General features: G+C 41.6%; 60 protein-coding genes (1 of these 60 running past the window's edge). 52 read left to right on the top strand and 8 right to left on the bottom strand.

The window, feature by feature from the left end:
• On the top strand, positions 1–1,359 hold a 1,359-nt coding region (locus PSI06_RS10205; protein WP_273603690.1), incomplete at its 5' end, for an Ig-like domain-containing protein.
• Between the two features lie 157 nt (positions 1,360–1,516).
• Here the strand turns inward: PSI06_RS10205 and flgN are convergent.
• The 3 genes from flgN to flgA all read right to left on the bottom strand — a co-directional run bounded on the left by flgN (position 1,517) and on the right by flgA (position 3,048).
• The gene (flgN, locus tag PSI06_RS10210) at positions 1,517–1,948 is read right to left on the bottom strand and encodes a flagellar protein FlgN (protein ID WP_054982970.1); all 432 of its coding nucleotides are present in this window, start codon (positions 1,946–1,948) and stop codon (positions 1,517–1,519) included.
• On the bottom strand, positions 1,941–2,264 hold the full coding sequence (flgM, locus tag PSI06_RS10215; RefSeq protein ID WP_273603691.1) for a flagellar biosynthesis anti-sigma factor FlgM: 324 nt from the start codon (positions 2,262–2,264) through the stop codon (positions 1,941–1,943). Before flgM ends, flgN begins: the two co-directional genes overlap by 8 nt.
• A gap of 76 nt (positions 2,265–2,340) precedes the next feature.
• On the bottom strand, positions 2,341–3,048 hold the full coding sequence (flgA, locus tag PSI06_RS10220) for a flagellar basal body P-ring formation chaperone FlgA (RefSeq protein ID WP_273603692.1): 708 nt from the start codon (positions 3,046–3,048) through the stop codon (positions 2,341–2,343).
• Between the two features lie 140 nt (positions 3,049–3,188).
• On the opposite strand from flgA, the gene PSI06_RS10225 reads away from it, so the two are divergent.
• The 17 genes from PSI06_RS10225 (at position 3,189) to fliD (ending at position 20,289) form a co-directional block, all read left to right on the top strand.
• Positions 3,189–4,121 (top strand): chemotaxis protein CheV, encoded by a 933-nt coding sequence (locus PSI06_RS10225; protein WP_004588013.1) that lies wholly within the window; start codon positions 3,189–3,191, stop codon positions 4,119–4,121.
• Between the two features lie 21 nt (positions 4,122–4,142).
• Positions 4,143–4,973: a CheR family methyltransferase gene (locus PSI06_RS10230; RefSeq protein ID WP_004588014.1), complete on the top strand. Its 831-nt coding sequence runs from the start codon at positions 4,143–4,145 to the stop codon at positions 4,971–4,973.
• A gap of 143 nt (positions 4,974–5,116) precedes the next feature.
• Positions 5,117–5,524 (top strand): flagellar basal body rod protein FlgB, encoded by a 408-nt coding sequence (gene flgB, locus PSI06_RS10235; protein WP_273603693.1) that lies wholly within the window; start codon positions 5,117–5,119, stop codon positions 5,522–5,524.
• Between the two features lie 5 nt (positions 5,525–5,529).
• Positions 5,530–5,961 (top strand): flagellar basal body rod protein FlgC, encoded by a 432-nt coding sequence (flgC, locus tag PSI06_RS10240; protein WP_004588016.1) that lies wholly within the window; start codon positions 5,530–5,532, stop codon positions 5,959–5,961.
• A 13-nt stretch (positions 5,962–5,974) separates the two neighbouring features.
• Positions 5,975–6,655 (top strand): flagellar hook assembly protein FlgD, encoded by a 681-nt coding sequence (locus PSI06_RS10245; RefSeq protein WP_029773926.1) that lies wholly within the window; start codon positions 5,975–5,977, stop codon positions 6,653–6,655.
• A 59-nt stretch (positions 6,656–6,714) separates the two neighbouring features.
• Positions 6,715–8,058 carry a flagellar hook protein FlgE gene (gene flgE / locus PSI06_RS10250; RefSeq protein WP_273603694.1) on the top strand — a complete coding sequence of 448 codons (1,344 nt, stop codon included), beginning with the start codon at positions 6,715–6,717 and terminating at the stop codon, positions 8,056–8,058.
• Positions 8,059–8,246: 188 nt separating this feature from the next.
• Positions 8,247–8,990, top strand: coding sequence for a flagellar basal body rod protein FlgF (locus PSI06_RS10255; protein ID WP_273603695.1), 744 nt, complete (start codon positions 8,247–8,249; stop codon positions 8,988–8,990).
• Positions 8,991–9,011: 21 nt separating this feature from the next.
• Positions 9,012–9,800 carry a flagellar basal-body rod protein FlgG gene (gene flgG, locus PSI06_RS10260; protein WP_004588020.1) on the top strand — a complete coding sequence of 263 codons (789 nt, stop codon included), beginning with the start codon at positions 9,012–9,014 and terminating at the stop codon, positions 9,798–9,800.
• Between the two features lie 20 nt (positions 9,801–9,820).
• The gene (gene flgH, locus PSI06_RS10265; RefSeq protein WP_273603696.1) at positions 9,821–10,504 is read left to right on the top strand and encodes a flagellar basal body L-ring protein FlgH; all 684 of its coding nucleotides are present in this window, start codon (positions 9,821–9,823) and stop codon (positions 10,502–10,504) included.
• An 11-nt stretch (positions 10,505–10,515) separates the two neighbouring features.
• Positions 10,516–11,610, top strand: coding sequence for a flagellar basal body P-ring protein FlgI (locus PSI06_RS10270; protein WP_004588022.1), 1,095 nt, complete (start codon positions 10,516–10,518; stop codon positions 11,608–11,610).
• 134 nt (positions 11,611–11,744) lie between these two features.
• On the top strand, positions 11,745–12,761 hold the full coding sequence (gene flgJ, locus PSI06_RS10275; protein ID WP_273603697.1) for a flagellar assembly peptidoglycan hydrolase FlgJ: 1,017 nt from the start codon (positions 11,745–11,747) through the stop codon (positions 12,759–12,761).
• A 1-nt stretch (position 12,762) separates the two neighbouring features.
• On the top strand, positions 12,763–14,772 hold the full coding sequence (gene flgK, locus PSI06_RS10280) for a flagellar hook-associated protein FlgK (RefSeq protein ID WP_273603698.1): 2,010 nt from the start codon (positions 12,763–12,765) through the stop codon (positions 14,770–14,772).
• 2 nt (positions 14,773–14,774) lie between these two features.
• Positions 14,775–16,028: a flagellar hook-associated protein FlgL gene (gene flgL, locus PSI06_RS10285; RefSeq protein ID WP_273603699.1), complete on the top strand. Its 1,254-nt coding sequence runs from the start codon at positions 14,775–14,777 to the stop codon at positions 16,026–16,028.
• Between the two features lie 275 nt (positions 16,029–16,303).
• The gene (locus PSI06_RS10290; RefSeq protein WP_273603700.1) at positions 16,304–17,140 is read left to right on the top strand and encodes a flagellin domain-containing protein; all 837 of its coding nucleotides are present in this window, start codon (positions 16,304–16,306) and stop codon (positions 17,138–17,140) included.
• A 268-nt stretch (positions 17,141–17,408) separates the two neighbouring features.
• Positions 17,409–18,242 carry a flagellin domain-containing protein gene (locus PSI06_RS10295; protein ID WP_273603701.1) on the top strand — a complete coding sequence of 278 codons (834 nt, stop codon included), beginning with the start codon at positions 17,409–17,411 and terminating at the stop codon, positions 18,240–18,242.
• 134 nt (positions 18,243–18,376) lie between these two features.
• Positions 18,377–18,817, top strand: coding sequence for a flagellar protein FlaG (locus PSI06_RS10300; RefSeq protein WP_273603702.1), 441 nt, complete (start codon positions 18,377–18,379; stop codon positions 18,815–18,817).
• A gap of 59 nt (positions 18,818–18,876) precedes the next feature.
• Complete coding sequence (fliD, locus tag PSI06_RS10305; protein ID WP_273603703.1) at positions 18,877–20,289, top strand: flagellar filament capping protein FliD; 1,413 nt, start codon at positions 18,877–18,879, stop codon at positions 20,287–20,289.
• A gap of 80 nt (positions 20,290–20,369) precedes the next feature.
• Here fliD and PSI06_RS10310 read toward each other — a convergent pair whose 3' ends face one another.
• The gene (locus tag PSI06_RS10310) at positions 20,370–20,666 is read right to left on the bottom strand and encodes a hypothetical protein (protein ID WP_273603704.1); all 297 of its coding nucleotides are present in this window, start codon (positions 20,664–20,666) and stop codon (positions 20,370–20,372) included.
• Positions 20,667–20,670: 4 nt separating this feature from the next.
• Positions 20,671–21,072 (bottom strand): flagellar export chaperone FliS, encoded by a 402-nt coding sequence (gene fliS, locus PSI06_RS10315; protein ID WP_273603705.1) that lies wholly within the window; start codon positions 21,070–21,072, stop codon positions 20,671–20,673.
• A 357-nt stretch (positions 21,073–21,429) separates the two neighbouring features.
• Between fliS and PSI06_RS10320 the strand changes: the two genes are divergently transcribed.
• A complete protein-coding gene (locus PSI06_RS10320; protein ID WP_273603706.1) occupies positions 21,430–22,866 on the top strand; it encodes a sigma-54 dependent transcriptional regulator in 1,437 nt (478 codons plus the stop codon).
• A 289-nt stretch (positions 22,867–23,155) separates the two neighbouring features.
• Here the strand turns inward: PSI06_RS10320 and PSI06_RS10325 are convergent, their stop codons facing one another.
• Complete coding sequence (locus PSI06_RS10325; protein ID WP_273603707.1) at positions 23,156–23,749, bottom strand: DNA-3-methyladenine glycosylase I; 594 nt, start codon at positions 23,747–23,749, stop codon at positions 23,156–23,158.
• A gap of 132 nt (positions 23,750–23,881) precedes the next feature.
• Between PSI06_RS10325 and PSI06_RS10330 the strand changes: the two genes are divergently transcribed.
• The 31 genes from PSI06_RS10330 to PSI06_RS10480 all read left to right on the top strand — a co-directional run bounded on the left by PSI06_RS10330 (position 23,882) and on the right by PSI06_RS10480 (position 54,140).
• Positions 23,882–24,994 carry a sensor histidine kinase gene (locus tag PSI06_RS10330; protein ID WP_024032324.1) on the top strand — a complete coding sequence of 371 codons (1,113 nt, stop codon included), beginning with the start codon at positions 23,882–23,884 and terminating at the stop codon, positions 24,992–24,994.
• Positions 24,991–26,415, top strand: coding sequence for a sigma-54-dependent transcriptional regulator (locus tag PSI06_RS10335; RefSeq protein ID WP_273603708.1), 1,425 nt, complete (start codon positions 24,991–24,993; stop codon positions 26,413–26,415). The genes PSI06_RS10330 and PSI06_RS10335 overlap by 4 nt, the downstream gene beginning before the upstream one ends.
• A 172-nt stretch (positions 26,416–26,587) precedes the next feature.
• Positions 26,588–26,920 carry a flagellar hook-basal body complex protein FliE gene (fliE, locus tag PSI06_RS10340; RefSeq protein ID WP_004588289.1) on the top strand — a complete coding sequence of 111 codons (333 nt, stop codon included), beginning with the start codon at positions 26,588–26,590 and terminating at the stop codon, positions 26,918–26,920.
• A 20-nt stretch (positions 26,921–26,940) separates the two neighbouring features.
• Entirely contained in the window at positions 26,941–28,656 is a 1,716-nt protein-coding gene (gene fliF / locus PSI06_RS10345) for a flagellar basal-body MS-ring/collar protein FliF (protein WP_004588290.1), read from the top strand.
• Positions 28,649–29,689: a flagellar motor switch protein FliG gene (gene fliG, locus PSI06_RS10350; protein WP_004588291.1), complete on the top strand. Its 1,041-nt coding sequence runs from the start codon at positions 28,649–28,651 to the stop codon at positions 29,687–29,689. Before fliF ends, fliG begins: the two co-directional genes overlap by 8 nt.
• Before the next feature lie 3 nt (positions 29,690–29,692).
• The gene (gene fliH / locus PSI06_RS10355; RefSeq protein WP_064386715.1) at positions 29,693–30,502 is read left to right on the top strand and encodes a flagellar assembly protein FliH; all 810 of its coding nucleotides are present in this window, start codon (positions 29,693–29,695) and stop codon (positions 30,500–30,502) included.
• Between the two features lie 18 nt (positions 30,503–30,520).
• Complete coding sequence (gene fliI / locus PSI06_RS10360) at positions 30,521–31,855, top strand: flagellar protein export ATPase FliI (protein WP_273603709.1); 1,335 nt, start codon at positions 30,521–30,523, stop codon at positions 31,853–31,855.
• Positions 31,855–32,301: a flagellar export protein FliJ gene (gene fliJ / locus PSI06_RS10365; protein WP_004588294.1), complete on the top strand. Its 447-nt coding sequence runs from the start codon at positions 31,855–31,857 to the stop codon at positions 32,299–32,301. Before fliI ends, fliJ begins: the two co-directional genes overlap by 1 nt.
• A gap of 89 nt (positions 32,302–32,390) precedes the next feature.
• On the top strand, positions 32,391–34,376 hold the full coding sequence (locus tag PSI06_RS10370) for a flagellar hook-length control protein FliK (protein ID WP_273603710.1): 1,986 nt from the start codon (positions 32,391–32,393) through the stop codon (positions 34,374–34,376).
• 57 nt (positions 34,377–34,433) lie between these two features.
• Positions 34,434–34,967 carry a flagellar basal body-associated protein FliL gene (gene fliL, locus PSI06_RS10375; RefSeq protein WP_004588296.1) on the top strand — a complete coding sequence of 178 codons (534 nt, stop codon included), beginning with the start codon at positions 34,434–34,436 and terminating at the stop codon, positions 34,965–34,967.
• 9 nt (positions 34,968–34,976) lie between these two features.
• Positions 34,977–36,068, top strand: coding sequence for a flagellar motor switch protein FliM (fliM, locus tag PSI06_RS10380; RefSeq protein WP_004588297.1), 1,092 nt, complete (start codon positions 34,977–34,979; stop codon positions 36,066–36,068).
• Positions 36,069–36,088: 20 nt separating this feature from the next.
• A complete protein-coding gene (gene fliN / locus PSI06_RS10385; RefSeq protein WP_004588298.1) occupies positions 36,089–36,487 on the top strand; it encodes a flagellar motor switch protein FliN in 399 nt (132 codons plus the stop codon).
• On the top strand, positions 36,484–36,867 hold the full coding sequence (gene fliO / locus PSI06_RS10390) for a flagellar biosynthetic protein FliO (RefSeq protein WP_004588299.1): 384 nt from the start codon (positions 36,484–36,486) through the stop codon (positions 36,865–36,867). The genes fliN and fliO overlap by 4 nt, the downstream gene beginning before the upstream one ends.
• Positions 36,868–36,871: 4 nt before the next feature.
• Positions 36,872–37,615: a flagellar type III secretion system pore protein FliP gene (gene fliP / locus PSI06_RS10395; protein WP_004588300.1), complete on the top strand. Its 744-nt coding sequence runs from the start codon at positions 36,872–36,874 to the stop codon at positions 37,613–37,615.
• Between the two features lie 42 nt (positions 37,616–37,657).
• Entirely contained in the window at positions 37,658–37,927 is a 270-nt protein-coding gene (gene fliQ / locus PSI06_RS10400; RefSeq protein WP_273603711.1) for a flagellar biosynthesis protein FliQ, read from the top strand.
• Positions 37,928–37,929: 2 nt separating this feature from the next.
• A complete protein-coding gene (fliR, locus tag PSI06_RS10405) occupies positions 37,930–38,709 on the top strand; it encodes a flagellar biosynthetic protein FliR (RefSeq protein ID WP_004588302.1) in 780 nt (259 codons plus the stop codon).
• Positions 38,710–38,717: 8 nt separating this feature from the next.
• Positions 38,718–39,851 (top strand): flagellar biosynthesis protein FlhB, encoded by a 1,134-nt coding sequence (flhB, locus tag PSI06_RS10410; protein ID WP_273603712.1) that lies wholly within the window; start codon positions 38,718–38,720, stop codon positions 39,849–39,851.
• A gap of 205 nt (positions 39,852–40,056) precedes the next feature.
• Positions 40,057–42,168 carry a flagellar biosynthesis protein FlhA gene (gene flhA / locus PSI06_RS10415; protein WP_273603713.1) on the top strand — a complete coding sequence of 704 codons (2,112 nt, stop codon included), beginning with the start codon at positions 40,057–40,059 and terminating at the stop codon, positions 42,166–42,168.
• Between the two features lie 22 nt (positions 42,169–42,190).
• Positions 42,191–43,666 (top strand): flagellar biosynthesis protein FlhF, encoded by a 1,476-nt coding sequence (gene flhF, locus PSI06_RS10420; protein ID WP_256851454.1) that lies wholly within the window; start codon positions 42,191–42,193, stop codon positions 43,664–43,666.
• On the top strand, positions 43,659–44,516 hold the full coding sequence (locus PSI06_RS10425) for a MinD/ParA family ATP-binding protein (RefSeq protein ID WP_004588306.1): 858 nt from the start codon (positions 43,659–43,661) through the stop codon (positions 44,514–44,516). Before flhF ends, PSI06_RS10425 begins: the two co-directional genes overlap by 8 nt.
• Before the next feature lie 26 nt (positions 44,517–44,542).
• Positions 44,543–45,253, top strand: a complete 711-nt coding sequence (locus tag PSI06_RS10430; protein ID WP_024032309.1) for an RNA polymerase sigma factor FliA — start codon at positions 44,543–44,545, stop codon at positions 45,251–45,253.
• A 41-nt stretch (positions 45,254–45,294) separates the two neighbouring features.
• Positions 45,295–45,678: a chemotaxis response regulator CheY gene (cheY, locus tag PSI06_RS10435; RefSeq protein ID WP_004588308.1), complete on the top strand. Its 384-nt coding sequence runs from the start codon at positions 45,295–45,297 to the stop codon at positions 45,676–45,678.
• A gap of 15 nt (positions 45,679–45,693) precedes the next feature.
• Positions 45,694–46,461 carry a protein phosphatase CheZ gene (locus PSI06_RS10440; RefSeq protein WP_004588309.1) on the top strand — a complete coding sequence of 256 codons (768 nt, stop codon included), beginning with the start codon at positions 45,694–45,696 and terminating at the stop codon, positions 46,459–46,461.
• A 15-nt stretch (positions 46,462–46,476) separates the two neighbouring features.
• Positions 46,477–48,705, top strand: a complete 2,229-nt coding sequence (locus tag PSI06_RS10445; protein ID WP_004588310.1) for a chemotaxis protein CheA — start codon at positions 46,477–46,479, stop codon at positions 48,703–48,705.
• A 51-nt stretch (positions 48,706–48,756) separates the two neighbouring features.
• On the top strand, positions 48,757–49,902 hold the full coding sequence (locus PSI06_RS10450; protein WP_004588311.1) for a protein-glutamate methylesterase/protein-glutamine glutaminase: 1,146 nt from the start codon (positions 48,757–48,759) through the stop codon (positions 49,900–49,902).
• Positions 49,895–50,659, top strand: coding sequence for a flagellar motor protein (locus PSI06_RS10455; RefSeq protein ID WP_004588312.1), 765 nt, complete (start codon positions 49,895–49,897; stop codon positions 50,657–50,659). The genes PSI06_RS10450 and PSI06_RS10455 overlap by 8 nt, the downstream gene beginning before the upstream one ends.
• Positions 50,660–50,664: 5 nt before the next feature.
• The gene (locus tag PSI06_RS10460; RefSeq protein ID WP_004588313.1) at positions 50,665–51,630 is read left to right on the top strand and encodes a flagellar motor protein MotB; all 966 of its coding nucleotides are present in this window, start codon (positions 50,665–50,667) and stop codon (positions 51,628–51,630) included.
• A 12-nt stretch (positions 51,631–51,642) separates the two neighbouring features.
• Positions 51,643–52,413: a ParA family protein gene (locus PSI06_RS10465; protein ID WP_004588314.1), complete on the top strand. Its 771-nt coding sequence runs from the start codon at positions 51,643–51,645 to the stop codon at positions 52,411–52,413.
• A 3-nt stretch (positions 52,414–52,416) separates the two neighbouring features.
• Complete coding sequence (locus tag PSI06_RS10470; RefSeq protein WP_004588315.1) at positions 52,417–53,199, top strand: chemotaxis protein CheW; 783 nt, start codon at positions 52,417–52,419, stop codon at positions 53,197–53,199.
• Between the two features lie 24 nt (positions 53,200–53,223).
• Entirely contained in the window at positions 53,224–53,721 is a 498-nt protein-coding gene (locus tag PSI06_RS10475; RefSeq protein WP_004588316.1) for a chemotaxis protein CheW, read from the top strand.
• A gap of 17 nt (positions 53,722–53,738) precedes the next feature.
• The gene (locus PSI06_RS10480) at positions 53,739–54,140 is read left to right on the top strand and encodes a DUF2802 domain-containing protein (protein ID WP_004588317.1); all 402 of its coding nucleotides are present in this window, start codon (positions 53,739–53,741) and stop codon (positions 54,138–54,140) included.
• Between the two features lie 81 nt (positions 54,141–54,221).
• Here the strand turns inward: PSI06_RS10480 and PSI06_RS10485 are convergent, their stop codons facing one another.
• Together PSI06_RS10485 and fliK are read right to left on the bottom strand one after the other, a co-directional pair.
• Positions 54,222–54,542, bottom strand: coding sequence for an EscU/YscU/HrcU family type III secretion system export apparatus switch protein (locus tag PSI06_RS10485; RefSeq protein ID WP_004588318.1), 321 nt, complete (start codon positions 54,540–54,542; stop codon positions 54,222–54,224).
• Between the two features lies 1 nt (position 54,543).
• Positions 54,544–56,856 carry a flagellar hook-length control protein FliK gene (gene fliK, locus PSI06_RS10490; protein WP_004588319.1) on the bottom strand — a complete coding sequence of 771 codons (2,313 nt, stop codon included), beginning with the start codon at positions 56,854–56,856 and terminating at the stop codon, positions 54,544–54,546.
• Positions 56,857–56,969: 113 nt separating this feature from the next.
• Between fliK and ccmA the strand changes: the two genes are divergently transcribed.
• The gene (gene ccmA / locus PSI06_RS10495; RefSeq protein ID WP_086004334.1) at positions 56,970–57,590 is read left to right on the top strand and encodes a cytochrome c biogenesis heme-transporting ATPase CcmA; all 621 of its coding nucleotides are present in this window, start codon (positions 56,970–56,972) and stop codon (positions 57,588–57,590) included.
• A protein-coding gene (ccmB, locus tag PSI06_RS10500) for a heme exporter protein CcmB (RefSeq protein WP_004588321.1) crosses the window boundary here: on the top strand, positions 57,590–57,671 show its start. Its footprint extends 605 nt past the window's final position; the window shows 82 of its 687 coding nt (coding positions 1–82); its start codon is at positions 57,590–57,592; its stop codon lies beyond the right edge, outside the window. The genes ccmA and ccmB overlap by 1 nt, the downstream gene beginning before the upstream one ends.

The following is a 57,671-nucleotide window of genomic DNA, read 5'->3' on the forward strand; positions in this document are numbered from 1 at the left end:
CGAAGCGCTAGGATTTCTAGCCAACGTTTAGGGATGGGTGAATTCATAATGACCTCCAATAAAAAGTTGAAGGTATTTTCAAATACAAAAAATGGTGTTGCTAGGTGTGGTTGGCCGGACGCTTACGGTCAAGATACTACGCCTACTGTTACAGGGTCAGTAACTGGAAGCTTTGCAGGCGCGTTAATAATCGTTATGTTTACTGATTCAGCGGGTGCCACTCACAATGTTCAAACAACAGTTGGACCTGATGGAAGTTGGAGTGTGACCTCTGCAGAAGTACTTCCTGAGGGTAATTACAGCGTAGATGTAAGCATTGCTGATAGCGCAGGTAATACAGGTACACAATCAACAAGTAGCGCAATTGACTCAGGTATTACAATTGACTCGGGGTTAGAACTAACAGCAGATCAAAACCCACTTGTTACGGGGACTGCGGGCGCTGGTGAAACTATATTAGTCACCTTTAGCGGTGCAACAGAAGTCACTAAACAGGTAACTGCTAACGGATCCGGTGTATGGAGTGCCTCACCGGATACGGGGTTAGCTGATGGGGCTTATACTGTAACAGCGGTAGCAACTGATGCATCAGGCAATACAATCTCAAGCGGTAGCCTCTCTGGATTGATTATAGATACCACGCCAATAGGTTTTGTGGTTACTGATTTTAGTTCAGGAGTATTAGGAATTTTATTTCCATCAGTTGAAGGGACAACAGAGCCAGATACTGAAGTATACATTATTGGCTCTTCGTTATTGGGCGTTGACTTACTCGGTCTAGATTTAGATGTATTAGAACTTTCAAGTAGCTTTACTTCAGATAACAATGGAGATTGGGGAGGGGTATTAAACTTAGCCAACCTAAACATTGGTGGAGGGGAGCAATACTATTTTGTTACTGTTGATGAGGCAGGAAACTACTTAATCAAAAATACGGATAATGTGATAGAGCAGTCCGGAAATATGTATACCTCACAATCTAGCTCAGGTGCTGGCGACACTATGCCGGCGTCATTTAGCGAAGAGTCAGCATTGGGTGATACGCAAAATGAAGGTCTGTTGAGCACCGAAACCATCAACTTAGCAAACGCAGGGGCCATGGCAAGTTCATCAGAGCAAGTTGTACAAGTGAGTGAAACAGAGCCACTTAATATAAACGATGTAATTATTGACTCTGAAACCGAGCAACTCGTTGCTCTTAATACTTTGATTGACGATGAAGGCTCTGCAATTGCTTATAGCCCTGCACAAAGTGGCGGAAGTACCGATGAAGCTGCGCCAGCAGTTGATGTTCAAAATCAATCAGAGGAAATGATTAAACACTTAATTGAAAATGGTAATAATCAAACAGATATTTAAATCAGTAACCCACTTCAGTTAAATAGCTGAAGTGGGTTTCTAAAACTCACTTAATCAAAAGTGTGGTTATTATTTTGTGCTAAGTAGTAAACCTAAAAAAGCCCTTATTGAGATTTCAATAAGGGCTTTTTTGATAAATTAGGATAGATAAAAGCAGTTAAGCTTTTAGGTTACGAACTAGCTTGCTGTCGGTATTAACCACACTACCGCCTTGGTCGTAAGTCATACTGGTTGGGGCGCCAATTAAAATATCTTTTAATTGTTTTACACTTAAGTGTGCTTGGCGGGCAGCATGTGAGTTTACTTTATTTTGTTTTTGGCACTGCGCTAATTGAGCTTTAACTTGCGCTACTCGTTCAGTCACTTCAGGGGCATTTTCATCATTTGCTGCAAAAAGTTTGTTCAACTCTTTATCGAGCTGCGTAAGCTTAGTTAAAAAAGACATTTTTTGTTGGGCAAGTTCTTTTAAACCTTCACCTCTGCGAGAGGCAATAATACTAAGCTCTTCGTTTAATAACGCATATAATGAATCCAAGCATTTAACTTGTTCATTTAATTTAACGCTAATTAAACTATTGTGATCAGCCATATACGTTAAACTCAAAATCAGCTAAGTTTTTAGTCAGCTTTTCAGCATCAATTTGGTATTTACCTTCGGTAATCGCTTTTTTAAGTTCAGCGACCTTTTCACTATCAAAGCCAGAAGACTGCTGAGCTTTATCTTGCAGGGTTTTTAACTGCTGTGCTTGTGGCGTCAGGCTCACTGAGTCGCTCGCCGCTTTAGGCGAAGGAGTGTGTGTTGTTTGTGTACTTGCAGCGTTATCTTTTTTAATATCAACTTGTTGCTGTTTAGCGTTTGTAAGCGCATTAGCTAGTTGATTACTGCCATTAACTTGATTAACCATAATAATAAACCTGTATATTACCCAACTTATGCCAAGTTATCGGCATATACATAGGATACTTTAGTATAAATCGAAATTAAATATTTACTTGCACAGACTCTACACCATCTACGCGTGCATTCAAAATTTTACCGGATTTTTTATTCTTGATCTGTACTTGCTCACCAAGGGTGCCATCTTCAAGTGCTATCCCCGTGGTTTTTATTCTAAGTCCTTTAATACTCGCATAAATATTAACAGCGTCGCCTTTGCAAACCATACAAATTTGGTTAAGCAAAACCGGCATACCGCTTCTTATATTTCGCTTACTGCGGCTGCCAATAAGCATTAAAGGGTCATCTAAATATTGTACTCTAACAAACTGCGAAGGCTTCATTTGTACGCTTAAATGAGACTTAGTAATAACTTCACCACGGGCTAGATTTGCCGTGGCAACCACAACGGGCGCCATTTTAACGATTCTTACATGGACATATTGAGTCCAGCTTTGCGCATCGTTACATTTTATTTGTACAGTCACCTGGCGTGTAAATGGCGGCTCATTTGCCACGACTAATTCTGGCTCGTTTTCGCATACTCTATCAGGAATACGGCTATCGAGGGCAAGCGCGGTAATCTCCACATTTTTTTCAAGTGGAACGGTAACTTGCTCTGCAATATGAGAAATTGCTATTTCTTGTAATAAATCTTTACTAAACACTTTTGCATGCAAAGGTGTTGCTAAGCAGAGGCTAGCAAGAAAATAAAAAACACTGTATCTTCTGACTTTTTTTAACAAACTCATAATGTTTCGACTATGCTTATGGTTTCAAACAGGGTATAAATATTTTGCGTCAAAAAGTAGACGCTCCCGCGATGTTATGTAGCTTTGTAAACAGAAAGCAATTATCGTTCCGCATTATTTGTTTTCTTTAGGAGATTTGAATGGCAGGCATTTTAGACTCAGTAAACCAACGCACCCAGTTGGTTGGGCAGAACCGCCTAGAATTACTATTATTTAAGCTCAGAGGGCGTCAGCGTTTTGGGATCAATGTATTTAAAGTAAGAGAAGTACTGCAATGTCCTCCTTTAACGAGTATGCCTAAATCAAATGCATACATTCGGGGTGTGGCGCATATTCGTGGTCAAACTATTTCAGTTATCGACTTATCAATGGCCGTAGGCGGCCGACCTATTGAAAATGTTAAAGACAGCTTCATAATAATTGCAGAATACAATCGTTCAGTGCAGGGCTTTTTAGTTGGTGGCGTTGAGCGAATCGTTAATATGAACTGGGAAAAAATAATGCCACCTCCGTCAGGAGCAGGGCGTTACTCTTATTTAACTGCCGTTACCGAGATTGAAAACGAATTGGTCGAAATTCTCGATGTAGAAAAAATCTTAAACGAAATTTGTCCAGTAAATACCGAAGTTAGTGCCGACCTTGCCGCCGATAGTGCAATACAAAAAGATTTAGGCGAGCGCATTGTATTTATTGCCGACGATTCAGCTGTTGCACGTAACCAAGTAAAAAGAGCACTTGAGCCACTTGGCGTGCAAACTGAGCTTGCAAAAAATGGTAAAGAGGCTTTAGTTAGGCTTAAAGAAATAGCCGAGCTTGATTGTAAAAATGATATTACTGAGCGTGTAGGTTTACTTATCTCTGATGTTGAAATGCCTGAAATGGACGGCTATACATTAACAGCAGAAATTAAAGCAGATCCAAAATTAGCGCCTCTACATGTTATTTTACACACTTCTTTGAGTGGGGTGTTTAATCAGGCGATGATCGAAAAAGTAGGCGCGGATGATTTTATAGCAAAATTTAACCCTGATGAATTGGCAACAGCAGTTAAAAAATGGGTTCATTGCGACTAAACAACAATAGGTGTTATTAATTTGAATAATAAAGATTTGCAGCAAAGTGACTACGATCAGTTTCGCTCATTTTTAGAGCAGCAATGTGGTATTGTGCTAGGCGAAAACAAGCAGTATTTAGTAAAAAGTAGGCTTGCGCCGCTTATGGCTCGTTTTAATGTTGAATCTTTATCACAATTAGTGAGTAAAACGCTTGGCCCTCATGAGCGGCAACTTAGAGCCGCTGTAGTTGATGCCATGACCACTAACGAAACCTTGTGGTTTAGGGATCAATATCCATTTGAGCTTTTAAAAAATAAACTGTTTCCAGAGTTTAAAGACGCCCGCCGACCATTAAAAATTTGGTCAGCGGCCAGCTCTTCAGGCCAAGAACCATACTCTATTGCCATGTCTGTTGCTGAGTTTCAGGCCAAGCAACCGGGCGTGTTGCGTATGGGGGCACAAATTATTGGTACTGATATTTCTAACACAATGCTCGATATGTGTAAAAACGCTGAATATGATGCGTTGGCATTAGCGCGAGGCCTATCAGCAGAGCGCCGTAAAAAGTACTTTATGGATAGCGGCAACGGCATGGCAAAAGTTGTCGACTCAGTTAGAAAACAGGTGAGCTTTAGACATTTAAACTTGCTTGATTCTTATGCCTTAATGGGGAAGTTTGATATTATTTTTTGCCGCAATGTTCTTATATATTTTTCACCAGAGGTTAAAGCAAAAATAATTGGTCAGTTTGCCCAAGCACTCAACCCAAAAGGGTATTTATTTTTAGGTGCGTCGGAGTCGATGACGGGCTTAAGTAATGAGTTTGATATGGTTCGTTGTAACCCTGGAATCATCTACCAAAAAAAATAACCCTATCACTTTGTTATTAAAAACGACGTTCTTAGCGTCGTTTTTTTATTTAATAACAACCCCCTATAAAAAAATAACGTAACTAAAAACTACTGGCTTATAAATTGCTTTAACTTAAGCAAGTCAATTTTTTGGAGAACGTTATGGCTATCAGTTTTGATAAAGCATTAGGTGTGCACCCGCATGCAATGTTGATCCGCTCACAGCGGGCAGAAGTACTTGCCACAAATATAGCGAATGCTGATACGCCTGGCTATAAAGCAAAAGATATCGACTTTGCCTCAGCATTAAAAGCGGCAAAGTCAACTCAGCAAAGCGGCAATAGCATGGTTACTACCAATGAAAAACACATAGCTGGCGGTACTCGAAGTGTAGGTGGTTCTGAATTATTTCGCACTCCAAATCAAGGAGATACAGGCGATGGTAACTCAGTTGATATACAGGTGGAACGAAACTTGTATACACAGAATGCGATGGAGTATCAGGCAAGCCTGCAATTTTTAAGTAGTAAATTTAAGGGCCTGAATAAAGCGCTCGGTAGTCAAGGATAATAATTATGAGTTTATATAACGTTTTTGATATTTCAGGCAGTGGTATGAGTGCACAAAATGTTCGCTTAAATACCACCGCGAGTAATATTTCGAATGCTAATACAATTAGTTCATCCCAAGACAAAACTTACCGAGCACGCCAACCTGTATTTGCTGCCGAGCTGACGAAAGCGTCTGCCTCAGCCAGTAACCCTCAGGGCTCCGCTGTTGGTGTTAAAGTGCTGGGAATTGTTGAGAGTAACAAACCACTACAAATTGAATATAACCCTAATCACCCAAGTGCGGATGAAAATGGCTATATCTATAAACCCAACGTTAATGTTGTTGAGGAGATGGCAAATATGATCTCTGCTTCTCGCTCTTATCAAACAAACGTGCAAGTTGCCGATGCAGCTAAGCAAATGTTAAGCAAAACGCTGTTACTTGGGCAGCGATAACCGAGGGTAGGTTATGAGTAACGATATTAGTAGCAGTTCAACTTATTTGGACTCACTACGCTGGCAAGAACAACAAGTTGCTACCAGCGATGGAGAGAGTGATGCGTTAACACAAGAAGATTTTTTCTCGTTGCTAACTCAGCAGCTATCGTATCAAGATCCGAGTAATCCGGCTGATAACGATCAGATGATTGCGCAAATGACTAATTTTACCATGGCGCAAGGCATCACAGATTTAAACACAAATTTTGAGTCACTAGCCTCATCAATGACCTCAAATTCTGCCTTACAAGCATCAACGCTGGTTGGTAAGCAAGCGCTTTTAGAGTCTAATACGCTTGAGCTTGGCGAAAGCGGAGAGGCAAAAGGGTCTGCGGTTGCTGAAGAAGCCGTTGATAATTTAACAATTAAAGTCACAGATGCTTCTGGGCAACTGGTTAGAACTATCGATATGGGTTCGCAAGCAGCGGGTGCAGTGCGCTTTAGCTGGGATGGTAATAATGAATCTGGTGAGCGCCTACCAGAGGGTGAATACACTATTACTGCAGAGGGCAGTACCAACGGCGAGTTTTCAAGCTTACCGGTGGCAACATTCAAAAACATTGAAAGCGTTAATATCAATGGCTCTAGTGGCATTATTATTAACACTAAAGAGGGTGCGGTTAGGTTGACAGATGTCGCAGAGATCGCATAACCAATTAAAAAATATTTCGCCTGCTAGCAGGCTATTAGATTAAAAGTTAGAGGTGAATTATGAGCTTTAATATCGCACTTACAGGCCTAGCTGCCGCTCAAAAAGATTTAGACGTAACAGCAAATAATATTGCTAATGTAAACACCACCGGTTTTAAAGAATCACGAGCTGAGTTCGTCGATGTGTATGCATCTTCTGTGTTCAGTTCTGGTAAAACTAAAAACGGTGATGGTGTTCAGACAGCTATGGTTGCACAGCAGTTTCATCAGGGGTCGTTGCAGTTCACCAACAACTCGTTGGATTTAGCTATTACGGGTGAAGGTTATTTTGCGATGAGTGAAGACCTTGGCTCTCAAGATTTTTCTTATACCCGTGCTGGCGCATTTAAGCTAAATCAAGACAATTTTGTAGTCGATGCAAAAGGTAATTTCTTACAAAGCTTTCCTGTTGATGAAGCTACAGGAGATACTACTTCAGTGAGCCTAAGCACATCATCACCTTTACAAATACCTGACTCGTCAGGTTCTCCAAGAGCTACTAGTCAAGTATATTCATCATTCAATCTAGATTCTCGAAGTACTCAGCCTTCAGTTACTCCTTTTGATTCAAATACTAGTGCCTCCTATAATAGCTCGACATCCACCACTGTGTATGATTCATTAGGTGAGCCACATGTTTTACAGCTGTTTTTTGTAAAGCAAGACCCAGTAACAGCACCGAACCAATGGCAAGTTTACGGGACCTTAGACGGGAAAAACTTTGGCACAGATGGAACTGAAACCGCCGCCGGTTCACATACTCCAATAGATACTTTTGAATTTACATCTGCAGGTTTGCCTAATGTAGCGTCACCGGCTACAACTTTTTCTGATATAGACTTATCGTCAAATGCTACTACAGGTTTGACTTCACTTTTAACTAATGGTGCAAGTTTTCCCGATGATGTATCAGTAAGTTGGCGTGATGAAGCTGGCACTAATAACAAAGTTCCAACACAGTATGCAAGTAACTTTGAAGTAAAAGCACTTGAGCAAGATGGCGCTACCGTTGGTCGTTTAGCGGGTATTGATATTGGAACAGATGGAAAAGTAGTAGCATCATATAGTAATGGTGATTCAACCTTCTTAGGCCAAGTTGCTATGGTGCGTTTTTCAAACTCACAGGGTTTACAGCAGGTTGGAGATACAGCCTGGAAGAAAAGTTTGACATCAGGGGAGCCTATAGCAGGAGAACCAGGTTCAGGCACATTGGGTAGTATTAATTCATCCGCGCTTGAGCAATCTAATACCAACTTAACAAACGAATTAGTTGATTTGATTACCGCTCAACGTAACTACCAAGCGAACTCAAGAGCGCTTGAAGTTAACTCAACAATTCAGCAAAGTATTTTGCAGATTCGATAAGTTAACCTTATTTTTGGTTAAGATTTTAAGGCTGCATTTTTGCAGCCTTTTTTGCAGCCTTTTTTGTAGCTATGTCGCTAAAACTAGTCGAGCTGAACCGTTCAATACCTTCCTTATATTGCGTCAAATTTAACCTGGCATCTATTTTGCATTTGTCAACTCAGAGATTTTTTATGTGAGTCGATGTTATGGACAAAATGGTCTACATTGCAGCCTCTGGCGCTAAGCAAAGCCTACAAGGGCTTGCACTTAAAGCCAATAATTTGGCAAACGCAAACACCACAGGCTTTAAAGCCGACTTTGCGCAAGCGCGCTCTATGCAAGCATTTGGCGAGGGCTTGCCATCGCGCGTGTTTTCAATGCAAGAGCGACCAGGTTCTAACATGACCTCTGGCGGCATAATCGAAACAGGGCGAGATTTAGATATTGCCATGAGCGATAACGCCTGGCTTGCGGTTCAGGATGACTCAGGAAACGAAGCCTATACAAAAGTAGGCACGCTAAACATTACTGCGCAAGGTATGTTGGTAACAAGTCATGGTCGTCAAGTTATTGGCGAAGGTGGCCCCGTAATTTTACCGGTTCCTATTGAAAAAATAAGTTTTAGTGAAGATGGTGCCATACAGGTTCGCCCGCAAGGCGCGCCTGCAAATTTTTTAGAAGAAGTAGACACGCTGCGCGTTGTTGAAGGAAACAGCAGAGAGCTTGAAAAAGGCAACGATGGTTTATTTAGACCTGTACCTGGGCAAACCGTCGATACCTCTGCAAATGTAAAAGTGTTAAGTGGTGCACTGGAAATGTCTAACGTTAATCCAGTTCACGAAATGGTCGATATGATCAACCACCAACGTCAATTTGAGTTACAAGTAAAACTAATGAAAACAGCTGAAGAGATTGACGAACGTCAAGATCAGTTGATGCGCATAGTTTAACTTTAAAATGAGGGCATACTTATGAATCCTGCATTGTGGATAAGTAAAACAGGGCTAGACGCTCAACAAACTGATATTTCAGTTATTTCAAATAACCTGGCGAATGCCAGTACCGTAGGTTACAAAAAAAGCCGCGCTATTTTTGAAGATTTACTGTATCAAAACATCAACCAGCCTGGCGGGCGCTCATCACAAGATACCGAGCTGCCATCTGGCCTAATGCTCGGTGCGGGTGCAAAAGTGGTTGCTAACCAAAAAGAGTTTACGCAGGGCAATATGCTCACCACTGAAAACTCACTCGATTGGATGATTTCAGGCGAAGGCTTTTTTGAAGTGTTGCAACCCGATGGCAATATTGCGTATTCGCGTAATGGGCAATTTACTACCGATGAAGACGGCCGCATTGTTACCTCCGGTGCAGGTTTTGTTGTTCAGCCCGAAATGAATGTACCCGATGATGCGCAATCAATTACAGTCTCTCAAGATGGTGAGGTATCTGTACGCGTTGCAGGGCAAGCCGATAACGTGGTAATTGGCCAGCTAACAATTAGTGACTTTATTAATCCATCGGGTCTTGAGCCAATTGGTCAAAACCTTTACACCGAAACCGCTGTTAGTGGGGCGCCTGTTCAAGGTAATCCAGGCGTAGAAGGCTTAGGAACTATTATTCAAGGCTCGCTTGAAACATCAAACGTTAATGTAACGGAAGAATTGGTTAACCTTATCGAAACTCAACGTGTTTACGAAATGAACTCAAAAGTAATTTCGGCCGTTGACGAAATGATGAGCTACATCAATCAACAGTTATAACCGTGCACAAGGGGATAGTTATGCGTAATGTTATTTTATTTGCAGCAGGCACCTTATTTTTAAGTGGCTGTGTTTCTACGCAAAATAGTGAAGTGGTTCAAGATGACCCCTACTACGCACCCATGTACCCAGAGCCTGTAGCAGAGCCTGTTGTTGCAACGGGTTCGTTGTTTAACACCAATACATTTAATGATTTGTATTCAGACAAAAAAGCACTTAGAACCGGCGATATAATTACCGTTAAGCTTGAAGAGTCAACACAAGCTACAAAAGCCGCTAAAACCGAAACCGATAAAGAAACCGACGCCAGTTTGGACCCCATTATTGGATTAGGTGGCTTACCTGTAAATATAGGTGGTGACAGTATTCAGTTTGGTATTGGTAGTGATTCATCATTTACCGGTGACTCAAAATCAAATCAGTCAAACAGTTTAGTGGGTGATATTTCTGTAAATGTTATGCGTGTTTTACCCAATGGTAATTTAGTTATTCGTGGTGAAAAATGGCTAACACTTAACACTGGCGAAGAGTTTATTAGGCTCGAAGGGCTAGTTCGTCCGCAAGATGTTAGCGCCGATAACACGGTTGAGTCGAATAGAATTGCTAATGCCCGCATCCAGTATTCAGGTAAAGGGCAAACACAAGAGGCGCAAAGCCCAGGGTGGTTAACACGTTTCTTCAGTAGCTCGTTATTTCCGTTTTAGAGGGTAGTAGTATGAATAGCATTAAAGCGTTTATTTTGATCATACTGCTAGGCTGGCAATTTTCTGCCAGCGCGGAACGAATAAAAGATGTCTCTATGGTTGAAGGGGTCCGTGCCAACCAATTGGTAGGTTATGGTTTAGTGGTGGGGCTACCTGGTACAGGGGAGCAAAACTCTTACACGCAACAAAGTTTTAGGGGCATGTTAAACAGTTTTGGTATTACGCTGCCTTCAACACAAAGCCCTAAAATTAAAAACGTAGCAGCAGTGGCAGTTCATGCTGAGCTGCCGCCGTTCAGAAAGCCAGGGCAAACAATTGATATTACGGTTTCCTCTATTGGCAGTGCAGGGAGTTTACGTGGCGGCACCTTGCTTCAAACTTTTTTAAAAGGGGTTGATGGTAACGTATACGCCATAGCACAAGGCAGCTTAATAGTAGGGGGGTTAGGTGCACAAGGGCTTGATGGTAGCAAAGTAGTAATTAATACCCCAACCGTCGGCCGCGTACCAAATGGAGCCACTGTTGAACGCGAAGTTAAAAGCCCTTTTATGCAAGGCGACTACATTACTTTTAACTTAAACCGCCCAGACTTTACAACGGCAAAACGTTTAGAAGCAACAATTAACAATTTGGTAGGCCCTAATAGTGCACAAGCTATTGACGCTGCCTCAGTACGCGTTATTGCCCCGCGTGATGCATCGCAACGAGTGTCTTATTTATCAACGCTTGAAAACCTAGAGTTTAAACCTGCTGACACATCAGCCAAAATTATTGTTAATTCACGTACGGGAACGATTGTCATTGGCAAAAATGTGAAGCTACAGCCAGCGGCAATAACCCACGGCGGCCTGACAGTTACTATTGCTGAACAGCAAAATGTAACGCAGCCTAATCCGTTAGCTGAAGGCGAAACTGTTGTAACACAGCAAAGTATTATTGACGTTAACCAAGATGATTCTCGTGCGTTTGTATTTAACCCAGGCGTCAGCTTAGATGACTTAGTGCGTGCTATAAATGAAGTAGGCGCAGCACCTGGAGACCTAATGGCTATTTTAGAAGCGCTTAAAGAAGCGGGTGCAATTAACGGACAGCTTGTTGTTATTTAATTGTTTTTTATAATATTTACCCTTCTAAATAAAGCTTAAGTACTCAAAAGGTACTTAAGCTTTTTACTGTTACCTTCCTTTGGCTCAATTTTTGCATTTCTTAAAGCATTATTCATTTTTGTGTCAAAAAGCTGATGGAAACAAATCACCTCGATAAGCAAAACTTTTTTGATTTAAGTAATCTTAATACTTTACGTCAAGACGCTTTAAACAGCGGTGATGCATCTACTGATGCCTCTAAAGCGGCGCTAAAAAAAGCAGCGGCACAATTTGAAGCTATTTTTACGCAGATGCTTCTAAAAGGTATGCGTAAAGCTAACGAAGCATTTGAAGATGAAGACAGCCCATTTAATTCTAGCGGCGTAAAGTTTTTTGAAGAAATGCACGATCAGCAGCTCTCTTCTGAGCTTTCATCAAATGGGTCTTTAGGCTTGGCTGATTTAATTGTGCAGCAGCTCTCTCCAGAGGCTGAAAACTTTATGCCTGGCTCAGTGTTAAGAACAACCAACGACTTTATCAGTGATAAACGCGCAGGCTCTGAACTACCCCACGAAGAACTGAATAATGTTGAGCAAGTAAATAAAGACGACTTAGCCCTCAGCAGCGAAGCAACAGACACTAAAACCCCAACACAGCCTGTACAGCAACCGACATTTAATAATGCTGGAGAGTTTGTGAGTGCAGTGTGGGAGCATGCCAAAACAGCGGCCGAAAAAATAGGTTTAAACCCTGCAGTGATGGTCGCTCAGGCGGCCCTCGAGACTGGTTGGGGTAAACATATTATTAATAAAGGTGATGGTAATAGCTCAAACAATTTATTCAATATTAAGTCAGATAAAAGTTGGCAGGGTGAAAAGGCCAGTAAGGTCACTTTAGAGTTTGAGCAAGGTGCTGCAGTTAAAAAGCAAGCAAGTTTTAGAGCTTATGATTCTATAAAAGAAAGCGTAAACGACTTTGTCGATTTTTTAACGCAAAACCCACGTTACGAAGAAGCATTACAAAAAACAGCACAGCCAAACGAATTTTTAGATTCGCTACAAAAAGCAGGCTATGCAACGGACCCTAATTACGCGAGCAAAATAAAAAAAGTGCTAAATAGTAGTGAGCTTAAAAATATTGCAACAAGCGCGTTTACCCAAGGAGTGAAGTAATATGTCGTTTAGTTTATTAAATATTGCCAGTGCTGGTGTGCGTTCAAGCTCTGAACTGTTGCAAACGACCAGTAAAAACATCACCAATGTAAACACCGAAGGCTACGTACGTGAGCGCACTGAATTTACCACTATGGTAGATAACCAAGTAGGGCGCGGCGAAACATATCGGTTATTGAACGAATTTGCCCAGTCGCAGTTAAATCGCGACACGTCAAATAAATCGTTTTTTGATCAATTTGTAACAGAAGCCAACCGTGTTGATACTATTTTTTCAGAAGAGTCTAATAACTTATCAACGGGCATAAATTCATTATTTAATAACGTGCAAGAGGCGTTAAATCAACCGTCTTCATCAGTTGCTCGCTCACTCGTAATGACCGACGCGCAAAGTTTAGTTGATCAAATGGATAGGCTCTCAGGGATTGTGCTTGAGCAGCAAGGTATTGTGAATGAGCAGCTTGAAATTTTTTCTGAAGAAGCCAATTCGCTCATACAAAATATAAATACGTTAAACCAAGAAATTGCAGTCGTAAATGGTACAAATAACGCATCAAGCGCAAGCTCTATTTATAACGAGCGCGACTTAGCGATTCGTGAATTATCAGAGCTCGTAGATATAGAAACACTCGATTGCCCTAATGGCGAAAAACTCGTATTTATGGGCAGCGGTGAGTCTTTAGTTATGGAAAACGGTACATTTAACTTATTTTCTTTGTCGGGCGACCCCGATCCTAATTTTAAAGAATTGACGCTTGATGTTAATGGCGGCAAAGCCGTGCCGCTAGAGATAGATGCAAGCAAATTAAAAGGCAAAATTGGCGGCTTACTCGCATTTAGAGACGATATACTTGTACCAGCACAAAACCAGATTGGCCAAATGGGATTGGCAATTGCAGATGCGTTCAACGAGCAAAATAAATTGGGTATGGATGCTAACGGCGAGCTAGGCGGTGATATATTTACCATACCTACTGTGGGTGCTTATGCATACCAAGCTAATAGCGGTGGTGTTACTAATATGACAGCCACAGTAGAGCCCGGTAAAGGGAGTGAATTACCGGCAAGTGATTTTATTATTACTTATACCGCTAATGCAAATGAGGTGAGTATTCAGCCAATTGATAATAAAGGCGAGCCACTAGGCAGCGCTTCCTTAGCAACGATACCGCCATCTGGTGTTATAAATTCAGATGACTTTACCACCGGTGAGTCATTTGGTTTACAAATTAATGTTACAGGAAGTGGTGTTGAGGGCGATCAATTTCAAATTAAATTAAATTCAGAGGCCGCTACCAGTATTACACTTGCTACAAGCAGAGGTGAAGACCTAGCGCTTGCTTCACCAATTCGTACAGCAAATAGTATCGACAATACAAGTACAGCAACTATTTCAGCAGGAGAGGTAACAAGTGTTACCTCGGGTGGTTTTACTTCCACGCCAGGCTTAACAAATGGTGATATAACGTTAGTTAAAACAGGCACTGCAAACGAATACCAAATTACAGATGCAAATGGCACCACAACCTTTACTATAACGCCACCGGCAGAGAGTATACTGGCTCAGGCTGGTGCACCTTATAGCAACTATGGATTTGACTTTGACATTGAAGGCACGCCAGCTACCGGAGACACCTTTACCCTTGAATTTAACGAAGGCGGCTTTGACGATAACCGTAATGGTTTAAAACTCGCTGATTTACAAAATGGCGAATTAGTGCGTAAAAATCTAGTGACAACAGCCACTGCCGACAATCACGAAACGTTTAACCAAGCCTATTCGGGGTTAGTGAGTGATATTGGCGTAGTCACTGGCCAAGCCATTACCAGTGCCAGCGCATTTGATGCATTAGCCCAGCAATCTGAAGCCTGGTATGAATCACTCTCGGGTGTAAACCTAGATGAAGAGGCTGCCAATTTACTACGTTTCCAACAATCATATTCGGCATCAGCTCAAGTACTAGCTGCGGCCCAAGAAGTTTTTGACACCTTATTAAGTGCAGCGAGGTAATTATGCGTTTATCAAATAATTTAATGTATCAAAGTCAAATTAATAAAATTTTAGACAATCAACAGGGCGTTGCAGGCGCTTTAGAGCGAGCAAATACAGGGCAGAAGTATTTAACGACCTCAGAAGCACCTGCCGCTATCTCGCAAGGAATGCTGTATTCAAATAAAATACAAACAAATGAGCAATATACTAAAAATATTGACCAATTAACTGGCCGTCTTGAGACTGAAGAAACCATCTTACAAAGTATAAATACTAATATTCAACAAGCACAAGAGCTGACTATTCAAGCAGGTAATGGTGTTTATACTAAAGACGATTTAAAGACGTTTGCATCAGAACTTAGCGGCATTCAACAAACGTTAGCTAACTTAATGAACACCCGATCAGAAGACGGTAAGTTTATTTTCTCAGGCTACCAAGACAGTACTCAACCTTACCAATTTGACTCTATTACGGGTGAATATACTTATAACGGAGATCAAGGCCAGCATGTAATTACCATTGCTGAAGGCGTAAGTATTAAATCTAGCGATAACGGCTTTGATACGTTCGAGAAAACGGATGCACGCTTGAATGTTGCGTCAAATACAGCGACAGTTTCTGGTTCTATTACAGCAGCAAGTGTTTATGTTGATGGCCAAACTGAGTTTGATAACTTCCATCAAGCAAATTACAACGCAGACCCAACAGCCTCAGCGACTGCAAATACATATAGTGTACTTGTAAGCCCTGGTGCTACGGCTGACGATCCCCAAACTTACGAAATACATAGAGATGGTGCTCCACTAACACCAACAGTAACGGGTGAAGTTACTGATGGACCAATCGATTTTGCCGGTATGAAAATTGAATTTGAAGGCACAGCACCTGGTCAGCTCGACTTCAGCCTTGAAAAGCCAGGCAAAGAAAATGTACTTAATACCTTGCAATCGCTTATTACAGGTTTAAATGACGGCACACTTGAGGGTGATGACTTTCAGCAAGTTTTAGCCGATGGTTTAGTGCAATTACAAAATGCCAGCGAACAAGTTGTATTTACGCAAGCCAGTTTAGGTGGGCGCATGAACGCACTTGAAAGAGTTAGCGACTCTAACCTTGCACAAGATATACAAAATAAAAGTAATCTATCTGACTTAGTAGAAGTAGATATGGCAGAAGCTATTAGTGAACTTACTAAACAAGAAACTGCACTGCAAGCATCACAAGCCACGTTTGGCCGTTTAACTAACCTTTCTTTGTTTGATTACTTATAAACAAATTATAAGCAGAAATACCTTGCCGCTTTAGTTAATACAAAGCGGCAAAAACCTCCCTCAAAATAGCGGCAATAAATTGTCGTCACTCCCGCTAAATAGATAACTTATTATTAATGTTTAATTTTTTTATTGAAAACACTTTAAAAACATGTGGTTATATTTGTTTGAAAGTTGGCACAGTAAATGCTTTTCTAATAATTAGAAATTATCGAATAGTGGTTCCTGTTAAAACGTGTTGAACCACACTCTGTTTAAACCTAGGAGATGGTAAAATGGCATTAACAGTAAATACTAATGTGTCGTCATTAAACGCACAACGTAACTTAACAAGATCGGGCGAAGGCCTAGCAACCTCAATGGAGCGCTTAGCTTCTGGTATGCGTATTAATAGCGCTAAAGATGATGCCGCCGGCCTGCAAATTTCAAACCGTTTAACTTCACAAATAAACGGCTTAGCTGTCGCACAACGTAACGCCAATGATGGTATTTCAATGGCACAAACTGCTGAAGGGGCAATGCAAGAGTCGACTAATATACTACAGCGGATGCGCGAGCTTGCTTTACAATCTGCTAATGGTTCAAATTCGCAGGTAGATAGAGATGCATTACAAAAAGAAGTGGCTGCATTACAAACTGAGCTAACGCGAATAGCAGAAACGACTTCATTTGGCAACCAACAACTGCTTAATGGAGATCTTACTGCAGTTAGCTTCCAAGTCGGAGCAAATGTTACTGCTAATGATAAGATTACAGTTACATTAGCTGATATAGATGCTGCTGCACTTGGTGTTGATGCAGTCGATATTGGAGATACAACAGGCACAGGTGATCCTGATGCTGCTGTTGGGCTTATCGATACAGCAATTGCAACTATTGATGATTTAAGAGCTGGACTTGGTGCAGCACAAAACCGTTTCGGTCATACGATTAGCAATTTAGCTAACATACAAGAAAATGTATCTGCATCACGTAGTCGTATTCAGGATACTGATTTTGCAACAGAGACAGCTGAGATGACAAAAAACCAAATACTACAGCAAGCGGGAACTTCAATTTTATCGCAAGCAAACCAGATACCACAAGCTGCACTTAGTTTATTAGGTGGCTAATTGTTGATTCGAATTAAGATAGTTAATACAAGCGCACTTTTTAAGTGCGTTTTTGTTTCTCGATCATAGAAAGTTATAAAAATATAATTTATTTAAAAGCAATGGTTTAATTAATTTTTAATAAATAAACTAATTTATTTTTAAAATACTTCTAAAGATAATAAACCTCCTGCCGTTAACTTAATCAGTACGGAGCTGAACAAACATTTGTGAAAGCTCTTGGTTAAATTAAAACATTAACATTACGAAAGTAATCAGGAGTCTTATCATGGCTATAACAGTAAACACTAATGTATCTTCATTAAATGCTCAACGTAACTTAACTCGTTCAGGCGAAGGCCTAGCAACATCGATGGAGCGCCTAGCATCTGGTATGCGTATTAATAGCGCAAAAGATGATGCGGCAGGTCTACAAATTTCAAATCGTTTAACTTCTCAAATAAATGGTTTAGCGGTAGCTCAACGTAATGCGAATGACGGTATTTCAATGGCTCAAACTGCTGAAGGAGCTATGCAAGAGTCAACTAATATACTACAACGTATGCGTGAATTAGCTTTGCAGTCTTCAAATGGCTCAAATTCAGAGACCGATAGAGATGCGATGCAAAAAGAAGTGGTTGCATTACAAACTGAGCTAACGCGAATAGCAGAAACGACTTCATTTGGCGATCAACAGTTGCTTAATGGAGATCTTACTACAGTTAGCTTTCAAGTCGGAGCAAATGTTACTGCTAATGATAAAATTACAGTTACATTAGCTGATATAGATGCTACTGCACTTGGTGTTAATGCAGTCGATATTGGAGATACAACAGGCACAGGTGATCCTGATGCTGCTGTCGGTCTTATCGATACAGCAATAGCAAGTATTGATGATTTAAGAGCTGGCCTTGGTGCGGTACAAAACCGATTTGGACACACCTTGAGCAATTTGGCTAATATACAAGAAAATGTTTCAGCTTCACGTAGCCGTATTCAAGATACTGATTTTGCGACTGAAACTGCAGAAATGACAAAGAATCAAATTCTACAACAAGCAGGTACCTCAATCTTGTCGCAAGCAAATCAGTTACCACAAGCGGCACTGAGCTTATTAGGTTAATAGCCAATAGGCAAATGATTAGTTAAACTAATGTTTAAGTCAGCATTAGTCGCATAAAAACTAAAAAAGGAGGTTGGCTTAGCTAACCTTCTTTTTGCGTTTTTTACCGTAAAGGTACAAATATAGGAGGCGTTATGAGTGCTATAAGTTCAAGCCCAGAGGTTGCTGTTAATACAAGTAGGAATGCGCACCAGCTTGCTGATGAGCCAAAAATAACACCTAGTGCTACAAGTTTAGTTGCTACGGCCGCAGATGAAGCCACGCGCGCTGAAAATAATGCTAATAATCATCAAAGCCAGCAGCAAAACCAGCAGCAAAACCTGAAACAAAGGGATGAGCAGCAACCACTTGACCGCGACCAGCTTGAAAAAATGGCGCAACAATTGCAGGATTTTATGGGCGAAATGAACCGTAGTTTGCAATTTAAAGTCGATGAAGATTCAGGTCGCGATGTAATTAAAGTACTCGATAAAGAGAGTGGTGAAGTTATTAAGCAATATCCTTCTGAAGAAGTATTAAATTTGGTATCTAAACTATCTGAGTCGGCAGGTATTTTAATTGACCAAACAGTTTAGCGGCTATTGTTACACATATTTTAAGTCAGTGTATTTTTAAGTATTTAATGAGGTGAAGTATGTCTATTTCGTTTAATGGCCTAGGCTCAGGTTTGGCTGTATCAGATATTGTTGATGCGCTAGTTAATGCTGAACAAGCACCTGCTGAAGCTCGATTAGATACAAAAGAGAACAATTTAACAACTGATATTTCTGCCGTGGGTGCACTTAAGTCTGCCCTTGAAAAAGTTCAAGACTCTATGGCTAACCTTGGAGACGTTGATAATTACCAAACGCGAGAAATATCTGGTGAGGATGATTTTATTTCTCTTACTTCGGATAAAAATGCTCAGCCAGGAAGCTACTCAGTTAAAGTAAATAATTTAGCTACAGAGCATAAAGTATTATCGCAAGCATTCAATTCTGAAACTGCCGTAGGCGAGGGAACGATGACCTTAACCTCGGGTGAAAACAGTTTTGATATTGAAGTATCTGATACTGCAACTTTGAGTGAAATTCGAGATGCAATAAACGACAGTGATGATAATGACAGTGTTAATGCGACAATTATTACTGATGATGAAGGCCAGCATTTGGTATTTTCAGCTAAAAATAGTGGGGCTGAAAACGAAATTAAAATTGAAGTAAATGATGCTGACGGTAACAACATAAATAATAACGGATTGTCGCGCCTAGCATTTGATTCAAGTGCGGGAATAGAAAACTCTGAAGAGGTAGTTCAAGCAACCGATGCATCAATAACGATTGACGGAAGGTTAACTGTTAGTAGCAGCTCTAATACATTTGATGATGTAATTGATGGGATAACTATCACCGCTAATAAGAGTCATAGCATTGACGATGATGTAAGTAATTTATCTGTCACCGAAAACAATAATAATATTGTAGAAGGCCTGAGTAGCTTTATTGAAAGTTATAACGAGTTACTTAATCTAAGTAACTCGTTAGGCTCTTCTACCGCAGATGGTGCAGGTGTAATGGCTGGTGATTCACTTCTTAGAGGTGTAATGTCTAAACTACGTAGTGAAATAACTGAGTCGATAGATTTAGGCAATGGTGATTCTTTATCGCTTTTACAACTTGGTATTTCTTCAGATCAATACGGTGTATTAAGTTTTGATAAAGAAAAACTCGATGAGCAGCTTGAAAATGATGTTGATTTAGTTCAGAAGTTTTTTATAGGTGATGCAGCAGACGATGACGATTTAGGGTTTGCAGGGTCATTCGACGACTTAATGAATTTTTATACTCGTTCTGATGGTTTAATACAAAGTAGGATAGATAGTAAAGAAGGACAGCTTCGAGATATTGATGATGAAAGGGATGCGCTAACACGCAAGATTGAATCACTTTCATCGCGATTATATGCGCAGTACAACGCGATGGATTTGTTGGTAGCTAGCCTCAACTCAACTAGCAGCTATGTTCAAGCTCAACTTGAAAATATGCCTGGTGTAGTCAGTAGTAACTAGTAACTAACTATGAGCATAAAAAAACCGTTTGGAAACGGTTTTTTTATGCCTGCTTTTTACCTTAATTAATATGCAAGTAATTAAACCGACTTATATGCGGAAATTGCTTTCCCCGTTTTTTTTTGTTTAATTATAGCTTTTAATGATTCATTTTTTGCAGCTATAGCCTGCTTGCTTATAGCGTTTATAACAGCTTGTATAGTCTCTAATTCTTGAGTGTTTGGTGGTGTATCACTTTCGCACCAGCTTTTAAGTTTACTATTTAAAGTATCCATAATTGGCTTGGCTTCATCTGCTTTATTGCTTTGTACTGATAATTCGATTCTGCTGAGCAATTGATTAATATGCTCAGCTTTGCTTGTTTCTTCTAAAGCCATTCGCTTATACCGCAGGAGTACGCTGATCGACAGGAATGCTATCCCACCCTTCTTTAATTTCTTTAATAATGCCAGCTACTTCAGAAATAATCTCAATGTCATTGTCAACATTTGCTTGCACAAGGCGTCTTTGGCAGTAGTCATAAAGAGCCAATAAATTGTCCGAAATACTAGGATCTTGCTCCACTTCTAAATTAAGCGCATCTTGTAGTGCACCTAATAGTAAAATACAGGCAGAGATGTTTTCGCCTTTTTTTGCTATTTCTTTGCGCTCAATAAAACCTTTAGTAGCGGCCAAGCGACCAATTATGTTACTAAAAATAAGATTAATTTGCTCATAGGGCGCCATTTCTGCGATGCTGCTGGCACGCACTTGAGAATATTTTTTTAATGAAACATGAGCCATGGAAAAATCCTAAATAAATATGTGAAATCGTCTGTACGTAACAAAAGCAATATTAATGCCAAGCATATTGCATTTATTTAGTTATCGGCATTGTTGCTTTCAACTTAAGTTAATTATAGTTTATATTTTTGACCTATGTAGATTTATGCACTAAGTAAAAAACAAGTCATAGCATTAGCTTTAAGTATTAAACAACAAAACAATACTTAAGTTTTAATTATTAAGTATTATTGTTTTATAGCGATGTCTATTTTTTGGCGTTTATGTCAAAAAACCGCCGCTATTACTTGCATCCATTCAGATCTCGCTTACAATTTAGCTAATAAAATAAATTAGTGAAATTATGGCTCGCTAACTATGATCTTGATTTTAGATAATAATAATAACCGTGCAATAGGATTAAATGCATCGCTTACCTTTATTGGGGAAGCTGTGCAGTTACTTGACGAAAGTGATTTTGAGCAAGTATCTAGTAAGTATCAACAACAAGAATGCATTGTTATTTTAGGTGCATTGCAAAGCTTAGATCATGAAAGCTTAATTAAGCGTTTTCCAACCCTACCTTTTTTACTGATTGGTGAAACACTCAAGCCCTTATTAAGTATTGCTAATGTAGTGGGCTTAATTTGTGAGCCGTTTAATCACGAAGTAACCACACAGTTATTACACGACTGCCAACAGTACCAACGTATGTTGCCTGGTAGCCACAAGCAGCATAAACCACACAAAACATTTGATGGTTTAGTAGGGGAAACAGACGCAGTTAAAAACGTACGCTTTTTAATTGAGCAAGTGGCTAAAACCTATGCAAATGTGCTTATTTTAGGCGAGTCGGGTACAGGTAAAGAGGTGGTTGCGCGTAACGTCCATTTATTATCTAAACGCAATACTGGGCCGTTTGTACCAGTAAACTGTGGCGCTATTCCTGGAGAGTTGCTCGAAAGCGAGCTATTCGGTCACGAAAAAGGGGCGTTTACCGGCGCTATTTCTGCACGTAAAGGGCGCTTTGAATTGGCTCAAGGCGGTACGCTATTTTTAGATGAAATTGGCGATATGCCGCTGCAAATGCAAGTAAAGTTATTGCGTGTATTACAAGAGCGCAGCTACGAGCGTGTAGGTGGCACAAAAGCTATTCAAGCAGATGTACGGGTGATTGCCGCTACTCATCGCAACCTTGAGGAAATGATTGAAAAGGGCAGCTTTAGGGAAGATTTATATTACCGTTTAAACGTGTTTCCTATTGAAAACCCGTCACTTAATGAACGTGCTGACGACATACCTTTATTACTCAAAGAGTTAATGCGCCGTGTGAATGAGCAAAGTGGTACGTCGGCTAAATTTACAGAGCGCGCGGTTGAGAGCTTAAAAGAGCATGCTTGGCCTGGTAATATTCGAGAGCTTGCTAATTTAGTGGAGCGCATGGTGATTATGTTCCCTGAAAAAGTAGTGGATGTACCCGATTTACCCAATAAATATCGCTACATCGAGGTAGACGCATACGAGCCAGAATACCCTGAAGAGCTACTTGAAAAAGATGCCTTTAACGATATTTTTAGCTCAGGCTTTAGCGATTATGATAATGAACCAGAGCCTGAATTTAGCCAACCGGGATCTGGCGTATTACCCGAAGAGGGCATAGAGCTTAAAGATTATTTAGCAGAGCTTGAAATAAGCTTAATTACCCAAGCGTTAGAGCGTTTTGATTACGTTGTTGCGCGCGCCGCAGAAATATTAGGTGTAAGGCGTACAACGCTTGTTGAAAAAATGAAAAAGTACAATCTTTCACGAGATTAGCAGTATGCAAATGGTGAAAGACTTTTCGTTATTTATTATTCATTTTTGAGGAGTTAATTTACGGGCTTTGCCCGTCACGCAAGCAAGCTTCGCGTTTACAAGGTAAACGCAAACTTAAACTTTGGCGGTAGACGCGAAGCTTGCTCGCGTAAAAAGCGCAGCTTTTAATTGCTTAACCCCAAAAAAACGAGGTCAAATGAGAAACCACAATTAACTTACACGTTACTTCTCTAAAGCGAAGCGTCTCTTCACCTTTTTATGAACAGAACATTTTATGGTGATAAATCACTTATTCACTAAACGCCTTTATAATTTCTTCTTTTCTAAAACAATCATTACTATGATCGTTAACCATGCCACAGGCCTGCATATGTGCGTATACCGTTGTAGGGCCCAAAAATTTAAAACCTCGTTTTTTTAAATCTTTTGCAAACGCTTTTGACTCCTCGGTAATTGCAGGGGTGTCTTCAACACTATTTAAATCACTAATAATTGGTTTATTGCCCACAAATCGCCATTGGTAATTACTAAAGCTGCCAAATTCTTTTTGAATCTCAATAAACCGCTGAGCATTATTAACGGTGGCAGCAATTTTTAAGCGGTTACGCACTATGCTCTCATCTTGCATTAGCCGTTCTATATCATCGGCTGTAAACTTAGCCACTTTTTGCACATTAAAATTAGCAAATGCTTTTTTATAGCCTGCGCGCTTTTTTAAAATGGTGTACCAACTTAAGCCCGCTTGCGCCGACTCGAGGGTAATAAATTCAAATAATTTCGTGTCGTCATAAAGGGGGACTCCCCATTCTTCATCATGGTATTTCACATAATCAGGCTTTGTGGCGTCGAGCCATGCACAACGGCATTTATTTTGCTCACTCATTATTATTCCTTTTAGTGTGCGTCATTTTTTTGTTACGCGATATTGTAAGGTAACTAAATGAAAAATATATAAAATAATATTGGTATAAATTGTGCATTTAGCCCTATATCTACATCATTAAGAGATTTGATTATGGCCCTTGCGAGTGTACTTAAACCACAGTTTATTACTGCAAAACAGTATAACCCATGTTTACTTCAAGAAGAGTACATTGGTGAATTAAGTGATTTAAGACAGCAAGCAAGTTGGCTGTCGCACTTAGTTGATACTATGCCTGCGGGTGTTGTTGTGCTTGATGGCAAAGGCCTTATTGCAAAAGCCAATCAAATCGCGATTGATATGTTAGGCGAGCCGCTCGAAGGAGAGAAGTGGTTTAACATTATTCAACGCTCTTTTCGTCCCCACCAAGATGATGGGCATGAAGTGTCGCTCAAAGATGGGCGCCTTATAAAGCTTGATATTACTGCGCTAGCGCCAGAGCCTGGGCAATTAATATTAATGACAGATTTAACAGAAACGCGCCGTTTGCAAAAGCGCGTAGCCCATATGCAGCGTTTGAGTGCGCTTGGTAAAATGGTGGCATCGCTTGCGCACCAAGTGCGTACACCGCTTTCGGCGGCTATGTTATATGCGGCCAATTTGGGCTCTAAAAAGCTACCAGAGTCATCACGGGATAACTTTCAAACTAAGTTAATGTCGCGATTAAAAGATTTAGAAACCCAAGTTAACGATATGCTGCTTTTTGCCAAAAGCGGCGAGCAACAAGTGGTTGAACAGGTTTCTATGCAGCAGCTTTTAAACGAGGTAAAACTAGGTGCCGATGCAATGGTGGCCTTAAATAACAGCTCACTTGTTGTTGAGCTACCAGAGCCAGACATAGAAATTACCGGTAATAAAACCGCGCTGGCCAGTGCTATTCAAAACCTTATTCACAATAGTATTCAAATTATTGGCAGCCAAGCCCAGGTGACATTAAAAGCGCAGCGCGATAGCAGCGAACCCGATACCGTGCGTATTAGCGTATGCGATAACGGCCCTGGTGTAGAGTTGAGCCAAATAGAGAAAATTTTTGAACCGTTTTATACCACAAAAAGCCAAGGTACAGGGCTTGGGCTTGCTGTTGTAAGCTCTGTGGCTAATGCGCATCAAGGACGTGTTGAAGTGGTTAATAATGCCAATGGTGGTGCATGTTTTAGTTTATTGCTGCCCATATGCACGGCCTCAACGCAGGAGAAAACAGCATGAGTAATACAATACTAGTGGTTGAAGATGATGCAGGTTTAAGAGAAGCACTCATAGACACGTTAGAAATGTCGGGTATTGCCTGTGTTGCAGCCGATAGTGCTGAGCAAGCCATGATCCAATTAAAAAAATCTGAGTTTTCATTAGTGGTCAGCGACGTGCAAATGGGCGCGATGAGCGGCCTAGATTTGCTCAGAAGCATTAAGCTTAACTACCCAGAACTCCCCGTATTAATGATGACTGCCTATGCAACGATTGATGATGCAGTAGAGGCAATGCGCTTAGGCGCAATTGATTATATGGCTAAACCATTTGCCCCTGAGGTGCTTTTAAATATGGTTAGTCGGTATTTACCCGAAAAGCCAAAAGACACTGACGGCCCAATTGTTGCCGACCCTAGCAGTATTGCGCTTTTAGAACTGGCGAGCAAAGTGGCGCGCTCAGATGCAAGTGTTATGGTGCTAGGCCCTAGTGGCTCTGGTAAAGAAGTGTTAGCGCGATACATTCACGATAAATCAAACCGATGCGATGCGCCTTTTGTGGCAATAAACTGTGCGGCTATTCCCGAAAACATGCTTGAAGCCACTTTATTTGGCTACGAAAAAGGCGCGTTTACCGGTGCAATACAAGCATGCCCAGGTAAGTTTGAACAAGCCCAAGGCGGCACCATATTACTTGATGAAATAACCGAAATGGACTTAGGGCTGCAAGCTAAGCTATTACGGGTATTGCAAGAGCGTGAAGTTGAGCGTTTAGGTGCCCGTAAAACAATTTCACTCGATGTAAGAGTACTCGCCACCAGTAACCGCGACCTAAAAGAAGCCGTTGCAGATAACCAATTTAGAGAAGACTTATATTATCGCTTAAATGTATTCCCCCTAATGTGGCGACCGCTCTGTGAGCGTCCAGGGGATATAATTGTATTGGCTAAGCATTTAATAGAGCGCCATTTAGTTAAAAGTAAAGAGCCGCTAGCAACGCTTGATAGTGCCGCTGAGCAAAAATTACTAAGCCATGCATGGCCTGGTAATGTACGCGAGCTTGATAACGTAATTCAACGTGCGCTTATTTTGCGAACGGGCAATGTAATTGGCGAACAGGCCATTTTTATTGAAAACTTAATGCAAGCGCCAATTAACAGTACGCCTACACAGGAGATAGCGGCTGAACAAGCGAACACTCCCAGTGGCGCGTATTATGATGACAAAATAACGCCTGCAGAGGCGAGTAGCTCCCTGCCTAATGTTGATACTGGCAGCTATAAAGATGAGCTAAAAGATAAAGAGCATAAAATAATATTAGAAACCCTAGCGCGCTGCCAAGGCAAACGTAAAGATGTTGCACAAACACTTGGGATCAGTCCGCGTACTTTACGTTATAAACTCGCGCAAATGCGCGATTTAGGTATTTCGCTGCCCGCATAACTTTATCCCTTTCTTCTATATAACCCTAAACTAACCACGCTTAGTTTAGGGTTGTCAAATCTCTGACTCTCAAAAATAATAGTTAACCTCATGTAATTAAAGGTTTATTTTTATGGCACACTTTGTGCTTTATTCCCTTTATGAACGTTAACTGCATTTGCCAGAGAAAATTATGAAAATTCAAAACAGCGCGCTATTTCAAGAAATGCAATCAATGGCTTTAGAAGCAGGCCATACAAATCAAATCAATAAGCTACCTACTCAAGCTCAGCCAACATCGTCTGCTCAATTTGGTGACTTACTAAGTGATGCATTAAACACGGTTAATGGCTTACAACAAGATGCTAAACAAAAAGTAGTGGCTGTTGAAATGGGTGATAGAAGTGTATCGCTTGCTGAGGCAATGATTGCCTCACAAAAATCGTCAGTGGCATTTGAGGCTACAGTACAAGTAAGAAATAAACTTGTTGAGTCATACCAAGAAATTATGAACATGCCTGTTTAAGTAGGTAGTGGAGAATTATTGTGGCGCAATCTAATCAATCAACAGATCTTGCTCTTGCTGGCGGCGGTATTGACCAAAGCGAAGATAACGAGCAACAAGAACAAAAGTCGGGCTACTTAAGCGCCTTAAATGGTGTTGATGTGCTTCGCCAAGTCACCCTTATTATTGCGCTGGCTATTTGTTTAGCTATTGCCATATTTGTGATTATTTGGGCACGTCAGCCAGACATGCGTCCACTTGGTAAAATGCCAACAGAGGAGCTGATCCAAACCCTTGATTTTTTAGATGCACAAAAAATTGACTACGAGCTAGACGGCAACGTAATTTCGGTTGATGAAAGTGAGTATCAAAACATTAAATTGCTAATGGCCCGTGAAGGCCTTGAGCAAGGTCCTACTTCAGGCACCGACATCATAATGCAAGATATGGGCTTTGGTGTTAGCCAACGATTAGAGCGTGAACGCTTAAAACACGGCCGCGAACAACAACTTGCCCGCACCATAGAAGAATTAAACAACGTAACACGCGCTAAAGTTTTATTAGCCATTCCAAAAGAAAACGTATTTGCACGCAGAGAGAAAAAGCCATCAGCCACAGTGGTATTGACTCTTAAGCGCGGCAGAATGCTTGATGGTGAAGAGATTGACTCAGTGGTTGATATGATTGCCTCTGCAGTACAAGGGCTTGAGCCTTCTCGTGTTACGGTAACAGATCAAAATGGCCGCTTACTTAATTCAGGCTCGCAAGACTCATTAGCAGCACGCTCTCGTAAAGAGTACGACATTGAAAGAAAGCGTGAGCAAGAGTATTTAGAAAAAATAGACAGTATTCTTATTCCTGTAGTTGGCTTGGGTAACTACACGGCGCAAGTTGATTTAAATATGGACTTTAGCTCAGTAGAAGAAACACAAAAGCGCTACAACCCAGACTTACCAGCAGTAAGAAGCGAAACCACATTTGAAGAGAACAACATTGGTGGCTTAGCGGTAGGTATTCCTGGGGCACTTACTAATCAGCCACCAATGAATTCAACTATTCCAGAAGTGGCAGGTCAAGGCAATGCTGGTACGGCAACGAACCCAAGCCGAGTGCATAAAGAGGCTACGCGTAACTTTGAGCTAGACACCACCATTTCGCATAAGCGCCAACAAACAGGGGTTATTCGCAGAATTAGCGTCTCGGTTGCCGTTGATTATGTGCCAAAAGTAGGTGAAAACGGCGAAACAACCATGGCGCCGCGCTCGGTAGAGGCTTTGTCAAATATACGTCGCCTATTACAAGGTGGGGTAGGTTTTGATATGCAACGCGGCGATGCATTAGAGGTGGTAACCGTGCCATTTGTACGCGAAGCAGTTGATTTAGATTTAGAAGTACCGCTGTGGGAGCAGGACTGGTTTATGAAAATCGTCCGCTTAGTATTGGGTGCGCTGGTTATTATTGTGCTTATTATGGCAGTTGTTAAGCCTATGCTTAAACGCTTAATATACCCAGATGATACGCTCGAAGAGTACGATGAAGATGCATTAAGCTCTGGGGTGGATATTGGCGATAGCACGCTAGATATGCTAAATAAAGACTTTGATTCTGCTTCTGTAGGCTTCTCAAGCGATGGTACACTACAGCTGCCAGATTTACATGGCGACGAAGATTTGCTTAAAGCGGTAAGAGCACTTGTAGCGAACGAACCTGAACTCTCATCACAAGTAGTGAAAGCGTGGTTAACAGAAGATGACTGATCAAGAACAAAAACAACTCCCGCCAGCGTTTGATGTTGACAAGTTAGATGGCGTAGATAAAGCCGCGATTCTTTTATTGAGCTTATCTGAAGAAGACGCAGCGCAAATACTTAAACACTTAGAGCCTAAGCAAGTGCAAAAAGTGGGTATGGCAATGGCCGCGCTAGATGACTTGTCACAATCTAAAATAAGCGCAGTTCACAACTTATTTATAGAACAAATACAAAGCTTTAGTACAATTGGCTTCCAGTCAGAAGACTTTATTAAAAAGGCGCTTACCGCCGCATTAGGTGAAGATAAAGCAGCTAGTTTGATAGACCAAATTGTAATGGGCTCGGGCGCAAAAGGCTTAGATTCACTTAAATGGATGGACTCAAAGCAAGTTGCCAATATTATTCGTAATGAGCACCCGCAAATTCAAACTATTGTTTTATCGTATTTAGAGCCTGAGCAATCGGCAGAAATCCTAGCGCAATTTCCTGAAAAAGTGCGCCTAGATTTAACTATGCGTATTGCGAACCTTGAAGAAGTGCAACCTGCAGCATTGCAAGAACTTAACGAAATTATGGAAAAACAATTTGCCGGCCAAGCAGGCGCACAAGCCGCTAAAATGGGTGGCTTAAAAGCCGCGGCAGATATCATGAACTACCTAGATACAAATGTAGAAGGGCAGTTGATGGACTCTATTCGTGAACACGATGAAGAAATGTCTCAGCAAATTCAGGACCTTATGTTTGTGTTTGAAAACCTTATGGATGTGGATGACCGCGGTATTCAAGCCATATTGCGTGAAGTACAGCAAGACGTACTCATGAAAGCAATTAAAGGGACTGACGAAGCGCTTAAAGATAAAATTTTGGGTAATATGTCTAAACGTGCTGCCGAAATGCTTGCCGATGACTTAGAAGCAATGGCACCGGTTAGAATAAGTGAAGTAGAAGCTGCCCAAAAAGAAGTGCTATCAACAGCAAGGCGTCTATCTGACTCGGGTGAAATTCAGTTAGGCGGCGGCGGTGGCGAGGAGTTCCTGTAAGCTATGTCTAAATTAAAAGGTCGCCCTTTACATGCAGATGAAGCTGATGAGCTTTTAAAAAACTGGCCAATACCTGATGTTGCTCCTGATGAGCGTAGTTTTGGCAATCGTTCAACGGCTTTTGGTACACCGCTTTCTGATTTGTATAAAAAAGAAGTTGAAGAAGAAGCAGTAGAAGACACTCAGCCGCAAGAGCCTGAACTGCCTTCGTTAACTATGGCAGAGCTTGAGCGCATTAGGCAAGATGCTTATGAGGAAGGCTTAAAGCAAGGGCACGAACAAGGCTACATAGATGGCTTTGAAAAAGGGGTTGGTGAGGGCAAAGAAGCAGGTTACAAAGAAGGCGTAGAGCTTGGTAAAACACAAGGCCAAGAAGACGTTAAGCCGTTAATAGAAGAGCAGTTAACCAGCTTGCGTAGCATAATCGACAACCTCAGCGCTCCGCTTGATAAAGTGGACGAACTGGCAGAAAAGCACTTAGTGCAATTAGCGGTTATGTTGGCAGAAGCTATAACCTATCAAGAAATTAAAACATCGCCCGATGTTATTTTACATACGCTTAAAAAAAGCATAGATGCATTAAATACTGAGCAAGAAAAAGTTCGTGTGCATTTAAACCCAGATGATCTAGAACTGGTAAAGCAAAGCTATGGTGAGCAAACTATTGCAGATAATAATTGGCAGCTAATTGCAGAACCCACACTCGAGCGCGGCGGTTGCGAAGTTAAAACGCCTCAATCGTCTTTAGATATGACCCTAAAAACCCGTGTCAAAGAAACGTTGGATAGCTTTTTGCATAATAGCGGTATCTAATCTTTTTTGTGGCGTGTTATGGCAGCTCAACGTGCACCTCTAAGCGAACGCTTAAATCAATACCAACACCATATTGCAGTGTTTAAACCTGCTGTAGCAGGTATTTTAACCCGAGTAGTCGGTTTAACCCTTGAGGCGAAAGGGCTACGTGCGCCTGTAGGCAGCCAATGCAAAATAGAAACTATGTCAGGGTTTGTAGATGCTGAGGTAGTGGGCTTTAGTGAGCAAACCCTTTACTTAATGCCTAATGACCACATTTCCGGTGTGTTACCCGGTGCGCGTGTTATTCCACAAGTAAATGATACCGGCTTGCCCGTTGGTATGAGCCTACTGGGCCGCGTTGTGGATGGCTTAGGCCGCCCGCTTGACGGCCTGGGGAAAATTAACGCCGAACACTATTTAAAGTTTGCACAAAATCCCATAAACCCCCTCGCTAGAAGACCAATTAGCCAACCTATGGACGTAGGTGTACGGGCTATAAACTCAGTTATTACTGTAGGGCAAGGCCAGCGTATGGGTTTGTTTGCAGGCTCTGGTGTTGGTAAATCGGTCCTCTTAGGTATGATGACCCGCGGCAGTGAAGCCGATGTTATTGTGGTTGGCCTAGTGGGTGAGCGTGGCCGTGAGGTAAAAGAATTTATTGAAGAGATACTCGGTGTAGAAGGGCGCAAACGCTCTGTTGTGGTAGCTGCTCCTGCTGATGCATCGCCCCTTATGCGCTTAAAAGGCTGTGAAAGTGCGGTGACCATTGCTGAGTACTTTCGTGATCAAGGTTTAAACGTATTGTTATTGCTTGATTCAGTAACCCGTTACGCCATGGCGCAACGCGAAATAGCGCTAGCGGTTGGCGAACCTCCTGCAACAAAAGGCTATCCACCTTCTGTATTTGCCAAATTACCGGCGCTGGTGGAACGAGCGGGAAATGGCGGTGAAGGGCAAGGGTCTATCACTGCGTTTTTTACAGTGCTCAGTGAAGGCGATGATATGCAAGACCCTATAGCCGATGCAGCACGTGCTATTTTAGATGGGCATATTGTACTTTCGCGTGACTTAGCCGATAGCGGTCATTATCCCGCGATAGATATCGAAAAATCAATTTCTCGTGTTATGCCGCAAGTGGTGTCTGAGCCTCATATGCAGCAGGCCCGCGTATTAAAACAAGTGTATTCAATGTATCAGCAAAATAAAGATATGATCACCTTAGGTGCGTATCAAAAAGGGGCTGACCAAATGCTTGATCAAGCTATAAACATGATGCCGCGCGTAAATGCGTTTTTACAGCAAGGTATGCGTGATGTAATAAGTTACGACGATGGTTTACACGGACTAGCCCAATTACTAGGACAAGCATAATGGCAAAAAATAAGCTCGATTTACTGCTTAAGCTCGAAAACGACAAAGAAGAAAATCTGCGCATGAGCTACTTACAAGCCAATCAAAATTTACAAGCTAACCAACAAAAGCTGCAAGGGTTAAATAACTTTAGATTAGAATACTCTCAGCAATTACATGTGAAAGGAAAGTCCGGTTTATCAAGCGCGGGCTTTGGCCAGTACCATGCCTTTATAGCAAAAATTGAAGAAGCGATTCGCCAGCAAGCCAGTACGGTAAATACTGCTAAGCAAGTTGTAACACAGCGTAAAGCTTTGTGGTTAAAGCAGCAGGTAAAAGCAAAAGCCGTAGCAAAATTAATTGAAAAACAAAACCTAAAAGCGGCGGCGCTAATGGCAAAGAGTGAGCAAAAAATGCTGGACGAGTTTTCTGCTAATCAATTTTTTCAGCGCCGTAAAAGTTTATAACTTTGGCGCGTTTATTGCTTTGTTGATAGGTGGTAATTAATTTTGGCAAAGTGCGGTGGCAACTTGCCGCAGTGCTGTGTAGGTGAATTATGGCAATAAACGATATTTCAATGTTGGCAACAGCTGAAAAAGACTCTTTTTTAGCATTTAAAGACAATAACTTACCTGCAGGTAACGAATCTGGTGATGCTTTTTTAAGCCAGCTACAAGATGCAGACAAACCCTTTGTATTGCCTGCTAATTCTGAGGCTCCTAGCCAAGCAGGCTCTTTATTGCCAACAGATGATAAGCAGCTAGCCAATAGCAAAAAACCGACAGCTTCATCAAGTGATGACACGCAAGATACGTTATTATCTGGCGATAGCGTTTTAGCACAAATAAGCTCCTCGCAAGTGATTGACGTAAGTGTAAAAAAACACGGCAGTAGCGATAATGATTTTAGCGCTTTAAGTGCTAAAAAGAGTGATCAAAGAGTTAGCTTTTTAGCTTCGCAATTAGGTGAAACTGATGAAGCAGATGCCATAACGACTAAAGCCGATGATACTCTTTTAGCTGACGATAATAGCAATGGCAAAAAAAGCGCGTTTACAAACGCTGAGCTTGAAACTAAAGCAGCTAAGCAAAGCGCTGGAGAAAATTTAGCCCCTTCTTTAAAAAATGAGAGCCTAGCAAGTAGTGCAGCTAAAAACCCAATAGCAGAAGCGGTGCAAACACAAATTAATAAAGCTAATAGCAGTGCAGCCTCTGTAAATAATGAAGATAAAGGAGCTGAGAATACAAAAGCGCCAGGCACTGTATTAAATGCTGAAAGTGCACTGCCTATAAGCGATGCAGACATAGAGCAATTAGCCAAAGAACTGACTCGTTCATCTACGCAATCAGAGCTATCAACTACATCTAAAGTACTCAACTCATTAAGCGAAGCGCAACGTGCACAATTAAACGAGCACGTTAAAAGCTCATTTACTGAAACCACGCCAAGTGAAGGTGGTGATCGTGCAAGCTCCGTTAAACAATTACTGACAGAATTTGTCGTACAAAACGAAAAAGTCCCAAGCACGCGCGGTGAGCTAGTTCAATCTCAGTTAAAAAACTTAAATAGCGATGAAAAGCAGGCGCTACTTAGTCAATTAAAAAGCTATGTGAGTAACGAGCAACCAACAGGTGATACACTCAAAAAAGTAAATGAAACAATAAGCAACTTACAAACTATGCTTGATACGCAGCTTAGTGAGAGCAAAGCGCAAAGTGTGTCGAGCTCTGCAAATATGGCTTTAAATGCGCAGCAAGCCAGTAATGCTGCAATGAATGCGAATACACCGCAAAATAAAGCCATAATTAATGCTGAAGCACACTCTAGCATTGAGCAAGACGGTGTAAATCCAGAAGAGTTAAACGCCCTAGAGGCTGAGCAGGAAAGCTTACTTAAAGAGCCTAAAACAAATACTGGTTTATCGCGTGTAGCCCAGGTGTTTACGTTGATAACTGATGGCATTAATAACACGCAGGCACAAATAAATACTCAGTACGACAACGCTCGTTATGAGCAGTCTATTTTAGAGAGCCAAGCTATACAGTCGCAGCAATTACAAAGCAGCACCGCGCAGGTTAAGCAGGTAAATATAGATGCAAGTATGATGCAGGCTATTAATATTGTTAAAAGTGATGCAGCTAAAATGCTTCAAGAGCGTGTATCTTCAATGCTAAGCATTAGCAATAAAGAAGCTGAAATTCGCTTAGATCCGCCAGAAATGGGCAGTATGCAAATTCGTATCAGAAGTGATGCTGAACAAGCACAAATAAATTTTGTAGTGCAAAACCAGCAAGCTAAAGAAGCACTTGAACAATCAATGCCGCGCTTACGTGAAATGTTAGCCGAGCAGGGAATTGATTTAGGTGAAAGTACGATTTCTTACGGGCAATCTGGTAATGAGCAAAGCGATGAAGGCGAGGGGCAATCACAAGGTCAAACGGCTGATAAAAATACACAGCAGGATAAAAATGATGAGCAAGATGGAGCTAACCCACAAAGTTCTCGACAACAAACTTCATCATCAATAGATTACTATGCCTAAGTACTGCTATTATAATAACTAAAACAAGCAAGTACCTTTGCTAAAAAAGGAATCACAATGGCCGAAGAAACAAGTTTAGAAATAGAAGAAACCGGTAAAAGCAAAAAAAAGCTGATCATAATCATAGTGGCAGTACTGCTTGTTGTTGGCGGTGGTGCAGGCTATTTTTTTATGGCGGGCGATGATGCACCCGTTGAAACATTAGATGAAGAAACAACAACCGCAGCGCAAAGCGACTCGGCTACACCTTCAGGCTCTTCAGCTGAAATGGGCAGTGCCTTGTATGTTGCTATGCCAAGACCCTTTGTGTTTAATGTACCTGGGTCAAGCAGAGATAGAATTGTACAAATAAAAGTGCAATTACTTGTGCGTGGCGATGTAAATGAAGAAACCGCTAAAAAGCACATCCCACTGATTGAAGGCACCTTATTAAGCGTGTTTTCAACCACCACAGCTGATGAACTCAGCACCAGTGCAGGCAAAGAAACATTACGCTTTACTGCGCTTGAAAAAGTGCAAGCTGCGCTGAATGATGTTGAAGGCACAAAAGTAATTGAGCGGGTATTGTTTACCGGCTTTGTGATGCAATAAGGGGCTAGCGTGAGCGATTTATTATCCCAAGACGAAATTGATGCACTCTTACACGGCGTTGATGAAGTCGAAGAGGAAGATATACACGAAGGTGAAGACGGCGAAGGCAGTACATTACAGTACGACTTTTCTTCGCAAGATCGGATCGTGCGTGGTCGCATGCCGACCCTGGAAATTGTTAACGAGCGGTTTGCTCGTCATATGCGAATAAGCTTATTTAACATGATGCGCCGCACCGCAGAGGTGTCGATTAATGGCGTACAAATGATTAAATTTGGCGAATACATTCATACCTTATTTGTACCAACAAGTTTAAATATGGTGCGTTTTAGACCGCTAAAAGGCACTGGCCTTATCACCATGGAAGCACGTTTAGTGTTTATTTTGGTAGATAACTTTTTTGGTGGTGACGGGCGTTACCATGCCAAAATTGAAGGCCGCGAATTTACCCCTACCGAACGTCGAATCGTGCAAATGCTACTAAAAATTATCTTTGAAGATTACAAAGAAGCATGGGCACCGGTTATGGACGTGTCGTTTGAATACCTCGATTCAGAAGTAAACCCAGCAATGGCTAACATTGTGAGCCCTACTGAGGTTGTGGTTATTAGCTCTTTTCATATTGAATTAGATGGCGGTGGCGGCGATTTTCACATCGCTTTGCCGTATTCAATGCTTGAACCCATTAGAGAGCTATTAGATGCGGGTGTACAATCGGATACAGAAGACACCGATTTGCGCTGGAGCAAAGCTTTACGCGATGAAATTATGGACGTTGAGGTGGATATGTCGACTCAACTTCTTGAGGTGGATTTGTCTCTTAAACAAATAATGGAACTTAAAGCGGGCGATATTATACCGGTAGAAATGCCAGAGCATATTACGGTATTTGTTGAGGAGTTACCTACATTTAGAGCTAAAATGGGTCGTTCTCGCGATAACGTTGCGCTACAAATTAGTGAAAAAATTAAACGCCCTGATTCAGTTAAATCTGAGCTGCATGTATTTACCAAAGGCGGCAAGAAAATTGATTCAGATGCAGAATTAGCAGAACTAGAAGATGATTTACACCTTTCTGACGGTGTAGACTTAGACTGGTAATTGATTAAAAGGTTAAAAGTATGAGCGATGATCAAGACACAATGGACGAATGGGCAGCAGCCCTAGCTGAAGCCGAAGGCGGTGATGAGAGCGCCGAAGCGCATGTAGCAGAGCTTGATGAACTAAGTGATGCTAAACATGAACTTAGCGGTGACGAAAAGCGTAAACTCGATACAATTTTAGATATTCCTGTGACTATTTCTATGGAAGTAGGGCGCTCTAAAATAAATATTCGTAACTTACTGCAGCTAAACCAAGGCTCTGTTGTTGAACTAGACCGTGTAGCCGGCGAACCACTGGATGTATTAGTAAATGGTACGCTCATTGCCCATGGCGAAGTGGTTGTAGTGAATGATAAATTTGGTATTCGTTTAACGGATGTTATTAGCCAGGTAGAGCGGATCAAAAAATTACGATGAGCTCCCTTGCTGCTTTAACAAACTCAGTATTTACAAAGGCAGAAACGTTAACACCTACGGCCGACATTTTGTCTATGGTGTTGTCGTTGGTTGCGGTGCTAGTACTGATTGTAGTGCTGGCATTTTTTGTTAAAAAACTTAACCCAAATTTAGCTAATAGCGAAGAATTTAAAGTGGTACGAAGCTTACCGCTTGGCTCTCGAGAGCGCTTAATGGTGGTTGAAATAGATAATGCACAGCATTTATTAGGGGTCACCCCGCACAGTATTAACTACTTACATAAATTAGACACGCCGTTAAGTGAAAAAGAACTGCCAGAACTTGCTAAGCGATTTAGCAAACTACTAAACCCGCAAACGAATCAAAATAAAAAGAATTAACCCTATGATAAAGTGGCTGCTGATTATTTTAGCTGTGTTATTTGTACCTGCTGCAAGCAGTGCAGAGGGCATAGACGCTCTAACCATTACAACCAATGCCGACGGGACGCAAGATTACTCTGTAACCTTGCAAGTACTGGCAATTATGACGGCGCTGAGCTTTATTCCTGCCGCCATAATTATGATGACTTCGTTTACCCGTATTATTGTTGTACTGGCCATTTTGCGCCAAGCCATTGGTTTACAATCAACACCTTCAAACCAAGTTTTATTAGGGATGTCGCTTTTTTTAAGTATTTTTATTATGGCGCCTATTTATCAGCAAGTTAACGAACGTGCGATAGAACCCTATTTAAATGAACAAGTTACTTCGGTACAAGCATTAGAGCTTGCAAAGGAGCCCATGAAGGCCTTTATGCTCTCGCAGGTACGATTAAAAGACTTAGAAACGTTTGCCAAAATAGCAGGTTATGAGCAGCTTGATTCGCCAGAGGCCACACCGCTTATTGTGTTAATACCTGCATTTGTGACCAGTGAACTACAAACCGCGTTTATCATTGGTTTTATGTTTTTTATACCGTTTTTAATTGTGGATTTAGTGGTTGCCTCGGTATTAATGGCCATGGGTATGATGATGCTCTCGCCCATGATAGTGTCCTTGCCTTTTAAAATAATGTTATTTGTACTGGTCGATGGCTGGAGCTTAGTAATGGGCACGTTAGCCAAAAGCTTTGGCTTAGGGACATAAACCATGTTTTACATTCGCACTTTTAAACATTAGGAGTACAACATGGAACCAGAAATTTTTGTTGATATTCTTAGCGATGCACTGTTTTTAGTTATTAAGCTGGTATCAGCTATTGTGGTACCTGGTTTACTTGTTGGTTTAGTGGTGGCGGTGTTCCAAGCGGCAACCTCAATTAATGAACAAACCCTAAGTTTTTTACCGCGCTTATTATTTACCATTGGAGCACTTATTGTAGGTGGGCATTGGCTTACTCAAGAGCTAATGGATTTTTTTACCCGCCTAGTGTTACTCATTCCTGAAATTGCAGGCTAATTGTGGAATTTCCTTTTTCTGTTGTTATTCAATGGTTAAGTGATTTTTTACTGCCTTTAGTTCGCATCAGCTCTATGATCATGATTATGGCGGGCTTAGGCGCACAAAACGTACCTACGCGCATTAAAATGGGATTGGCGGTAGTGGTAACGTTTTTAGTGGTGCCAGCGCTGCCTCCTGCAACATTTACTAATTTATTTTCTTTTGAAATGGTGCTGGTGGTTATACAGCAAATGTTGATAGGTGTTGCGATAGGGTTTGCCTCTACGCTAATGCTAAATACCTTTGTGCTTGCTGGGCAAATACTGGCAATGCAAACCGGTTTGGGCTTTGCCTCTGTTATAGACCCTTCAAATGGTGCGAGTGTGCCTGCAGTTGGCCAGTTTTACTTAATTTTAGCGACCTTGTTATTTTTTGTTTTTAATGGCCATTTAATGATGATTCAAATGGTGGTGCATAGTTTTTCGGTGTTGCCTATAAACGGCCAGTGGTGGGCTGTTGATCATTACTGGGATATTGTAACGTGGGGCAGCTGGATGTTTACCACTGCATTGGTATTGGCTTTAGCCCCCCTAACGGCCATGCTCATTATTAATATTTCATTTGGTATTATGACCCGCGCAGCACCGCAATTAAACATTTTCTCAATAGGTTTTCCGTTTACATTAGTTGCCGGTTTAATGATTATTTGGGCCACCTTGGGTAATTTTGTAACCCAATTTGAGTTTCAGTGGTTAAAAATGATTGAGCTAATGTGTAGCCTTGTTGGCTGTACGGTGTAGGAGGGGCAATGGCTGAAGATTCAGGACAAGAAAAAACAGAAGAACCCACCTCCAAAAAGCTCGAAGATGCTAAAAAGAAAGGTCAAATAGCACGCTCAAAAGAATTAGGTACTATGTTTGTACTTATTTTTTCTGCAATTTCGTTGCTGTTATATGGGCCCGAAATAGGCAAAGGTTTGTACAATGTTATGGGCAGGATGCTGTCTTTAAATCGCAGTGAAACCTACGACACCACTAAAATGTTTGCGGTGTGGAGTGAGGTGGCCAGTGCGTTGCTGTTTCCTATGGCGATGTTTGTTTTAATTATTGTTATTGCAGCATTTATAGGAAATACCTTACTCGGCGGCTTTAATTTTAGTTGGGAAGCCGCGGCACCTAAACCCAGTAAAATGTCGCCAATGAAGGGCTTTAAACGCATGTTTGGCCCACAAGCAGCGATAGAGCTTGTAAAATCTATATTAAAGTTTGCGCTGGTGGCTATTTTTGCGGTGTTTTTGATTCAAACTTTTTTTGATGAAATTTTGCATTTAAGTATTGAAAGCGCACCTAGTAATATAATTCATGCCCTTGAAATACTCTCGTGGATGTTTTTAGGGTTGTCGTGCACTTTGGTGATTATTGCCGCAATAGATGCGCCTTATCAAAGTTATAACCACAACAAACAACTTAAAATGACTATGCAGGAGATCAAAGACGAGTACAAAAACTCAGAGGGTGATCCGCAAATTAAAGCGCGCATTAGGCAAACACAAAGGCAAATGTCGCAGCGAAGAATGATGCAAGATGTCCCCGATGCCGACGTAATTGTAACCAACCCTACTCACTATTCTGTGGCGCTAAAATACGATACTGAGCGAGCAGGTGCGCCGATTGTACTTGCCAAAGGGATAGATGAAATGGCTATGCAAATTCGTAAAATAGCCAAAGGTAACGAAGTACCGATTGTAGAATCTCCTATGCTTACGCGGGCGCTTTATCATACCGCCGAAATAGGCCAACAGATCCCAGATCAGCTATTTACCGCTGTCGCTCAAGTTTTAGCCTATGTATTTCAGCTTAAACGGTTTAAAAAAGGCCGCGGAAAGCGCCCCATCCCTCTTAAATCTAAACTGCCTATTCCGGATGATTTTAAATACGATTAGGGTAAGCTGAGCCAACCATACTTTACAGGGGCGCCTTGCCTAAATACCAACATGGGGCTGCAAATTCAAACCATAAAGCCCATTCGCTCTTGTCTCTCACTTGCTTTAAATTTTGTATCAATACTCAATGAATCTATTGCTGGCTCTATACTTGGAATAGTTATTGCAATTTCAGGCTAGTGTCAATTTATTGAATTGTAGAGTTATGGATTTTAAAGCGGTATTACAACAACTTAACAAAGATAAAAAAGAGTATGCCAAAGGTGTTGGCACACCGCTATTAGTACTTGCAGCGCTGGGTATGGTTATTTTACCGCTGCCGCCATTTCTTCTTGATATATTATTTTCATTTAATATTGCCCTTGCCTTAGTTGTTTTACTGGTGACTGTTTACACCATGAAACCCCTCGAATTTGGCATGTTTCCGGCGGTATTGTTAATCGCTACAATTATGCGTTTAGCACTAAATGTTGCCAGTACGCGCGTGGTGCTCCTTGAGGGTCACAACGGGGGTGATGCGGCTGGTAAAGTAATTGAAGCGTTTGGCTCAGTGGTTATTGGCGGAAACTACGCGGTAGGTTTAGTGGTGTTTTTAATTCTGATCATCATAAACTTTGTAGTAATAACCAAAGGTGCAGGGCGTATTTCTGAAGTATCGGCTCGTTTCACGCTAGATGCTATGCCGGGTAAGCAAATGGCGATAGATGCCGACTTAAACGCTGGCTTTATTAGTGCAGAGCAAGCACGTGAGCGCCGCAGCGAAGTAACCCGCGAAGCCGACTTTTACGGCTCTATGGATGGGGCGAGTAAGTTTGTAAAAGGCGATGCCATTGCCGGTATCGTGATATTAATTATTAATATTGTTGGCGGCTTATTTGTGGGCATGATCCAACATGACTTGAGCTTTAGCCGCGCAATGGAAGTATATACTTTACTTACCATTGGTGACGGCCTTGTGGCGCAGCTTCCTTCATTACTGCTCTCTATTGGTACTGCTATTGTTGTTACTCGCCAAAACGAATCACATAACATGGGTGAGCAATTTAAAGCCCAATTAGGTAACGAAAAATCATTATTTATCGCCTCAGGTATTTTAATCATTATGGGGTTAGTTCCGGGTATGCCTCATATTGCTTTTTTAAGTTTAGGCGCACTACTTGGCTACTTAGCTTACTTTACTCAGCAGCAAAAATTAAAAGCCGCTGCTCTAGCAGCCCAAGAGGCTGAAAGTGGTACCGTTGCCGGTACTGGTGTTGCAAACAAGCAAGAGAAAAAAGAGCTTGGATGGGACGATGTACAACAAATTGACGTTATTGGCTTAGAAGTTGGCTACAGGCTTATTCCGCTTGTTGACCAATCTCAAGGTGGTGAGCTGCTCAACCGAATTAAAGGGGTGCGTAAAAAGCTATCTCAGGAGCTTGGCTTTTTAGTACCGCCTGTACATATTCGCGATAACTTAGAGTTAGACCCTAATGCGTACCGTATTACCATGATGGGTGTTTCAAGTGGTGAGGGCGAACTCAAACATGGCGATGAACTGGCCATCAACCCAGGGCAAGTATTTGGCCCTATTAAAGGGGTTGAAACCAAAGACCCAGCATTTGGCTTAGATGCGGTGTGGATAAAGCCTGATCAAAAAGACGAAGCACAATCACTAGGTTACACCGTGGTTGACTCAGCCACTGTGGTAGCCACCCATATTAGCCAGTTATTAACTAACAGTGCCGCATTATTACTAGGCCATGAGGAGGTTCAAAACCTGCTTGATATGTTAGCTAAAAGCCATCCACGTTTAGTCGAAGGGTTAGTGCCAGAAGTACTACCACTGACAACCGTTGTAAAAGTACTGCAAAATTTATTAAACGAAGGTGTGGCTATTCGTGATATGCGCTCTATTGTTCAAACCCTTGTAGAGTACGGCCCACGTAGCCAAGATGCCGATGTTTTAACAGCTGCAGTGCGTATTTCGCTGCGCCGTTTAATAGTTCAAGACGCTGTGGGAATGTCATCAGAAATCCCTGTCATAACCTTGGCGCCTGAGTTGGAACAGATGTTGCATCAGTCATTACAAAATGCAGGCGACGAAGGTGCCGGAATAGAACCAAGCCTTGCTGAGCGACTTCAAACATCATTAAACGAAGCGCATCAGAATCAAGAAATGGCCGGAGAACCTTCAATATTGCTAACGTCAGGAATGTTACGCACTGTGTTATCTCGTTTTGTTAAGTACACCATACCGGGTTTAAGGGTGATGTCTTATCAAGAGGTACCAGATGAAAGACAGATCAAGATTGTCAGCTCAGTAGGCCAACAATAAAGATTTTAACAGGGGTTGAACCATGAAGATTAAACGTTTTTTTGCCAAAGATATGCGCACCGCACTGAAAGAAGTTAAAGATGAGCTAGGTGTTGATGCCGTTATTATGTCGAACAAAAAACTCGCTAATGGTGTAGAAATTGTTGCCGCAGTAGATTACGACAAAGCAGCCCCTAAAGCCGCAGCGCAACCACAGGCAGCGCCTGCTCCGCAAAGAGCCGTGCAACAGCCTACTCATAACTTTGTAAAGCCAGAGCCTAAGCGTGCGCAACCTGAGCCACAAGCAAAAGTAGCTGATAGCTTACAAGCTTTATTAGAGCGTCAGTCGCCACGCCCTCGCTCTCCTGAGCTAGCCTCTATGTTTTCGCAATCAGGTATTGATACGTCTGAGCATTACCAAGAGCCAGCACAGCCACGTACGACAAATATGTTTGCTCGCGAAAATGAAGCGCCAAAACGCATGCAAACCCAAGCAGACAGCCTAGGCTTTGATGATTTAGATCAAGACTTTGACGATTTAGATGCGCCGGTTGCACCACGTAGCCAAACTAATAACAACGAAAGCGCCCAAATGAGCGCGATGCGTGATGAAATGAACGCAATTCGCCAGTTACTAGAACACCAAGTATCGGGTTTAATGCAGCAAGATATGGCACGTCGCGACCCTACACGTGCATGCATGATTGACCGTTTAGTTGGCATGGGAATAGATAAAGACGTTGCAGAGCAAATGGCGTGTTTTATTCCAGATGACGTATCGCGACAGCAAGGTTGGAAAGCATTATTGCAAATGGTTGAAGATCAAATGCAAACCACCAATAACGAAATTCTTCGCCAAGGGGGTGTGTATGCACTTGTTGGGCCTACTGGTGTAGGTAAAACAACCACAGTAGCTAAACTTGCCGCATTAGGCGCACAAAAGTATGGCGCCGACAAAGTTGCCCTAATCACCACTGATACATACAGAATTGGTGCGTATGAGCAGCTTGCAACGTATGGTCGTATTATTGGTTGTGGTGTTAAACAAGTAAAAGATGCCAATGAATTAGCTGAAGTTTTATATCATTTACGCAATAAGCGTCTAGTATTAATTGATACAGCGGGTATGAGCCAACGTGATTTACGCCTTACAGAGCAATTAAATACGTTAATGCGCAACCAGCGAGTAGATATACGTAGTTATTTGGTATTAAGTGCCACAGCACAAATAAATGTACTGCAAGAAACCGTAAGACATTTTAAAAAGGTTCAGCTAAGCGGTTGTATTTTCACTAAGTTAGATGAATCATTAAGTTTAGGTGAGATTATTAGTATAGCGATTCAAAATCGCCTTCCAATAGGGTATCTTACTAATGGTCAGCGTGTACCAGAAGATATTCGCGTTGCAAATGCTGAAAAACTAGTAAAAAAAGCTGAGCAATTGTATTTAAAAAGAGCAAAAGCACAACATTCAAGACACCAAGCAGTGGCGTCAAGCACAGTAGGGATGTATGATTAACACAGTATTAGATCAAGCAAGCGGCCTGCGCAAAATGAGTCAAAACAACAACGGCGTAAAAGTTATCGCTGTCACCGGCGGTAAAGGAGGGGTGGGTAAAACCAACGTCTCTTTAAATACTGCTATTGCTTTAGGGCAGCAGGGTAATCGTGTATTAGTATTAGATGCCGATTTAGGCCTAGCTAATTGTGATGTAATGCTAGGACTACGTGTTGAAAAAAACTTATCTCATGTCCTTTCAGGCGAGTGCGAACTTGACGAGATTTTAGTTGAAGGCCCAGGCGGTATTAAAATCGTGCCTGCTACATCAGGCTCGCAAAGTATGGTGGAGCTAACCCCATCTGAGCATGCTGGGTTAATTCGTGCCTTTAGTGAGCTTAATACCGAATTTGATATTTTAATTGTAGATACCGCCGCTGGTATTTCTGACATGGTGCTGAGTTTTTCTCGTGCAGCGCAAGATGTCATGGTGGTGGTGTGTGACGAGCCGACCTCTATTACTGATGCCTACGCGCTTATTAAAGTACTTAGCCGCGAGCATGGCGTTTATAAATTTAAAATTGTTGCAAACATGGTGCGCAGTATGCGCGAGGGCCAAGAGCTTTTTGCAAAGCTCTCTAAAGTAACAGACCGCTTTTTAGATGTGTCTATGGAGCTTGTTGCGACTATTCCATATGATGAAAATATGCGTAAATCTACGCGCAAACAAAAAGTAATTGTCGATCTTTTCCCTAATTCACCAGCAGCAGTCGCGTTTAAAACATTAGCGACAAAAGCAGTAAAATGGCCTATACCTAATCAACCTTCAGGACATTTAGAGTTTTTCATTGAGAAGCTAGTAAACGGCTGATTATGACAACATCGGTGAAAAGAGCTATGGGATATCAATCAACACAAAATTTAAATGTGATTGTTGAAAAACACGCGTCGCTTGTCAAAAAAGTGGCGTGCCATTTAATAGCTCGTCTTCCTCCTAGCGTTCAGCTTGATGACTTAATCCAATCGGGAATGATTGGCCTTATCGAGGCCTCAAAAAACTTTGATGCCAGTAAAGGGGCAAGCTTTGAAACGTTTGCTGGTATTCGTATTCGCGGCGCTATGCTTGATGAAATGCGCAGAGGGGATTGGGCACCACGTTCGGTGCACCGCAAAAGCCGATTAGTAGCCGAAACCATCACAGAATTAGAAAATAGCTTAAATAGAGAACCAAAAGATACTGAAGTAGCTGAAAAACTTGATATTTCGCTAGAAGAATACCATCATATTTTAAATGATGTTAATTCCAGTAAAGTGCTTGGTATAGAAGACCTAGGGGTAGATGAAGATGTTATTAGCCCTGCAGGTCAAGATTTAGCGCTAGACAAACCATTTAATAATGTTAAAAATGAACGGTTTAATAATTCATTGTTAGAGGCAATAAAGTCTTTACCGGAGCGAGATGCAATGGTGCTTTCTTTGTATTACAACGATGAAATGAATTTAAAAGAAATTGGGCATATACTCGATGTAAGTGAATCGCGTGTAAGTCAGATACATGGTCAGGCGATGATTAAGCTCAAAGCAAAAATCAATGACTGGATAAACTAGTAGTAAGTAAATTATAGGTTAAGACCTCACCGGAGGATGTTTTGGATAAAAACATGAAAATTCTTGTTGTTGATGATTTCTCTACAATGAGACGTATTATAAAAAATCTGTTGCGTGACCTAGGGTTCACGAATGTTCAAGAAGCTGACGATGGTTCTACAGCATTACCTATGTTGCAAAATCAGGTTTTTGACTTTGTTGTAACCGATTGGAACATGCCAGGCATGCAGGGTATTGACTTGCTAAGAGCCATTAGAGCTGACGAAAAATTAAAACATATTCCGGTTTTAATGGTGACGGCAGAAGCTAAAAAAGAACAAATAATAGCGGCAGCGCAAGCAGGTGTTAATGGCTATATTGTTAAGCCATTTACTGCTGGTACTTTGAAAACTAAATTAGAAAAAGTGTTTGAACGCTTAGGTTAATGAGAGGAGAGGCTTATGTCAGCACCAGCTGCGCCTCAAATTACTTTAGAACAAGCTCGTCAGCTCGTCGTTTTTTTAGAAAACGGTGAGCAAGATAAAGCTGATCAATTAATTTTAGATACTGCCTCTCAAGAGCAATCGCAGCTTTTTGCTGAAGTAGGTAAGTTAACACGCCAATTACACGAAGCCCTTAAAAGCTTTGAACTTGATACGCGTTTAACCGATTTAACCACTGATGCAATTCCGGATGCGAAAAAGCGCTTAAACTATGTCATGGAAATGACAGAAAATGCAGCTAATAAGACAATGGATGCGGTCGAAGCAAGCCTTCCTATTGCGCAGCAGTTAGCAGATGAAATTGCACATATTAAGCCTACTTGGGATAGGCTTATGAACCGCGAGATAGAGCTGGGCGAGTTTAAAACCTTATGCCACAGCATCGACAAGTTTATGAACAGCTCTCATCATAAAACCGATGAGTTGCAAACTTTAATGACTAATGTACTAATGGCGCAGGATTTTCAAGATTTAACCGGCCAGGTTATCCGCCGTGTAATTGAATTAGTCAGAGAAGTAGAAGAAAGTTTAATACACCTTTTAACAGCATTTGCTGCACAAGATGACAGCATTGCTGAAAGTAAAGAACAACAAGAAACAGAAGAACTGGTTGCCGCACAAACATTAGCAGGTCCTGAAGGCCCTATTATTGATAAAGAGTCGCGAAATGATGTTGTATCTGACCAAGACGAGGTCGATGACCTATTATCAAGTTTGGGCTTCTAAGAGGAGAGTAACTGCATGAGCTTTGAAGTCGATGAAGATATTTTACAAGACTTTCTTGTAGAGGCTGGAGAAATCCTAGAGCTTTTATCTGAACAGTTAGTTGAGCTAGAAAATAACCCAGAAGATACTGAGTTACTAAATGCTATTTTTAGGGGCTTTCATACCGTAAAAGGGGGAGCAGGCTTTTTAGCTATGACTGAGCTTGTTGATGCCTGTCATGGTGCTGAAAACGTATTTGATCTCTTACGCCAAGGGGTTAGAACCGTTAATTCAGAATTGATGGATGTGATTTTACAAGCACTAGATACCATTAATGAAATGTTTGCCACTATTCAAAACCGCGAACAGCCAGACCCAGCAGACCCTCAATTACTAGAAACCCTTCACAAACTTGGTCAACCGCCTACGGATGAAGAGCTTACTGAAACAGCCCCCGAAGTTGTTGAACAAGAACCCGCAGCTCCCGTTAGCGCAACAGATGATGAAGACCCATTTGCATTTGATGAACTATTTGATGTGGCAGGTTCAAGCCCTTCAGCAGATAGCACGCAAATTGATGAAATTACAGAAGATGAATTTGAAAGCTTACTCGATGAGCTACACGGCAAAGGCCAGAGCCCGGTGTCGCAACCAAGTGCAAGTGCAGAGCCAGATTCAAGTTCAGATATTACCGATGATGAATTTGACAGTTTATTAGATGAATTACACGGTGTAGGTAGTTTTGGTCCGGTTGCAGGAGATACTTCAAGCAGTGAGTCAGAAGTAAAACACACAGCACCACCAGCGGCTGTTACAAATGATAGCGGTGATGATGAAATCAGCGATGATGAATTTGAGGCATTGCTTGATGAACTGCATGGTAAAGGTGCCGCACCAGAATCAAAAGAAGCTGACACACCTGCACCGCAGCCACCTAAGGCTGCACCTGTAGCACAAACGCCAGCAAAACCTACGCCAGAAAAGCCTACGCCAGCACCTGCAGCAAAACAAGCTCCGGCGGCAAAAGCCGCTGCGCCTAAACCTAAAGTGGCTGAAAAACCAGCGAGTAGCGCTGCACCTAAAAAAGCTACGCCTCCACCTGCTGAAACTACAGTACGTGTTGATACAAAGCGTTTAGATCAAATAATGAATATGGTTGGCGAGTTGGTATTAGTACGAAATAGGTTGGTCAGTTTAGCGACCAATACAGACAGTGAAGCGATGGGTAAGGCGATATCAAATCTTGATGTGGTCACTGCTGATATTCAAGGTGCAGTAATGCAAACGCGAATGCAGCCTATCAAAAAAGTGTTTGGCCGATTCCCTCGCGTAGTACGTGACTTAGCCCGTAGCTTAAATAAAGAAATTGATTTACAGCTTGTAGGTGAAGAAACCGATTTAGATAAAAACTTAGTTGAGGCACTGGCCGATCCGTTGGTGCATTTAGTACGAAACTCAGTTGACCACGGAATTGAAATGCCAGCAGCGCGTGAAGCTGCGGGTAAGCCTAGAACCGGTAACGTTACATTATCGGCTTCGCAAGAAGGCGACCATATTTTGTTAACCATTAAAGATGATGGTGCAGGTATGGATGCGGAAAAACTGAAAAAAATAGCGATCAGTAAAGGCGTTATTGACCATGATCAGGCAAGTCGCTTATCAGATACAGAAGCGTATAACTTAATATTTGCGCCAGGCTTTTCGACCAAAGAAGAGATATCTGATATTTCTGGCCGTGGCGTAGGCATGGATGTAGTAAAAACTAAAATTACGCAGCTTAATGGCTCTGTGAGTATACAGTCAGAGTTGGGCGTAGGGACTATTTTAGAAATAAAAGTACCATTAACACTGGCTATTTTACCTACGCTGATGGTTATTGTTGGTGAGCAAACGTTTGCGTTACCACTTGCTGGTGTGAGTGAAATATTCCACTTAGATTTAACCAAAACCAATGTGGTAGATGGTCAGCTTACAATTATTGTTCGTAAAAAAGCGATACCGCTATTTTACTTAGAGCATTGGTTAGTTAAAGGTGCTGATTGTTCTCAGCGAAAAGCGCAAGGTCATGTGGTAATTGTACAAATAGGTACTCAGCAAGTTGGCTTTGTGGTTGATTCATTAATTGGCCAAGAAGAAGTTGTTATTAAGCCTCTTGATGCGTTATTACAAGGTACGCCTGGAATGGCTGGTGCAACAATTACATCTGACGGTGGTATTGCGCTGATTCTGGATGTACCTAATATGCTTAAGCATTACGCAGGGTAAAATGTAGGCATACCTGTGTATGCCTATACATAAATTTAATAAGAGAGCGCAATGGCCGTAAAAGTTTTAGTTGTTGACGATTCCAGTTTTTTTCGCCGTCGAGTGAGCGAAATCCTTGAACAAGACAGCGGTATCGAAGTAATAGGCTTTGCTGTTAACGGTAGAGAAGCCGTAGAAAAAACAGCGCAGTTACGTCCAGATATGATCACCATGGATGTAGAAATGCCTGTGCTTGATGGTATTAGCGCAGTTAAAGAAATTATGGGGAGTAACCCAACGCCAATACTTATGTTTTCTTCATTAACTCGCGACGGTGCAACCGCAACTTTAGATGCACTTGATGCCGGAGCTATGGACTTTTTACCGAAAAAGTTTGAAGACATTGCACGAAATAACGAAGATGCAATCAAGTTATTGCAAGCTAAAGTGAAGGAAATTGGTCGCAGGCGAGCACCGCGCCCTGTTAGGCCATTAACATCAAGTAAGACTACTGCTCCATCTGCAAGCAAACTTGCCACAACAAGCTCATCGCTTAAACAACCTGATAGAAGCTTTCAACGTGCTGCCCCAGTGCAGACAACAACTACACCCAGTATGCCCACGCGTGCCAGCGGTAAACACTATCAAATAGTGGCTATTGGCACTTCAACTGGCGGGCCAGTTGCTTTACAAACCATATTAACCCAATTACCTGCTCACTTTGCTCACCCTATTTTGTTAATTCAGCACATGCCGGCAGCATTTACGCCTGCGTTTGCGGCACGTTTAAATAGCCTTTGCAAAATACGCGTTAAAGAAGCGCAACAAGGTGACAGGCTAGAAGCCGGCACAGCCTACTTAGCACCTGGTGGACAGCAAATGATGGTAGAAGGGCGAAGTGGTAACAAAACGTTGCGTGTATTTGAAGATAATAGTGAACGTATAAGCTACAAACCAAGCGTTGATGTGACTTTTGCAAGTGTTGCCAAAAGCTACCAAGGAGATGTACTTGCTATTGTTTTAACCGGCATGGGCGCTGATGGACGTGATGGCGCGCGAATGCTTAAGCAATCTGGCGCAACAATTTGGGCGCAAGATGAAAAAAGCTGTGTGGTATACGGTATGCCTCAAGCTATTGCCAACGCTGGGCTTGCCTCTGAGCATTTAGCGTTAAACGACGTAGCAGCAAGAATAAAAAGAGAGACTGGTTGTGGATAAGCTCTCTGTTTTAGGGTTAATCATTGCGCTGGGCGCTATAGCGATTGGTTACTCTTTAGAGGGGGGCGTTGTCACGGCGTTATTTAATGGCCCTGCACTTATTATTGTACTTGGCGGCACCTTAGGGGCTGTTATGTTGCAAACGGCGACAAGCACCTTTAAAAAAACGCTAAGCATGAGCCATTGGGTGTTTTTTTCACCTCAGTACAATATTGAGCAAGCCATAGAGCAAATTAAAACGTGGTCGCATAAAGCTCGCCAGGAAGGGTACTTAGCGCTTGAAAAAGAGGCACTTAGTCACCCAGATCCTTATGCAGCAAAAGGGCTTAGCTTACTAGTAGATGGGTGTTCGGAGCAAAAGCTACGCGACACCTTAGAAATAGATTTAATGCTTGAACGAGACCGCTTACTTGAAGCAAGTAGAGTGTACGAAGCCATGGGCGGATATAGCCCAACTATAGGTATTTTAGGGGCTGTACTTGGCCTTATTCAAGCAATGTCATTTATTACCGACCCTCAAAAGCTTGGTGCAGGGGTCGCCACCGCATTTATTGCAACAATATATGGGGTGGGTTTAGCTAACTTATTATTTTTACCTATGGCCAATAAGCTTAAGCAGCGAGTAGAGCAAAAAATGCTTTACCATGAAATGATGGCCGAAGGGGTGATTGCTATAAGCCTTGGCGAAAGTCCTATAAACATAGAATTAAAGCTTGAAGCTTATCGCACAGAGCGCCCTAATGTCGTGGTAGAGTAACTTTTATGTTACGCCGGCGCTTACGTCAATCAGCTGAAAAAAATCAACTTACAGAACGTTGGTTAGTCTCTTATGCTGATTACATGACCATTATGTTTGCCTTTTTTGTGGTTATGTATGCCATTGCCATAAATAAAGAAGAAAGTTTTCAAATCCTCTCCGACTCCCTAGAACAGGTTTTTGACAAATCAGCAAGGCAACAATCGCAACAAGGTGAGGGCGTGAAAGGCGAAGGGCTACTTACTGACCGTGTTACCCCAGAGCAAGAGTTATTGTATGGTGAGAGCATTCAAAAACAGGAGTCTGGCCCAGAGCTGTTAGATGGACATAGTGATACCAGCAATATAAAACAAAAACATTTAGGTAAACCACTCGATAGTCTGTTAACTAAATTACATTCAGCACTTATTGATGAAATTCGTGATGGAGAAGCAAGTTTAGAGCTCAACCAAGATTGGCTTATTATTGAGCTAAGTTCAGGAATGCTGTTCTCAAGTGGTAGCTCAGTGGCCCACGCGCGAGCTAAGCAAGTCGTAAAAATTGTAAAAGATATTATTGCCCCAGTAGATAACTACATAAGGGTAAGAGGTTACACAGATAACGAAAGTATTCGCAATGAAATGTTTCGCTCTAACTGGGAGTTGTCAGTTGCACGGGCGACCTCTATTTTAGTTGAATTAGAAACGTTAGGAATTAACCCAGCGCGAATGGCAATCGAGGGGTATGGGCAATACTCACCTTTTGCCGATAACGACACCGCAGCGGGTCGAGCAGAGAATCGTAAAGTTGTTATTGCGCTTTCTAAGTATGGCTTAGTACAACAAACCACCGAAAATGAAGCTGAGCCTGATGAGCAAGTGCAACAAGCTGCGCCTGAGCCAGAGGTGGAACTTCCCTCTGATGATAACTCTATTAAAATAATTCGTTTACCTCATGGTGGCATCAGAATCACCACGCGCAATGAACAGTAATTAGGACTTAATGTGAAGATTTGGACAGTAGCAAATCAAAAGGGCGGTGTAGGTAAAACCACAACGGCTGTCAGTCTTGCTGGTATTTTGGCCTTGCAAGGTAAACGCGTATTACTCATTGATACCGACCCTCACGCCTCACTAACGTACTATTTTGGTATTGATTCTGAAGATTTAGAAGTCAGTGTGTACGATATTTTTGCCCGCGGCACCTCAATGCAAAGTGAAGAAATACTACAAGCCTTGTGCCCCTCTACCATGGAAAACCTAGATATATTGCCCGCGACGATGGCTATAGCAACCCTCGATAGAAGTATGGGCAATAAAACGGGGATGGGCTTAATTTTAAAAAAAACACTTGCAAAAATTAGTGAACATTACGATTATGCGCTGCTTGATTGCCCGCCCGTTTTAGGTGTTTTAATGGTGAACGCATTAGCCGCCAGCGAACGTATTTTAGTGCCTGTGCAAACTGAGTTTTTGGCGCTCAAAGGGCTTGATAGAATGATGCGCACTATGGAATTAATGCAAAGCTCTCAAGCGAAACAGTACCAATATACTATAATCCCTACTATGTATGATAAGCGCACTAAAGCGTCGCTTGAAGCCTACAAAACGTTGCAAAATACATATAAAGATAAAGTATGGCCAGGAGTGATCCCCGTTGATACAAAGTTTAGAGATGCAAGCCTTGCACAAAAGGTACCCATAGAGTTTTGCCCACGTTCGCGTGGGGTTTACGCTTATAAAGCGTTATTAGATTATTTAATTGGACAAGGTTAATGAATGAGTAAGCAATTATTTGCTAATGAAAAAGTAATGACTCAATACTTAGGGGCGCTATTATGCGAAGACGAACCTGAGGAAAACCTTGAGCCTGTAGCAAAGCTACTTGAGCAAGTACCTAGTGCCTTACAAAACGACGAAGTACTTTTAAAGCCCAAAGCGCAATTAAAAGTAACCGAGCAGCTTTATTCTGAGCAAGTAAAAGAGAGTAATAGCGAGGCTGACGCCACTATTTCGCCACCGGCACCTATTGAGCCTGAGCCAGTAGAGACAGCTGAGGTGCAAACCCAGTTAAGTACAGAACCTGCCCCTTTATTACATAGCCAAGAAGATTACTTTGAAGGTGAATTTCAGGCTCTGTTTTTTGAAGTGGCTGGTTTAACATTGGCTGTTCCTTTGAAAGCGCTTGGAGGAATTCATCAATTAGGTGAAGTAAATCATTTATTTGGTAAGCCAAAGTGGTTTAAAGGCGTTATGCTTAATAGAGATGAAAAGCTAAACGTAGTTGATACTGCCCGTTGGGTAATGCCTGAAAAGTACGATGAAAAGTTAGAGGCCTCTCTTAATTATCAGTATTTAATAACCTTAGGCGATAGCAACTGGGGTTTATTGGCCGAAAAGTTAATAAATAACATTACATTGAGTAAAGAAGATGTAAAATGGCGAAAAAACAGTGGCAAACGCCCTTGGCTTGCCGGTGTTATTAAAGAAAAAATGTGTGCTTTAATAGATGTAGATAATTTAAATGCACTATTAGAAAAAGGCTTAGATAGCCGTCAGTAGTAACGACCATTACGGGGTAACAGCATGAGCGAAGATAGACTATTATCAGCGAATAAAAACGCAGATAACAACGATGAAATTTTACAGTGGGTAACGTTTAAGCTTGAAGAAGAAACGTATGGCGTCAACGTAATGCAGGTGCAAGAAATTTTACGTTATACCGAAATTGCCCCAGTACCTGGAGCACCTTCATACGTTATTGGCATTATAAATTTACGTGGTAACGTAGTCACTGTTATTGATACTCGTGCACGCTTTGGTTTGCCTGCTGCGGATGCAACTGATAACTCTCGCATTTTAATTATTGAAGCAGAAGAGCAAGTAATTGGTATTTTAGCCGATAGTGTTTCTGAAGTTGTGTATTTACGCAGCTCTGAAATAGACAGCGCCCCAAATGTTGGTACCGAAGAAAGCGCTAAGTTTATCCAAGGTGTATGTAACCGCGATAACGAATTACTTATTTTAGTCGATTTAAATAAATTACTTAGCGATGACGAATGGGATGAGTTAAGCGATATTTAAGCTTTACCACTAAAATTATGTTGTTACTCAGTATCGCAATAGCAGCGCTAGGGATAGGTTTAATATCGCTGGCGCTAATTGTTGCATTAAAAAATAAACAGTCGGCGGAGCTTAATGCGGTATCACAGCAATTAAAAGATACCTCAGAGCAAACACATATATTACGCAGTGAAGTGTCTGAGCTCAGAACAGGGCTTTTAAGTATAGGTAAGCGCGTACTTGAAGTTGAGCAACAAAATCAAGAGTTGATGCAACAACAAGCTGCCCAAAAATATGATGACCCAGACGCAAAAATATATTCACGTGCTGTTAAAATGGTTGAGCTTGGCGCAGATTTAGATGAGGTGATACGCGAGTGCGAGCTTCCTAGGGCTGAGGCTGAACTATTATTTTCGTTACATAAACAAAAAGACGCCTAGCGTCTTTTTTGCTTTTAACTACACACAACACCAATGTGCAGTAATACTTAATAAAGGGGGAGATATAATTCATCCACCTAGTTATGCCTTTACATTTAGCTTACCTTGAAAGTCTTGCCAGCCAGGTGGGAACTGCCCACGAAGCACGTACGAAAAAGCAATCAATTCAGCAATAACATAATAAAGCTCTTTAGGTATTTCCTCTCCCAATTCTAAGTGTGAGAGTGTTTTAGCAAGTGCTTCATCTTGGTGGATCATAATGCCTTTTTGTTTTGCTGCTGCGATTATTTCATCGGCTAACTCGCCAAACCCTTTTACACTTACTGCTGGGGTACTTCCTGCTTCATACAACAGGCCAATCGCGGATTTATTATTTGCTGCTAAATTAGAGGTGTCAGTCATGTTAAACCTTAATATTTATAATGGCATGCGATTGATAAAACGCTTGATGACTAGCATCTCCGCGTTTTAAGTTTAGCTCGCCTACTTGCAAGCCATGCTGAGCTAATTTAGCCCTGAGGCTATCTAAGTGAGGGTGTGCAATTGCACTTACTTCTTGGCTAGAGGCAAGCAGCTGGCAATCGAGCGCTTTGTCCATAAGCTCAGCCACTATTTGTAATTGCCCTTGCTGTGCATAATCAAAATTTAATCTAACAAACCACACGTTTTTTTCGGTTTTATCTACACTGGCTTTTTTATATTGCCCTAAGGTTATCTCTGTTTGTCCCGCTTCAGGCGGAAGTTTCATCGGAAATAAAAACTGTGCTAGCGGGTTTGTGTCGCTTTGTTGGTTTGGCGTAGTTACTTGTACTTGGCTAAGGGTATTTTTAACTTGTAGCAGCTCTGGGGCAAGCTCTTGTATTTGTGTTTGTTGAAGTTGCTCTAATAGTTTATCCGCGCCATTACCTACTTTAAAAGTAGGTAAAAGCACATTAAGTAGGGCATCAACCCCTGTGTGGTTATTAAACGTTAGCGAAGTACTTGGTTGGCTTATTATTGGCGCCGCTAAAATAGTAACCGCAAGTTGCTCAAGCCCTTTTGTAAAGCTACTTTGTAGTGTGTCGTTTGGCGTAGTAAGCGGTTGTAAGGTACTTAAAAGCTCTCGCTGTATGGTGGCTGGGTGGACATTAGTACTGGAGACCATTCTATTAAAAGCTTGATTCACTAAACGCGTAAGATCAGGTGTATTTTGAGTAGCTTTACTTGCTATGTCAGTAATTTGGCTACTCAACAATGTCTTAGGGTTGGAAGCACTATTTGGGCGCTCACTCTCTGTTGGCAAATTTAAAAGCGAGGTTAAAATTTTAGCTTCTGTTGGTTGTAACTGCTGACTTACAGCTGTGTTAAAAAGCGAGTGAGACAAACTGGGTTGATTGGGAGTATTTACCTGTGAAGTTGTGGCATGTAGTGTTTTTAAACTCAGCGGCGTAGAAGCGTTGCCTTGCGTACTTACATTTGTTGGTTGGGCGCTCACTGCTTGGGGCTGAGCTGTATTGTTTGCTGATTGCCATAACGACACACTTGCCTTTAATTGCTGGGTTATTTGCACTAAAGGAGGAAGCTGCGCAAAGTGTTTAGCTAAAGGGCTGTTAGGGGTAAAAGAATGATTAGCAACTTCAGCGGTTATATTTAGCTTGCTTAAATTAAGGTTTGTTAGCGTGTTTATTTGTGTCGGCGTTTTATTTACATCAAGCTTAGCTTGTTGAGCCTGCAAAGGTGACGTTTTACTCGCAAAGGGTTTGTTTTCAAAGTATTTAACGGCATCGTTAATTCGCGTTTTTAAATCGCTAAAGCTGCTTTGTAACCATGACTTTATAGGGCTTTGTGCACTTAACTGCGGGCTTGTTTTATCAGCGGGGGGTCTGGCTGCATTTTGCTGCTGTGATAAAACCAAGTCGGTAAAGGGTTTACTAAATGAGTTATTAAGTGCGACCTGCATTTTAGGTAAGTTAGTTTTAATGAGCAGCTTATCTGCTTGATTAGTAATATTTACTGCCACGGGCTTGCTAGGCAATTCACTAAGCTGTTTATTGGTTATCGGGGTTGTGAACGAGCCGCTATGCTGAGGGTGCGAAATAATAGCTAATTTAGGCGTTGCTTGTAGTTGCGCGCTGGGCAGTAAGTTAGTTAATAGCTGCGAAATTTTATGTTGGCTGAGAGTTTGAGTATGGACGGTGTCAGCAAAGCGGTTAATAACATTTATTTGTGCGCCTTTATTGGTTGTATTAATAAGTACCTGTAATGGCTGCTCGGTATTTAACAGCTGTGCGGTTTCTTTGTTAATTGCAATACTGGCATTAAGGCTAGGTATCATAAGCTGCGGTGACGGCGAAAGCTGTACATTGACTGGCAAGGGTTTACTTTGTATTTCACTACCGGTACTAACATAATTTAAAAAACGCTGCAGTTGTGATGCGTTGCTAAGTGTAATATTGGTATTGTTAGGAGTAATATTTAGCTGCTTTCCATCAGCGCTGAGCTGTATGTTAGCACTTGCTATTTTGTCTGTATTTTGAGGGGCATGCGTTATGCCTAAGCGTAGAGTTTGCCAGTGTTTATCTATTAAAACATCGAGTGTAATTGAGCCTTTTGAAAACTGAATATTTTTAGCCGCAAGTACCTGCTCTGGTAATTGTACTAATTCGTCCGAAGTGCTCGGAGCGCTTTGGTTATTAACCAATGAATTAGATAATGTGATTTGCGTTGGATTATTCATTATTTTAAATCAAGTTTTCGCTAATTTTCGTGAATCGATTTTAAAGCAATATTCGTATTACCCTATCATTATGGTAGACTAACGCCTAATTTTTGGCATAGAGAAACGTCATCTTGTTACACATTAAGTCCGTCACCTGCATCAAGCAAGAACGTTGTTTGTTTGCGGATCTTAATTTTAGCCTAAATAGCGGTCAAATCATGCAATTAGCGGGTCCTAACGGGGCTGGCAAAACATCATTATTGCGTATTGTCGCAGGCTTTAGTGTGCCTGATGAAGGCGCTATTTTTTATAACCAGCAAGCTATTACCAAGCATTATGAAGAGTACGCCACAGACCTGCTATTTATAGGCCATAAAACCGGTGTCAATGTGCAGCTCAGCGCACTGGAAAACGTACGCCATTGGTTACACATTAACGGCTATACAAATGAGCCCGACTTATATCCAATTTTAGCTAAGCTTGGCTTAGTGGGCCTTGAAGATGTGCCGGTAAGAATGCTCTCTGCAGGGCAGCAGCGTCGTGTCGCTTTAGTGCGATTATGGTTAAGTGATGCAAAACTATGGGTGCTTGATGAACCCTTTACTGCACTTGATAAAAATGGCGTTGCATTTTTACAACAACGTTTTTCTGAGCATTTAAAAAGTGGTGGCGCTATTTTACTAACAACCCATCAAGATTTAACAACACAGTTTGAAAACCTACAAACGGTGACCTTGGAGTATCGTTACTGATGACTCGTCAACATTCATATTGGCTGCTGTTTAGTGCGGTATTTAGTAAAGATGTAAAGCTTGCGTTTCGCCAGCGTGCTG

It is taken from the genome of Pseudoalteromonas sp. GABNS16E, from assembly GCF_028598715.1.
Taxonomy (GTDB): Bacteria; Pseudomonadota; Gammaproteobacteria; order Enterobacterales; family Alteromonadaceae; genus Pseudoalteromonas; species Pseudoalteromonas atlantica.

Bases quoted from the DNA above. Each gene is read 5' to 3' on its own strand.
- flgN (WP_054982970.1), bottom strand. From the start codon at position 1,948: ATGGCTGATCACAATAGTTTAATTAGCGTTAAATTAAATGAACAAGTT.
- flgM (WP_273603691.1), bottom strand. From the start codon at position 2,264: ATGGTTAATCAAGTTAATGGCAGTAATCAACTAGCTAATGCGCTTACA.
- flgA (WP_273603692.1), bottom strand. From the start codon at position 3,048: ATGAGTTTGTTAAAAAAAGTCAGAAGATACAGTGTTTTTTATTTTCTT.
- PSI06_RS10225 (WP_004588013.1), top strand. From the start codon at position 3,189: ATGGCAGGCATTTTAGACTCAGTAAACCAACGCACCCAGTTGGTTGGG.
- flgB (WP_273603693.1), top strand. From the start codon at position 5,117: ATGGCTATCAGTTTTGATAAAGCATTAGGTGTGCACCCGCATGCAATG.
- flgC (WP_004588016.1), top strand. From the start codon at position 5,530: ATGAGTTTATATAACGTTTTTGATATTTCAGGCAGTGGTATGAGTGCA.
- PSI06_RS10245 (WP_029773926.1), top strand. From the start codon at position 5,975: ATGAGTAACGATATTAGTAGCAGTTCAACTTATTTGGACTCACTACGC.
- flgE (WP_273603694.1), top strand. From the start codon at position 6,715: ATGAGCTTTAATATCGCACTTACAGGCCTAGCTGCCGCTCAAAAAGAT.
- PSI06_RS10255 (WP_273603695.1), top strand. From the start codon at position 8,247: ATGGACAAAATGGTCTACATTGCAGCCTCTGGCGCTAAGCAAAGCCTA.
- flgG (WP_004588020.1), top strand. From the start codon at position 9,012: ATGAATCCTGCATTGTGGATAAGTAAAACAGGGCTAGACGCTCAACAA.
- flgH (WP_273603696.1), top strand. From the start codon at position 9,821: ATGCGTAATGTTATTTTATTTGCAGCAGGCACCTTATTTTTAAGTGGC.
- PSI06_RS10270 (WP_004588022.1), top strand. From the start codon at position 10,516: ATGAATAGCATTAAAGCGTTTATTTTGATCATACTGCTAGGCTGGCAA.
- flgJ (WP_273603697.1), top strand. From the start codon at position 11,745: ATGGAAACAAATCACCTCGATAAGCAAAACTTTTTTGATTTAAGTAAT.
- flgK (WP_273603698.1), top strand. From the start codon at position 12,763: ATGTCGTTTAGTTTATTAAATATTGCCAGTGCTGGTGTGCGTTCAAGC.
- flgL (WP_273603699.1), top strand. From the start codon at position 14,775: ATGCGTTTATCAAATAATTTAATGTATCAAAGTCAAATTAATAAAATT.
- PSI06_RS10290 (WP_273603700.1), top strand. From the start codon at position 16,304: ATGGCATTAACAGTAAATACTAATGTGTCGTCATTAAACGCACAACGT.
- PSI06_RS10295 (WP_273603701.1), top strand. From the start codon at position 17,409: ATGGCTATAACAGTAAACACTAATGTATCTTCATTAAATGCTCAACGT.
- PSI06_RS10300 (WP_273603702.1), top strand. From the start codon at position 18,377: ATGAGTGCTATAAGTTCAAGCCCAGAGGTTGCTGTTAATACAAGTAGG.
- fliD (WP_273603703.1), top strand. From the start codon at position 18,877: ATGTCTATTTCGTTTAATGGCCTAGGCTCAGGTTTGGCTGTATCAGAT.
- PSI06_RS10310 (WP_273603704.1), bottom strand. From the start codon at position 20,666: ATGGCTTTAGAAGAAACAAGCAAAGCTGAGCATATTAATCAATTGCTC.
- fliS (WP_273603705.1), bottom strand. From the start codon at position 21,072: ATGGCTCATGTTTCATTAAAAAAATATTCTCAAGTGCGTGCCAGCAGC.
- PSI06_RS10320 (WP_273603706.1), top strand. From the start codon at position 21,430: ATGATCTTGATTTTAGATAATAATAATAACCGTGCAATAGGATTAAAT.
- PSI06_RS10325 (WP_273603707.1), bottom strand. From the start codon at position 23,749: ATGAGTGAGCAAAATAAATGCCGTTGTGCATGGCTCGACGCCACAAAG.
- PSI06_RS10330 (WP_024032324.1), top strand. From the start codon at position 23,882: ATGGCCCTTGCGAGTGTACTTAAACCACAGTTTATTACTGCAAAACAG.
- PSI06_RS10335 (WP_273603708.1), top strand. From the start codon at position 24,991: ATGAGTAATACAATACTAGTGGTTGAAGATGATGCAGGTTTAAGAGAA.
- fliE (WP_004588289.1), top strand. From the start codon at position 26,588: ATGAAAATTCAAAACAGCGCGCTATTTCAAGAAATGCAATCAATGGCT.
- fliG (WP_004588291.1), top strand. From the start codon at position 28,649: ATGACTGATCAAGAACAAAAACAACTCCCGCCAGCGTTTGATGTTGAC.
- fliH (WP_064386715.1), top strand. From the start codon at position 29,693: ATGTCTAAATTAAAAGGTCGCCCTTTACATGCAGATGAAGCTGATGAG.
- fliI (WP_273603709.1), top strand. From the start codon at position 30,521: ATGGCAGCTCAACGTGCACCTCTAAGCGAACGCTTAAATCAATACCAA.
- fliJ (WP_004588294.1), top strand. From the start codon at position 31,855: ATGGCAAAAAATAAGCTCGATTTACTGCTTAAGCTCGAAAACGACAAA.
- PSI06_RS10370 (WP_273603710.1), top strand. From the start codon at position 32,391: ATGGCAATAAACGATATTTCAATGTTGGCAACAGCTGAAAAAGACTCT.
- fliL (WP_004588296.1), top strand. From the start codon at position 34,434: ATGGCCGAAGAAACAAGTTTAGAAATAGAAGAAACCGGTAAAAGCAAA.
- fliN (WP_004588298.1), top strand. From the start codon at position 36,089: ATGAGCGATGATCAAGACACAATGGACGAATGGGCAGCAGCCCTAGCT.
- fliO (WP_004588299.1), top strand. From the start codon at position 36,484: ATGAGCTCCCTTGCTGCTTTAACAAACTCAGTATTTACAAAGGCAGAA.
- fliP (WP_004588300.1), top strand. From the start codon at position 36,872: ATGATAAAGTGGCTGCTGATTATTTTAGCTGTGTTATTTGTACCTGCT.
- fliQ (WP_273603711.1), top strand. From the start codon at position 37,658: ATGGAACCAGAAATTTTTGTTGATATTCTTAGCGATGCACTGTTTTTA.
- flhB (WP_273603712.1), top strand. From the start codon at position 38,718: ATGGCTGAAGATTCAGGACAAGAAAAAACAGAAGAACCCACCTCCAAA.
- flhA (WP_273603713.1), top strand. From the start codon at position 40,057: ATGGATTTTAAAGCGGTATTACAACAACTTAACAAAGATAAAAAAGAG.
- flhF (WP_256851454.1), top strand. From the start codon at position 42,191: ATGAAGATTAAACGTTTTTTTGCCAAAGATATGCGCACCGCACTGAAA.
- PSI06_RS10425 (WP_004588306.1), top strand. From the start codon at position 43,659: ATGATTAACACAGTATTAGATCAAGCAAGCGGCCTGCGCAAAATGAGT.
- PSI06_RS10430 (WP_024032309.1), top strand. From the start codon at position 44,543: ATGGGATATCAATCAACACAAAATTTAAATGTGATTGTTGAAAAACAC.
- PSI06_RS10440 (WP_004588309.1), top strand. From the start codon at position 45,694: ATGTCAGCACCAGCTGCGCCTCAAATTACTTTAGAACAAGCTCGTCAG.
- PSI06_RS10445 (WP_004588310.1), top strand. From the start codon at position 46,477: ATGAGCTTTGAAGTCGATGAAGATATTTTACAAGACTTTCTTGTAGAG.
- PSI06_RS10450 (WP_004588311.1), top strand. From the start codon at position 48,757: ATGGCCGTAAAAGTTTTAGTTGTTGACGATTCCAGTTTTTTTCGCCGT.
- PSI06_RS10460 (WP_004588313.1), top strand. From the start codon at position 50,665: ATGTTACGCCGGCGCTTACGTCAATCAGCTGAAAAAAATCAACTTACA.
- PSI06_RS10470 (WP_004588315.1), top strand. From the start codon at position 52,417: ATGAGTAAGCAATTATTTGCTAATGAAAAAGTAATGACTCAATACTTA.
- PSI06_RS10475 (WP_004588316.1), top strand. From the start codon at position 53,224: ATGAGCGAAGATAGACTATTATCAGCGAATAAAAACGCAGATAACAAC.
- PSI06_RS10480 (WP_004588317.1), top strand. From the start codon at position 53,739: ATGTTGTTACTCAGTATCGCAATAGCAGCGCTAGGGATAGGTTTAATA.
- PSI06_RS10485 (WP_004588318.1), bottom strand. From the start codon at position 54,542: ATGACTGACACCTCTAATTTAGCAGCAAATAATAAATCCGCGATTGGC.
- fliK (WP_004588319.1), bottom strand. From the start codon at position 56,856: ATGAATAATCCAACGCAAATCACATTATCTAATTCATTGGTTAATAAC.